Here is a 56,042-nt window from a genome sequence, read left to right on the forward strand (position 1 = left end):
CGCCTGGCGGTAGAGCGCTTCCTGCATATGGTGCAGATTGAAACCTTCGATCTTGCCGAACCCGATCCGGGGATGAGCTCATTCCCGCGTGGCTATTTCTGCCTGTGCCTGAACCGGCAGAACTGCCTGAGCCCCTGCGCAGAACAGGTCGATCATACCGAACCAACCTGCTCCCCGACCTGCAGTCTCGGCCAGGTTGAATGGCACCCGCACGCCCCAGCCTCCGACAGGGGGCTGAGACGGAGCGCGCAGCGCAACTGAAGCCCTGAGGCACACCGCGAACGATCGCGGTGCGCCCGATTCACAGCCGCTCTGACGGCGTCACCGAAAACGGCGCGTCGAGGAACTCCTCGGGCGTCGGCAGCGGCGTCGTGGGCAGCACCATATCCTGCGGACGCAGCTGCTCGGTGAAGCCTTCGAGCGAGCCCATCGAGTGGCTGTCACGACGCGCAACCGGCTCGCTGATCATGTAGGCGATCACCAGCTGCGTCAGCGCCACCAGCGCATCACGGTGGGTGCGCTCCTGCCCGTGCGAGGCATCCGCACCGAAGCCGATCAGCGCGGTTCGAATGTCGTTTCCGGCCTCGACAGCCGCCGCCGAGTCGGAGCGGTAGTAGCGGAAAATATCGCGCCGATGGGCGATGTCGTTTTCCTTCGCCAGGCTGATCAGCTTGTGCGTCAGGTGATAGTCGAAGGGGCCGGACATGTCCTGCATGCAGATCGTCGCAGCATGCTCCGAAGTATTCTGTCCCGGCGCGGCGATGGAGATGTCGAGGCTGAGCATTTCGGCAATCTCGCCGTGCAAGGCGGCCGACGCCCCCGACCCGACCTCTTCGGTGATGGTGAGCAGCGGATGCACATCGACCGGCAGCTGCAGCTTGTGGTCACGCACCGCCTTGCATGCAGTCAGCAGTGCGGCCACCGCGGCCTTGTCATCGAGGTAGCGCGAGTTGATATAGCCGCTGGCCAGGATTTCGGGCTCGGGGTCGAAAGCGATCCAGTCGCCGACATTGATACCGGCCTGCTCCAGACCCGCCGTGTCGGTGACAGGCAGATCGACCCTGACCTCGACGAACTCCCAGCCGACAGGCTGGGTATCGACCTCGCCACCGAAGGCGTGCCCCGATGTTTTGAGCGGGAGGCAGGTTCCCCGCACATGACCGCTGTCGGTAAAGATCGTCAGCCGCGAGCCTTCGGCGAAGCGCGAGGACCAGTGCCCGATCGGCACGATCTCGAGCCGGCCATTGGACTTGAGACTGCGCACCATGCCACCAAGGGTGTCGAGGTGGGCAACGATGGCGCGTGCAGGCTGCGCTTCGCGTCCACGCAAGGTGCCGCGAATCGCGCCACGGCGCGTCAGTTCGTAGGAAATCTCGAGCGCTTCCAGGCGCCCCGCTGCATAGCGCACCACGGCATCCGTGAGCCCGACCGGGCTGGGGATGGCCAGCAGTTGCAGCATGGTTTCCTCGAGGTACTCGTAATCGATCGGCGGTATTTTCTGCGTCATGTATGAATTTCTCCTGTGAGCTGCCGACTGCGCGGAAACAGCAGGTCGACAAAGCGCTCCGCGGTGGGCTGAGGCTCATGGTTTGCGAGCCCGGGGCGTTCGTTGGCCTCGATGATGACGTAATCCGGGCCATCGACCGCCGGCACCAGAAAGTCGAGCCCGGTCACTGGAATATCGAGCACGCGGGCAGCCTTTTCGGCGGCTTCGCGCAAGGCCGGGTGCAAGTCCGCGGTCACATCGTGAATGGTGCCACCGGTGTGCAGATTGGCAGTGTTGCGCACCCGCAGACGGGTTTCTGCGGGCAGCACGGACGACAGCGTCCAGCCCTGCGAACGAATGCAGCGCTCGGCTTCGTCATCGAGGGGAATCTTCGACTCGCCCCCGGTGGCCGCGGCACGACGCCGACTCTGCTTTTCGACCAGGGTCTGCACCGAACTCTCGCCATCGCCGACCACCACTGGCGGGCGCCTCACTGCAGCGGCCACCACGCGAAAATCGATGACGACGATGCGCAGATCCTCGCCGCTGCAGAACTGCTCGACGATGACGCGATCGCAGAAACCATGCGCACGCTCCACCGCAGCCGTGACTTCATCCGCGGCCGTAAGATTGACGCTGATACCCTTGCCCTGTTCCCCCTCGACCGGCTTGACCACGACTGCGCCATACCTGGCCAGAAATGCGGCGCGCGCGGCGGGGTCGTCGGCAGCGATCTGGGCCGGCACGCTGACCCCTTCTGCCGCCAGCAGTTTCAGCGTCACGCGCTTGTCCTGGCAGCGGCTCATTGCGATGGCCGAGGTCAGCTCGGACAGCGACTCGCGACAGACGATGCTGCGCCCGCCCAGCGTCAGGCGGAAGTATCCGCCCTCGGCATCCAGAATTTCGGCGTGAATGCCGCGCCGTATGGCCTCGTCGACAATCAGCCGCGCATACGGGTTGAGCCCCTCGAGGCCTTCAGACGGGCAAGTAAACAGCGCCTCGTTGATCGCATTGCGTCGCTTCACCGCGAACGCCGGAATCCGCTGAAAGCCGAGCTTTTCGTACAGGCTGATCGCCTGCGCGTTGTCGTGCAACACCGAAACGTCCATCCATGCCCGGCCCCGCGCGAGGTAGTGCTCGGCGAGATAGCGCACCAGCGCCTCACCCACGCCGGGATAGGTCGCCTGCGGTGCCACAGCCAGCGCCCACAGACTGGAACCGGCCTGGGGGTCGGCAAAGGCTTCGACATGATCCATGCCCATTGCCACGCCGATCACCTCGCCGGTGCTGCGATCCTCGGCCAGCGCATAGGTGATCACCCGGCTCGCGCGCTCACGCCACACCCGCTGCGGGTCGACCGGCACCATGCGTCGCATCCTGTACAGGGCATTGATCGCGGCCACATCTGCGCGGGTGCGCAAACGCCGCACATTGAATCCGCGACGCGTCGCGCGTTGAGCGCGATAGGCGCTCAATTGCAGGCGGAAGGCATCGGACGGGTCGAGAAAGAGCTGTTGCGGTGCGGAGCCCACGACCACCTGCGGCTTTTCGACATAGAAGGCAATATCACGCTGGCCCGCACGCTCAAGCAACAACTGGCTGGCGAGCGCGGCCGGATCGCGCCAGGTCTGTGCCGGCAGCCAGCGCCCCCAGCCACACTCCACGATGACATCCTCCGGCATCGCCACGGCTTCGGGCTGACCGGCGGGCAGATGCAGCGCCTGATTTCCGGCGCGCCTCACGCGCGCAAGCTGTTTGCGGATCATCACCCGCTCCTCAGGAAACATGCGTCTGAAGCCACCACTCGAGCAGGCCGAGCTGCCAGAGCTTGGAGCCGCGCAAGGGCGTGATGTGCGCCATCGGATCGGCCAGCAACGTGTCAACGTAGTCCTTGCGGAACAGCCCGCGTTCCCGCGCCGAGCGGCTGCTCAACGAATCCCGGACCCGCTCCAGCACCGGCCCCTGAAGATACTTGAGCGCCGGCACCGGGAAGTAGCCCTTGGGACGGTCGATGACCGCCGACGGAATGACCTTGCGCGCCGCCTCCTTGAGCACACCCTTGCCCCCGTGGGACAGCTTGTGGCGCGCTGGAATACGGGCAGCGAGTTCGACCAGCTCGTGATCGAGGAAGGGCACCCGCGCCTCGAGGCCGAACGCCATCGTCATGTTGTCGACCCGTTTCACCGGATCGTCCACCAGCATGACCGTGGTATCGAGGCGCAAGGCCTTGTCCACCGGATCATGCGCCCCGGGCGCGTTGAAGCTGGCAGCAACGAAGGCGCCGCTGCAGTCCACACCCTGATAGGCCGGACTCACGACACGGCTGTACTCTTCGAAATCGCGGTCGCGGAAGGCCGCAAGATAATCTGCCACCGGATCATTGCTGTTGGCGACCTTCGGATACCAGTGATAGCCACCGAACACTTCGTCCGCGCCCTGCCCGCTCTGCACCACCTTGCTGTGGCGCGACACCGCTTCGGAGAGCAGATAGAAGCCGATGCAGTCGTGGCTGACCATGGGCTCGTTCATCGCATCGACCGCCTCGGGCAGGCGGGTGAGCAATTCGGACTCGGGCACGAAGATGCGCTCATGAATCGTGCCGAACTCACGCGCGACGATGTCCGCATACTCGAACTCGTTGCCCTTCTCGCCGCCCACATCCTCGAAACCGACGTTGTAGGTACGCAGATCCTTCACCCCGGCCTCGGACATCAGGCCCACGATCAGGCTTGAATCAACCCCGCCGGAGAGCAGGGCGCCGACCGGCACATCCGCCACCAGCCTGCGCTTGACCGCGCCTCGCAGACTGTCGAGCAGAATCTCGGTCCATTCTTCGAAGCTGCGGTTCTCGTCGGCTGCATCCTGCGGATACACCAGCGACCAGAAGCTGCGTTCGGTGCGCCGCCCGTCCGCTTCGATGCTCATCAGCGTTCCTGGCGGCAGTTTGCGCACCCCCGACAGCAGCGTGTAAGGCGCCGGAACCACCGCATGGAAAGACAGATAGAAGTTGAGCGCGGCCGGATCGATGCTCGTGTCCACCCCACCCGCCTTGAGCAAGGCCGGCAGGCTGGATGCAAAACGCAGTCCGCCCGGCAGTTCAGCGTAGTACAGCGGCTTGATGCCAAGCCGGTCGCGGCCAAGCAGCACCTTGCCGCTGTCGCGCTCCCAGAGCGCAAACGCGAACATGCCATTGAGGCGCTGCACGAAGTCCGGCCCCCAGGCGTGATAGGCCTTCAGCAGGACCTCCGTGTCACCGTGCGAGAAAAACTGATAACCCTTGCCCTCAAGTTCACGCCGAAGCTCGGGGTGATTGTAGATCGCACCGTTGAACACGATGCCAAGGCCGAGTTGCGGATCCACCATCGGCTGCTGCGCAGATTCGGAGAGGTCCATGATCTTGAGTCGCCGGTGGCCCCAGGCCTGTGCGCCCTGCGCAAACACGCCGCCGTTGTCCGGACCACGCCGCTGCTGATGCTCGTTCATCCGCGAAATGGCGCTCAGATCGGGCGTCTGCCCATCGAATCTCACCTCACCTGCAATTCCACACATATGGCATTCCTGTTTGATGACAAGCTATACATTCTAACAAATTTATTTTGTCCGAATTTGTGTATCGCCATCCGACCCCTCATCTGTCATAGCACTTCCCTGCCCGTCCTGCCCGGAACAACAGCCAATCAACTCGCCGGACATGCACGGAAGTCGGGTAAAATCCCGCCCTCTCTTGCTGCGCATGACTGCCGCCCAAGCGCTGGCACACGCAAGGCGGAACGACGCAGGCCCACCCTATTCCGGAGTACACCGATGAGCCTTCTGGCACAACTGAAAAAGGATTCATTGCTTGCACGCAAAGCGGCAGACAGCGTTCGCGCCACGCTGCTGAGCACCCTGATCGGCGAGGCCGAGATGGTGGGCAAGAACGCCGGCAACCGTGAAAGCAGTGACGACGAAGTGCAGCAGACCATCCGCAAGTTCCTCAAGAACAATCAGGAAGCGCTTGCAGTGATCAAGGATGAAGCTCGGCTTGCCATTCTGCGCACCGAGTCCGACATCCTTGCGAGCTATCTCCCGGCCATGGCGTCGGAAGCCGAAGTGAAGGCCTTCATCGCGGAAACCGTCGCGGGTCTCGCCGATCGCAGCCCGAAGTCCATGGGTACCGTGATGGGTGCGCTGAAGGCAAAGTACGGCACCAACTTCGATGCCAAGCAGGCCAACGCCTGGGTGCGTGAGGCCCTGGCCGGCTGAGACACGCCCTTACTCCGAGTACCCCTGCATGTAGCGCGTACGATCTTCGTAACGCAGCCCCCACCACGGCAAAAAGACGTTGCCCTCACCGCGGGCGCGGAACCAGGGTTTCTCGGGGTCGACGGTCCGTGGATGTGCAGGCGGAGTGACGACCACCGCAGTGGCCGTGCCCGGCTCGGTCGTGCCGGCGACCAGAACCATGCGCCCCTTGTAATGTGCATAACTCACCGCCAGGGCAACATTGGTCAATGCACTGCCTGCCCCCATATTCCCCACCAGGGCCGGCATATTGAAGGCGTCAGTGATGATGTCCAGCTCGGGCAGCGGCTCGGCAAGGGCATGACCAAGCAGGCTGAGGCGGTCACCCGCCACATCGTTACCCTTGCCTGCATCGTGGATCACGTAGGCGATTTCATTTACGGGCCGTGCGACGCCTGACGCTGCCGCGCCCAGAGCAGAACGCCACGCCTGCACCGCTCTGGACTCGCCGGGGCGCACATCGAATTCTCTGGCGTGTCGCACCGCAGGACGCCCTACCCAGGCCAGCGGATCGCGCCCAGTCTCAAACGCCGGCCCCGCCAGCACCAGCAGTACACAGTTCTCGCTCATCTGCTCATCGAGCGGAAAGTCCGGCGCGTCCCAGTTCATCGCCCAGACAGTTTCCGTCGGATGAGCTTCAAGGTAATCAAGCGCTGCGCCGAGCGAGGTGAAACCCGCGCTTGCCCCACCCGTCGTGATGCGGACATCGGGTGGGGTATCCCCGCTGGAGATAACCGGGTCTCTGCCAATACCGAACTGGTCGGAGATCCTCTTGCGAATGATGCGGGTAGCCTCGAGCGGATCGAGCTTGTCGGTAGCGGGAATGGCGAACTCGACATGAATGCCGGCTAGCTCGCGCCAGTCTTTCGGGTTCTCCGCCTGCACCGTATAGAAATAGCCGCTATTCATTGCGTAGCGACGACCAATGGGTCGGAGTAGCTCACGGACATAACCTGCGAAAAAGCGCGAAAACGTTGCCCGTCCATTCCAGCTGGACACGATGGAGGCGACAGGCTGCACCGACAGGAATTTTTCTGGCTTGTTCTTGACCTGAAGATCTCCCTCATTTGGCTTCGCCAGCCCAAGCGTCCATAACAACTGCCACTCGGTCGGATAATCGCGGCGAATCAGTGGGTTCAGCCACTGAACGCCGACCACCTGCGCGACGAATGGCACCCCAGGCCTGTGTGCGCCCCGCTCCGCGACGGGAGCCGCTGCTTCGGCGGAGCGAATGGCCAAGACACTGGAAAGCATAAAAAATGCAGCGGAGGCAAGCGCAGGTAGGCCAAGAGTGCGTGCCATCAGATACTCCTCGGAAAAATCTATGTAGCTTGTGTCCGCCTGCCAGCCGAGCGTGCTGCTCAACACGATGGCAAGCAGGAAAAGAAGGAGCGTCAGCCCTATGCGACGCGGCCGGGTTGCGATCAGTGTGTTCACACGCGGCTTCCCACGTTCAGCAAGGCTCCGCCGACACGCTCATCAACGATCTTCGTAGGCTTTACTGCTTCAGAACCAGCCTCCTTGACCCAATCATGCAAGGGAAGCTTCTTCATCGTGCCGTCCAGGAAGTATTCAGAGAGGTGTCCGTGCGGGTGCCCCAGTTCAGAGAGACTCTGTAGGTAGCGCCAATCCGCCTCCACACGCAGTTCATGCCAATCCGACTCAGTCAGTGTGCATGTGCCGATTGCAACATCGTAGGCAAGCACCCGTTCCGCATGAACTGGATTGGTCATGATCGTGGAGTGATCGGTCGCGTTCTGGTCGAGCGCATCCTTGAGAAACTCGCCGATCTGCCTCGATCGCCATGCACGATATGTCTCATCCTCCTGCGCGTCGGGGAGTTCGCCGACGACCAGCCCCCTGTTATCGACCATGCCGGCTCGGCGCGCCTTCATCCGCAAACGGGCACGGTCTTCATAGCGCATCTGCGCTTCGCTCCGGGCATCGCCGCGAGGAGCATCGTCGGTGCGGCCATCCGCGCTGCGTTGAATGCCGTGCGTGTCGTACGGATCACGCGGATCAAGCTCGGCACCACTCTTCCGGGCATTACGCGCAGCTCCAGCGGGATCAAGGCCTTCGTCAAATCCGTCAGTTTTCTCAACGCGACTGAAGCGCGTGGGTAGAAAAGGCTCAAGGGCTGGCGCGTTGACAGGAATTTCCCAGTCCTCTGGCGGCTCGGCATTCACCCGCAAACCGATCAATTCCGTCAGCGGCCAAAGCACGACCGAGGTCAGCAGTGTCAATGCCTTGCCAAGCATCGAGGAGTTCGACTCCAATCCGCTAACGAGTCGATACCGAATGCGTGGCGACGGCGGGTACCAATACTCGGTCGCCTCGCCCGCCCGCCAATGGTTCTTCCAGAAGTGGTAGCGCCCCGGCGAACCGACCGGATAGCCTTGGGCGAAGACACGTTGAGAGAACACGCCTGCAGCGTTGGCATCCTCGATCTGTTCGTCACTCAGACCGAGCCAGCCGATACCACGGATGGTATCGGCTGAAATAACCTGATCGTGCGGATTGCAGTACAAGGTGACCCGTCCGACGGTACGCTGATCAATGCCGTAGCAGGCGCGATCACGCTCAACGGTAAATCCGGCACTATTGTCTAGCGGTGCGGGATTAGCCATCAGCCGGTCGATGTGTTCGCAGGGCTGTTGCGCTGCTGCCCGGCTGCGGAGAATGTCGAAAAAGGCCTTGAGTGTGTCGCGGCGTGCCCGCCAGGTTTGGCGACCTCGCCGCCCATCCCCGTCACTCGCGCCACGCTGGCTCCAGGAGTCGAAGCCGTTCTCAGGTTCAAGGTTATAGGGTGGATTGGCCAGCACATAGGTATCGGCAACCGCGCCACTCGCCTCGCCGAGAAAGGCCGCACCGAGACCAATCATGTTGCCTTGACTGTGGCATACAAGCGTAATCGGACAATCGGGTTGTTTGCTACGGATGGAGGCGATCAACCTCGCAAGACGCAGCGCAGCATGCACGTAATAAGCTCGTGGCGGGCAACTGTACACATCACGCCCTGGCACCGGATTTACATGCTGCGCGGTGATCCAAAGAAAGAGGTGATCGTCGAGACCTTCGGACCAGAGGTCCGCCAAGGTAGAGCAGCCATTGGCAAACGGCCCTCCGCCCCAGTAGTCGTGCTCGTTTAGCCACACATTGGCCCCCCATTCCTTGACAGCCTTCATGTCTGCCTTGTACCCCCACCGGAAGCGGATCACCGGTGAGTTATGGGGGACTTCCTTAGTGAAGGTCTTGTCTGTTCGGTTTGGATCGACAAAGCCCTCGGGATCCAGCTCGTCGGTGTACCCAACAGGTGTTAGCTCACCGGCATCGATACCCGGATAGGCAAGTTGCGCTGGCCGGCGCGCCAGGCGTTTATTGAGCCCCACGCATAGCCCCTGCTCGGCCGCGTCATACCACTCGCCGTCGGAGTTAACGCCATGAACCAGGATCACCACGCCTGGCAGCGGCAGCCGCTGAAGACAAGGGTAGTCCGAACAGTCGGGCGATGTGGTGCATTCGCCGCGGGCCAGTACCCGTTGTGGCTCGACGCGCGATGGCTGATTCATGATCCACTCGATACGGTGACAGACGAGCCCCCTACGCGCAGGATATTCGGGGCCACCTCATGGGCAAGCAAATCGCAGTTAAGCAGGCTCGGTAGCCAGTCTGACGTGATTTGGAGCAGGGAAGACATGCGCGCCGTCTACAATGCAAATTGGATATCACCCACGATGATACACAAATATATTCTAATGGCATCTATATTGCACAACGCTGCCGTTATGCACTGCCGAACCGGAGACTCGGGCGGCCGCATTCTGGCTCACATGGTCGACAGCATTTCTTGCGGCAGTAATGTGGCCCCACTCTTCAGCGCCCCGGAAAGTGGCCGATTGGCACTTCTCCATTGAATGGCAGGCTGCTACATTCCACTTCGCTCCTTGAGCAGCCCCTTTTGCTACGCGGCATCGTCTCCCTGGATCGATGTCGGACACCCGCAACTCGTACATGTCAGCCCTGCAACTGAAACTACCGCCTCCCGTCGCCGCCGCGTTTGTCGCGCTGGTGATGTGGCTTGTTGCCTCCCTGCCTTCCGCCGCTCAGTCCACGCCCCTGCAACTGTTGCTTGGCGGGCCGATTGCGCTGGTTGGCGGACTCATCAGCGCGACCGGAATACTCTCTTTCTGGCTTGCACGTACAACCATCAACCCGATGCATCCGGAAAGGTCGTCGTCACTCGTCACCTCCGGCGTCTTTCGCCTGAGCCGTAATCCGATGTATCTGGGACTGGTGATCACGCTGGCAGGCTGGGCGATTCATCTGCCATTGTCGCCAGCACTCCTCGGCCCGCCGGCCTTCGCGCTCTACATCCACCATTTTCAGATCCTGCCCGAGGAGCGAATCCTCGCCTCGATGTTTGGCGCTGAATACGAAAGCTACAAGACCAAGGCCCGGCGCTGGCTCTGATCTGCCTGCTGGCGGTAGCCGAAGCGGTCAGGCCTTTCATCTCGCACACGCCCAAAGTGCAGCAAGAACCATCAGCCCGCCACCCAGCCAGCCGGCAACACTGAGGCTTTCTCCAAGCCAGAACACTGCGAAGAGCGCGCCGAATACCGGTTCGCTGCTGGTCAGCAAGGCGACCCGGCTCGGCGAGCTGTGCCTGAGCGCCCAGTTCTGGGCGTAGAAGGCAAACAGGGTGCAGCCAAGAACCAGATAGGCGGTGGATTGCCAGAACGCGGCTTCCGCGGGCAGCGCGGGCACACCATCGAATGCAAGAACGGCCAGCCCCAGGCTGCCAAAACCAACGACTGCAGCCTGAACCGCCGTCAGTACCAGCGCTGGCGCAGTGCTGCCGCGAGTCAGCCTGCTCGTCTGGCAGACGGTGATCGCACGCAACAGCGCGGCTGCAAGCATCAGACAGTCCCCGAGCCCGAGCGTGCCCGACAGTCCGCCGCTGAGCAGCAGTGCGCCCGCCAGGGACACACCGGCAAACAGGAACATGGCCCGCGGCGGACGGACCCGCTCCATCGACCACTCAACAAATTGCGTGAATACCACGCACAGGCTGATCAGGAACGCAGCGTTGCTGGCCTGTGTGTTCGCCACCCCGAAGGTTTCACACAGAAAGATCGCCAGCATCAGCGCACCGAGCGGCAGCCCGGTACGAATCGCATCGCGCTGCTGCCGGGCCGACGCACGCAGCACGGACGGCAGCAGCAGGGCAAAGGTCAGAATGAAGCGCACGGCCAGAAAGCCCAGTACGGGATAGAAGACCAGGGCGCTCTTGGCGACACCGTAACTGCTCCCCCAGACAATCGCCACGAGAATCATGGCGACATCAGACGCACGGAGCAGACCTTGGGGCACGGAGCCAACACGTATCGACATGGCAGGCACAACGCAGATGAACTGGAAGCGCAAATTGTCAATTAAGGCGCTCAAAGCGATAATCCTGCGATCACGAACAACACCTGTTCCTCATGCGCATCAATCATCCCCCTGAATGCTTGCCTGACATGGCAGCCTTCGCCTGCGTGGTCGACTGCGGCAGCTTCTCGGCTGCGGCGCGGCGCATGGGGCTCACCCCGTCGGCAGTCAGTCGTCAGGTGGCGCGACTGGAAGCCGTGCTGCAAGTGCGACTGCTCGAGCGAACGACACGCAAGCTGCGCCTGACCGACGCCGGGACTGCCGCATATGCCCGCTGTCAGGACATGGTGTCGGCCGCGCGCGAAGTGCTTGCGCTGAGCGACACCCACACCGCCGAGCCACGCGGCCTGGTGCGCGTGAGCATGGCCAAGGCGCTGGGGCGTCTGGTCATCCATCCCCTGATGCCCGAATTCCTGCGCCGCTATCCGGAGGTGGACGTACAGATGGTGGTGACCGACCGCACCGTGGACCTGTTTGAAGAGGCCATCGACCTCGCCATCCGCGTCACCGATGCGCCGCCGCCGGGGCTCGCGGGACGGCCCTTGATGCACATCCGCCACATCGTCTGCGCCAGCCCGCAGTATCTGGCCGACGCCGGCACGCCCACCCACCCGCATGACCTGGCGCAGCATCGTTGCCTGTATCTCGGGGAGGATGAACGCGACCGCCACTGGCGCTTTGATCGCGCAGGAGACAGCGCCAGCGTCAAGGTGAGTGGGCGCTATGTTGCCAATCACAGCGAGATCAGGCTTGAAGGCGCACTGCAGCACCTCGGCATCGCCAGCCTGCCCGAATTCACTGCGCGGACAGCGCTGCAGCACGGCACACTGATCGAAGTGCTCCCGGACTGGGAGCACAGGACCGACTACGCCGGTACGGCGTGGCTGCTCTATCCCTCAAACCGCTTTCTGCCGGCAAAGCTGCGGGTCTGGATCGATTATCTGGTGGAAAAACTGGTCGCTGACACCGGGGCGCCGGGCATGCCGCGCTGATCAGCGCTGGCATCAAATCACATTGACTCCTGCGTGTTCCTCGACCGTAATACATGCACAGAAACAGACAGCTGAAATCACGCTGACGCAGACGGCGTCGGACGTGTGGTGACTCAAACCCCGACCTGAGGCAAGCCATGAGCAACCCGACCCGGCAGGTGGAGCACGACTGCGCCGCAGCGCAAGGCTGCGGTGCGATTGAACACATCATCCAGCCCCGCGACAAGGATCTGGGCGGATTCTCGGTGCGGCGAACGCTACCCACCGCACAGCGCAAGATGGTGGGCCCGTGGATCTTCTTCGATCACATGGGGCCTGCAGAATTTCCGGCCGGTCAGGGCATCAATGTCAGGCCCCACCCGCACGTCAACATCGCCACCGTCACCTATCTGTTCGAAGGCGAGATCCTGCACCGTGACTCGCTCGGCAGCCTGCAGGCCATACGCCCCGGCGACATCAACCTGATGGTGGCAGGCAGCGGCATCGTGCATTCCGAGCGCGAACGTCCGGAACTGACGGCCGTGCCACATCGCCTGCACGGCCTTCAACTCTGGCTCGCGCTGCCGGAAAAGGACGAAGAAATCGATGCCGCCTTCCATCACTACCCCGCAGCGGCGATCCCTTCGGTCACGGTCGAGGGTGTCCCGGTGCGCGTCATGATGGGCTCGGCCTTCGGAGTCAGCTCCCCGGTGAAGGTCTTTGCCGAAACCCTGTACCTGGAAGCCCATCTGCACCCGGGCCAGTCGCTTGCGCTGCCTGCGGCCGAAGAGCGTGCGGTGTATGTGGCCCAGGGCAGTCTGACGGCCCAGGGCACCGACATTCCCGAGCATTCGATGGCAGTGTTCGCCAATGTCGCAGGTGTCGTCCTGGAGGCGACCCGTGAATCGCGCATCGCGATCATCGGTGGCGAGCACCTTGGCACGCGCTTCATCGACTGGAACTTCGTCTCCAGCCGCAAGGCGCGTATCGAGCAGGCGCGGCAGGACTGGAAGGCTGGCCGGTTTCCCAAGGTGCCTGGTGACGAGACGGAGTTCATCCCCTTGCCCGAGTGATCCCCTGGTCGGCCCGGGTGCGCACCGGGCAAACCGAGCCGCCGGTCGTGCTATTCGATTGAAAGAGACTCGATCCAGCGTTCGCCCGGGGCAACATCATCGCGCATGCCCGGGTCGAACGGCGCCACGTCGCTGGCATCAGGCGGCGCACTGATGTAGTTGAGGTCGATCGCTTGCGGGCTGCCCACCCACCCGCGCTCACCCGGTTCAAGTCTGAAGTACAGGCCGTTTCTCATGCTGGCGCCGAACTCGCCCGGACGCTTGAAGAGAAACAGCAGATCATGCTCGAGCCAGCTCATGTCCTTTGCGCTCACCGTGCGCGGGTTCGAGTAGGGATAGGGCACATGGCAGACGATCTCGACCTTGCCGTCGAGACACTTGAACTCCTTCATCGACAGAAAGTAGTCCGCGAAACGCGCGTGATCCATGCTGATCTCAAACGAACTGACACCCCCACCCCGTGGCGAAAAACGGACCGTCCCAAGCGGGATGCGTTGCTTGTCGCGTGTGTTTGCAAAGATGGTCTTCGTCCCTTCCAGATCTGCTGCGGATACAACGGCAGGCCAGCATGCAAGGAAAGCGGCGAACAGACAGACCTGAAACCTCACCAGCAGACGTAATGGATTCATCAGGGCGCTCCTGTGAGTCTGGGCCCAGGAACATCGGGCCTCGACACCAGTCTGAACCCATTGATTTATCGACTCAAGCCTCGAGCATGCAGGCTACCGACCGGTCCGCAGCCATCTTGCGATGCAGCACCGGCTGACCGCTCCCGCTGCAAGCGCCTGATGCGGTCGACCGGTGTTATCGCCTGGTGTTATCGCCCGATGTTATCGTTATCCACCGTGTCACCCTACCTAAGGGCACTGACAATGAAACGCACCTGGCTTCTGTTTCTCCCGCTCGTGTCCGCGTCGTCCCTGCTGTTTGCGCAGGACAGCAGCCGCAGCGACTGGATCAGGAACCCGGCGATGGGCAACTACAAGGCCTACGCAGAGTTCAAGATGGCCAACTACGATGGTGCTCGCCATGTGTGGGAGGTGCTGGCGGGCGTCGGCAATACCGACGCCTTGTTCAACCTCGCTGTGCTGGCGGAAGACGGTCTCGGTGAGCCGCGAGACCTCGCCAAGGCCGAGGCGCTGTACATCGCGGCGGCAGACGCCGGCAACTTCAAGGCCCAGTATCGCCTGGGCATGCTCTACAGCAGCGGCGGGATACTTGATAAGGACCTCGAGAAGGCACGCTACTACCTGAGCCGTGCGGCAGCGGCGGGAGATCGCGATGCCGCCGCACGGCTGCAGTCGCTGTCCATGCCCGAACACACACCCGGCGATTTCGAGCGGGCCGAAATCCTTTCGAGCAGCGGCAGACACGCCGAGGCCGCGAGCCTTTACCGGCGGCTCGCCACACAGGGCGACGCCAGATCGCAGACGCGTCTTGCGTGGATGTACGAGGCCGGGCTTGGCGTCGAGCGCAGCCTGGACGAAGCCGCTCGACGTTTCGCCATCGCAGCCGAGGCGGGCGAAGCCGAGGCGCAGTACGCGCTGGCCGTCATGTTCCGCACCGGCAAGGGGCAGCCCGTCGATATCGCGCGCAGCCGGCACTGGCTCGAACGCGCAGCGGACCAGCACTATCCGCCGGCGCTTGCGGCACTCGCAGCCGCAAGCGAGGCGGAGGGCGGTGAGTAGTCACCCGCCCCGTACCCCGCGCCCCGCGCCCGGCACAGCGCATTCGGCATTTTTCTTTCGGGACGCACTTGCTAGACTTTGGATTTTCGTTCTGCCACTGATCCCGCCATGTCAGAAACCGCGCTGCAACCGCCCCATACCACCTCTGCATCCCGCACCCGGGTTGAACTTGCCCTGCGCACGCTCGGCATGCCATCCGACATCGTCGAATTCACCATTCCGACACGTACCAGTGCAGAAGCCGCTGCAGCGATTGGGTGTGGTGTCGAACAGATCGCCAAGTCAATCGTCTTCAAGACCAGGCAATCGGAGCGCTGCGTGCTGGTCATCGCCAGCGGAGCCGACCGCATCGACGAGAAGAAACTGAAGGAAGTGCTCGGCGAAGGGGTCAAGCGCGCCGACGCCGATTTCGTGCGCGCTCAGACCGGATTCGTCATTGGCGGTGTGGCGCCGGTTGGCCACAGCGGCGAGGTGAGCGTACTGGTCGACGCTGCGCTGTGGGCGCTCGACCCGATCTGGGCTGCAGCGGGCACACCGAACACGGTTTTCAGGCTCGCCGCAGACGACCTGCACCGGATCCCCGGTATCCGCGTGGTCGACGTCCGGCAGGCGCCATGAACCGTCCAGGCTGAAGGCCCTGAGCGATCAGGCCTCGGCCATGAGCGCACGAATGTCTTCGAGCAAGGCATCGACACTTTCGACCTGCGTGTCCCAGCCACACATGAAGCGCGCCCCACCGGCACCGATGAAGGTGTAGAAGCGCAGGCCCCGCGCGCGCAGACCATCGAGCACCCGCGCAGGCAAGTGGACGAATACGCCATTGGCCTCGACCGCAAACAGCAACTCGGCCCCCGGAATCGCCGCCAGCCCGGCCGCCAGCCGCTGCGCCATGGCGTTGGCGTGGCGTGCATGCTTCAGCCACACATCGTCTTCGAGAATGCCGAGCCACGGCGCGGCGAGGAAACGCATCTTCGACGCAAGCTGACCCGCCTGCTTGCATCGCCAGGCGAAGTCCTCGGACAGACGGCGGTCGAAGAAGACCACCGCCTCACCCATCGGCAAGCCCATCTTGGTACCGCCAAAACACAGCACATCGACGCCGGCACGCCAGGTCACATCGGCTGGCGACACCCCAAGCGACGCCACTGCGTTGGCAAAGCGGGCACCGTCCATGTGCACGCGAAGATCGCTTGCATGCGCGAGCGCGGCGATGGCGGCAATCTCGTCGGGACGATAGACCGTGCCGACCTCGGTGGCCTGGGTCAGCGTTACCACGCGCGGCTTCGGGTAGTGGATATCGCTGCGCCGCGCGATCACCTCCCTCACCGCATCCGGTGTCAGCTTGCCACCTGCACCCGGGGCAGTGAGCAGCTTGGACCCATTGGAAAAGAACTCCGGACCGCCGCATTCGTCGGTCGCGACGTGCGCCAGTTCGTGGCAGATCACGCTGTGGTAGCTCTGGCACAAGGCCGCTAGGGCAAGCGAATTTGCCGCGGTGCCGTTGAAGACAAAGTACACATCGCAGTCAGTTTCAAAAAGGTCTCGCAGGCGCTCGGACACCCGTCGCGTCCACTCATCGTCACCATAGGCAGGCGCGTGCGCCGCGTTGGCCGCCACGAACGCCTCCATCGCCTCCGGGCAGATACCGGCGTAGTTGTCGCTGGCGAAATGCTGCATGCTGAACTCCCAAAAATCCGAAAAACACTGCTGTCCGTCATCGACGTTTTTCGCCGTGGCGTTTGACTCATGCCCAGATTACGGTAGGCTCTCCGCTTTCTCAAAAGGAGCAATCCACATGGCAAAAGCCACTGCACGTCACATCCTGGTCGCCAGCGAAGCCAAGTGCAACGAACTCAAAGCCGCCATCGAAGCCGGTGCCGACTTCGCGCAAGTCGCGAAAGAGAACTCGACCTGCCCGTCAGGCCGTCAAGGCGGCGACCTCGGCTCCTTCGGCCCGGGTCAGATGGTCAAGGAATTCGACACCGTCGTGTTCAGCGCACCGATCAATGTCGTGCAAGGCCCGGTGAAGACCCAGTTCGGCTATCACCTGCTCGAAGTCACCAGCCGCAGCTAAGCACTGAGCTGTTTCAGCCGGTGCCGGGGTTGGAGGGGCTGAGCCCCTTCAACACTTTCATCCGCGCCTTTTTACGGCGCGCGTTCAGCCGGTCTGGCGCTGCTCGAAAATCTCGAAAAACCCTTCCCCCTCGCTGACCACCACCTCGCGTACCACCGCGTCTCTCGGGCCGATCCTGGCCCACTCGACCAGCGTCTGCAGCACCGCCTCTTCGCCGGCGATCATGGCCTGAACCGAGCCATCCGGCCGATTCCGCACCCAGCCCTTCACACCCAGCGCAGTCGCCTGTTCGACCATCGACGCGCGGTAGTAGACGCCCTGGACACGACCCCGTATTTCAAGATGCAGCACACGTTCAGACATCACCCCTTCCCCAGCTCCCACAGTTTCAATTGACTTCACCCCGTCCGCGCTTCATGCGTGGAAAGGTCCATTTGACGGCATGAATGCCACTGCCGTCCATCCTCAACGTTCGATGAGCGTCAGCCCCGCCGGCAGCGATTCGCCAAAGGCACGGCGGCGGTCCGCCTCGTCCAGCGCCACCAGCTCGCGTACCTGCTGAATCCAGCTCTCCGGCGCATTGATCTGCACCAGACGACGCCCCACCTCCTCGCGCACCGCGGGCGACAGATCGCGCGCGCGATCACCGGTGAAGCGCGCCAGTTGCGCCGCGGCGAAGGCCGCGGGCTCTATCTTCTTCCAGTCCAACGCCAGCACCGCATCCAGCCATTCGGCAGCGACCTCGGCCGGTACCGCCGTGTGCGGGCTGGCATAGAGCGGCTCGCGCGCCCCCACCCGGCCGAGCGCCCACCAGGCCTGTGCTTTCTCTGCCGGCTGCGCCAGACGTTCGAGCAGCCAGCGCCCCACCTCCACCTTGTGCTCAAGCGGTACCCGCTCGAGTGACGCGGCCAGTCGCACCATGTCGTCGTAGGCGGCGAAGGCCGGGTTCTGGTTCTGATTGCGCCTGGGGGCGGACACCAGCGCCTCGAGCTGGTTGGCCAGCACCTCGAGCAGGACGAGCTGAGCCGGCTCAGCGAGCCCGGCTGCGGCGCGCCGCCACAGCGTCCACCACTCCGACCAGTTCTGGCGCTCATTCACATATTGCAGGCCTTGTTCAAACAGCGGCCACAACTGTTCGATGCGCCAGTCGTCGAGCGGTGCGCCATACCCCGGACGCAGGCAGAATCCCGCCAGGTTGAGCCACACCCGCTCGTGCTCGGCGGAACGCCGGCGGCGCTTGGCACGTGCCCAGAGGGCATCGAACAGGGCACGCGCAAGCGCCATGTCCCAGGTCTCGCGCTTGCCCAGCAGCACTTCAAGGTCGGCCCGCAACTGCCGCACCGGTTTGACCGCACCGGCACTCGAAGCCCCGCCCGAACCGCCACCTGAGGCTGCACTGCCGAACACCCGATCGATGCACGCCACCGCCTCGGCAAAACGCGGCGGCAACCCGGCCTGCGGATCCGCCCCCCCCTCAGCCTCGGTATCGGCGCCACGCAGCTGGAATTCGAGCAGCCAGCGCCGGTCGGGCTCGTCCGTGCTGACGCAGTGCATCTGCAGGGAGCCGACCTCGGTAATCGTACTGATGAGTTCGACCGTCACGTCTCCGCGCCCGCTGCCCTCGTCCGACTTGCCCACGACGGTTGCGATCGGCGGCAGACGGACGAAATCCTCGCCCGAGAGCGACACCACGTCGCCCGGCTGATGCGCCAGACCGGCACTGGAAGCAACCAGATGGAAGCGCACCGGCTGCCCGAGGCGCAACGCAAAACGGTGTTCGCTGAGGTGAATCTCTCGATCCTCCTCCGTACCGCGCGGCAGGACGCAGATGCCGCGCGCGCCGCCCGCCTCCTCGCCCTGCCTGTCGTCCAGCACCAGAAAGTAGCTGCGCGCCGAGCCGCCGCCAATCGCCGGCGCCAGACCGTCGCGTACCAGCGAATAGGCCACCGCGCCGCGTGCCACGGCCACCTCGGCATCGTTGGCCAGCACCTGTGGCGATGACCCGCGCCACTGCGCAAGCATCTCCACAATCCGCGATGCAAGCCCCGGCGAGCGGAACACGCCGCCATTGAGCAATACCGTATCCGGTACCGGCAGTGCCTCTGCGGCCGGCGCGGACTCGCCGAGCGCGGCGCGTGAAGCGCTGGCGTGACGACCGAGAAACGCCGCAAGGTGGCGGGTGATCGCGGCATCGGCGGGATAGGGCAAGCCGAACTCGACGATGCCGGCACGGCGACGGCGGGGCTGCTCGTCTGCGCCCACCAGGGGGAAGAAGCCGTCGGCAACGAGACGCTCGACCTCGTCGCGGGTGAGTTCGGCAGAGCGCGCGCCACCGATCAGCCTGGAGCCGGCGCCCAGCAGCGTCACCGTCACCTGCGCCGGCGCACCGTCGGCGAGCAGCTGTTCCTTGGCGTTGCGGCATTGCTGCACGAGCTGTGAAAAGCGTGCTGCCGTCAGCCTTTGCCCTGCTGCGCTCAGCCGCGGCTCGAGCAGATGCGCCAGGGCCAGATCCATGTTGTCGCCACCCAGCATGAGGTGGTCGCCGACTCCGATACGGGTGAGCTGCGGCATGTCTGCGCCCGGCTCAACCTGAATCAGGGTGAGGTCGGTCGTGCCACCGCCCACATCGCACACCAGCAGCAGCCGGGTGTGCTGCAACTCGGCGGCAAGGCTGGCGCGCTTGCGAAACAGCCAGTCGTAACACGCGGCCTGCGGTTCCTCGAGCAGACGCAGCGTGTGCAACCCTGCCAGCCGCGCGGCCTCGACGGTCAGCGCACGCGCGCCCTCGTCGAAGGATGCCGGCACCGTGAGCACGATCTCCTGTGCTTCGAGCGGAGCCTGGGGGAAATGCTGCAGCCATGCCGCACGCACATGCGCAAGATAGCTCGCACTCGCCGCCAGAGGAGACACCTTGGCCACATCATCACCCGCGCCCCACGGCAGGATGGGCGCGAGCCGATCGACTGCGCCATGCGACAGCCAGCTCTTGGCGCTGGACACCACCCGTCCCGGCACCTGCGCCCCAAGATCGCGCGCGAGGGCGCCGACCACCGCCTGTTCGACACCGGCGCGATCGGGCGCTACCCATGGCAAGGCGGTGTCACCTGCAGCCAGCTCCCCCTTTGCGGGGTGATAGCGCAAGGAGGGCAGCATCGGCCGTCCGGCCACCGCACCCGGCGCGACGAGCTGGGTGATGGACAGCAGCTGAATCTCGTCACTGCCCGGCGCCGCGTAGGCGACGACCGTATTGCTGGTGCCGAGGTCGATACCGACGCGGTAACGCATCGACCGCCCGGCACCCACATCGCGGGAACGCGTGCTCACTTCAGGCGGACGCCTCCGCACGCACCTCGAACTCGACCTTCCAGCGCTGCTCGCCATCGACCGGCACGGCTTCCAGCTCCAGCGTACCGGCCTCGGTGACCCGTGCATGCAGCCTCACCCGCACGATTTCGCCTGCGGCGCGGCCTTCGGCAGGCAGGGTGGCCTCGATCTCGTCGAGCTCCTGCAATTCGTCGACCGACCACATGTCGAGTAGCGTGCCAACCTGATCCGTGCGTCGCACCGACGAACCGAAGAAACGGAACCTCACCGGTTCGCCCACCACCAGGCCGAATTCCTGCGCCGGCAGCGCAGCCTCGGTGCCCTCCTCCATGCCGAATGGCGCCAGGCACAGGGCTTCGATCGGCGGCTCCATGCCGGGAACGGCAGGCATGCTCGACTCGACCGCCACGTAGTAGGCCCGCGCCGTACCGCCGCGAATCCGCACACCGCGGCCACGGCGCACGTATCCGTAGTAGGCCGCACCGCGCGCAACCGCAAGATCGAGATCGGCGCCGCCGAGCAGCCGTGCCGGCGGCGCACCTTCGGCCGTCAGCCAGGATTCGAGCGTGGCCAGCAAACGGTCGGCAAGCAGGCCGGACTTCAACACACCTCCGTTGAACAGCACCGCGGTGGGATGCAGAAAGCTCGCGTCGTGTGGCTGCGCCGTGTCGAAGCCCTCGAGCGCGGCTGTCGCCTCACGCTGACGGGTCAGGAAAGCGGCCAGATGACGGGTGATGGCGGCATCCTGCGCATAGGGCAGGCCCAGTTGCGTGAGCGCTGCACGCGCACGGACCTGAGGATGCTCGGACACTGACACCTGGGGGAAGAAGCCATTGAGCAGGACGGCATCGAGTTCGCTGCGGGTCAGTTCGGTGCGGACCGAACCGCCAATCAGCTTGGCGCCGCGGCTGGGCACCACCAGCGCAACTGCGTCGACATCCGGCTCGGCCAGCAGCTTTTCCTTGGCCCCGCGGCAGGCGTGCGCGAGCGCCCGGGTCTGCCATGCATCGAGCCGCGTTCCCTGCTCGGCCAGCTTGCGCACCACGCCATAGGCGAGCGCCAGATCCATGTTGTCGCCGCCCAGCAGGATGTGGTCGCCCACCGCCACACGGTGCGGTTCCAGGTTACCGTCACGCTCGACCACTGCGATCAGCGACAGGTCGGTCGTGCCCCCGCCGATATCGACCACCAGGATGATGTCGCCCAGCTTCACATCCTTGCGCCAGCCGCCCCCGCTGTTCTGAATCCAGCTGTAAAGCGCGGCCTGCGGCTCTTCGAGCAGGGTCAGACGGGTGTAGCCGGCAGCGGCAGCGGCCTCGGCAGTCAGCTCGCGCGCCACCGGATCGAAGGATGCCGGGATGGTGACGGTGACATCCTGCTCGGCAAACGGCGCCTCGGGGTGCGCCGCATTCCAGGCCTCGCGCAGGTGCTCGAGGTAGCGTACCGACGCATCGAAGGGCGAAATGCGCGCAACCTCTTCGGGCGCATCGGCGGGCAGAATGGGCCCGCGCCGGTCCACGCCGGGATGGCACAGCCAGCTCTTCGCGCTCGCCACCATGCGGATCGGGGTGCCCGCGCCACGCGCACGCGCAAAGGCACCCACGGCGAAATCCTGATCCGCGGTCCATGGCAGGGCGAGATCGCCCGGCGCGAGTTCGCTGGCATGCGGCAGATAGACGAAGGACGGCAACAGCGGCATGGCCTCGACTGCGCCCGGCCCCGTCAGCTGCGGAACGGAGAAAACCTCCAGCGCGGCTGCCTCGCCGTCACTGGTCGCGGTGTCGACGTACGACAGCGCGCAGTGAGTGGTGCCAAGGTCGATGCCGATCGTATAGCGTGGCGCGGTTTCCGCGGCGCCACTCACCGCTTCAGTGTTGTCACTCATAGCTCGACCTCCGCCGGCGCGATGATGGCCGGATCGTGACTATCGGAGAGACTCGGCAGACGGGTATCGCTGACACGCCAGCCGCGATGCGTCAGCTGCCCGCTGAAGGGCGGCTGGCCGACGACCTTGCCGCTCAATCGAATCGCCGCAGCGTCGAAACCGGCGGCCAGGGTGATGCGCTCGCCTTCGTTCTCCGCGCGCACCGGCTGCAGGCTGAAGTGCTCGCGCAGCGTCTTGCGGCAACCTTCATGCACCAGCCGAGCGGCCGCACCGATGTCGGCATCGGAGTAGGCAGTGATGTCTTCCTCGACGAAATCGACCAGGCGCGCCTCGCGCTGCAGCAGGCCAAGCAGTTGCAGCGCCGATTCCGGCGACGTCTGATGCAGGGTGCTGACAGCGGGTGCGACAACTGCAACGGCGGGTTCAGGCTCGGCTGCCGGTGCGGGCTGTGGTTCGGGCGCGCCAGCGCGCAGGCGGCGAATGCCTGCGGCCAGTTCGGCATCGCCGATGATCGCGAAAAAGGTGCCGAAGGCGAGCGAAATACGGCCGAGCAATGAGGGGTTTGAGTCAGTCATGCGGGCGCTCCTGGATCATGGGGTGAGCTGGCGGATCGTCGAATCGCAATTGCGAAGGCACGCTGCGTCCTCGCGCCGGGTGCGCGGGCGTCGAAACCGACCGGTATTTTGCACCGCAATATAACCCATCCGCGACCATCTGCCAGCGCCCGACCGATCTGCGGGACGACAATGCCGTCAAAGTCAGGCCGCACATTCCGCAGCCTGCGCAGGTCGCCCGGCGCACATGACCCGAATACGCGCTTTGCATCGGGCCTCGAACATCGAACCAAGGTTCCTGCCCGGGCCTTCACCTTCACCCGGGCACAAAACCCGCCTCGCTGCTGCAGGCCAGACCGGTCACGCCCGGGACGGAGGATGCGGCGGAATCGACGCCAGCACGGCCACCAGCAGGCGCCAGGCCTGCGCCACGCTGGCCACCTCGACCCGCTCGCCCGGCGCATGGGCACCGCGAATGTTCGGACCGAAGGAGATCATGTCCATGTCCGGCCAGATCGCGGTCAGGATGCCGCACTCCAGACCAGCGTGGATCACCTTTACCGCGGCGTCACCACCGAATTCGCGTCGATACACTGTCTGAAACAAGGCGAGCAGGCCGGAGTCCGGGTTGGGCGCCCAGCCGGGATAGGGCTCGCGCACCGCAGCGGACATTCCCGCAAGGGAAAACAGACTGACGATCTCGGACGCCAGTTCGCGGGTACCGGCGTCGAGCAGGGAGCGCACCATCAGCGTGGCGTGGATGTGTTCTGCGTCCACCCGCAACACGCCGAGATTGCTCGAGGTCTCAACCACGCCGGGCACCCGCTGACTCATGCGCCTGACGCCATGCGGCGCCACGTGCAGCGCGGCAATCACACGCCGGCCGGCCTCGTCGCTTAGCACCCGTGACGGCACACCCGGTTCCGGCAGCAGGCGCAGACGAAACCCGTCATCCACCCCACCCAGCTCTTCGGCAATCTCGTCGCGGGCACGCGCCAGCGCAGCCTGCAGTGCCTCGGCACCGCCGTCCGCCAGCACGATCAAGGCCTGCGCTTCTCGCGCAAGTGCATTGCGCGCAGTACCGCCCTCCAGCGTCGCCACCCGGTAGTCCACCCCGGCTGCAGCCAGCGTATGCAGCACCCGCAGCAGCAGCTTGATCGCATTGCCGCGCTGCAGATGGATATCCACGCCCGAGTGCCCGCCGCGCAGGCCATCCACCACGATGCGCAGCGCCTGATGTCCCGCGGGCACGGGCGCGGCCTCCATCGCCGCGTCGACCACCACGTCCGCGCCGCCCGCACAGCCAAGATAGAACTCGCCCCAGTCCTCGGTATCGATGTTGATCAACAAGCGCCCGCGCACGGCATCCGGCTTCAGCCCGTGGGCGCCGCTCATGCCCGATTCCTCGTCGAGCGTCAGCAGGACTTCCAGTGCAGGATGCGCAACATCGTCCGATTCAAGCACCGCCAGCGCGAGCGCGACCCCGATGCCGTTATCCGCCCCAAGCGTGGTGTCGTCGGCCACCAGCCAGCCATCACGCAGTTCCGCCTTGATGGAATCGTGCATGAAGTCATGGCTGCTGCCGCCATTCTTCTGGCACACCATGTCGAGATGGCCCTGCAGCACCACGCCAGGGTGGTTCTCATAGCCCGGTGTGGCGGGCTTGGACAGGATCAGGTTACCGGTCTCATCGACCTTTGCGCCCAGCCCGCGCGCCTGCGCCCAGGCCGCAAGCTCATCCCGTATCGCCTGTTCATGCCGCGAGGGCCGCGGAATGCGGCACAGCGTGGAAAAATGCCGCCATACGGCAGCGGGTTCAAGACCGGACAAATCCATCCTGCACATCCTCTTCAGTCGAAACAGCGGCCGACATTGTGTCGCCCGCGCGCAGATCCCTTTCGCGAAAAGGATAGCGTGTTTGCAGGGCGAGGTCGCTTCCCTCATGCGGAACGTATCCGCGGCCTCCGGCGCACCAGTCAGCTACCCCGTAAGACATAAGCCTTTACAAGAAATTACCTTGCGTAACAGCCCGGATGCAAAGGATGGCCTAATGTCGGTCTGACGCTGCGGGACTCGACGCGGAACATTTTCAGCCTTACCGGGAGCAGCCAGACATGAACATCCGCATTCCGAAACAGACCGCCCGCTGGACGCTTCCGCTGATTCTCGCGCTGTCGGTGAGCGCCTGTGTGGTCGCACCTGCCGAGCCCTATTACGATCGTGGCGACACGATCTACGTCACACCGCCGCCTCGTGTCGAATACCGCGGTTATCCGCCGTCGATCGGCTACATCTGGATCGAAGGCAACTGGATCTGGAGCGGACATCGTCACGAGTGGGTTCCGGGACGCTGGGCGCCCCCGTCCCGCCACGCCTACGAGCTCCAGCGCCGGGAGCGCATGCTTGAGATCGAGCGCATGCGGGTGCAGGAGCAGCGTCAGGCGCTGGCGATAGAGCGCGAGCGTGCCCAACGCGCCCGCGCTGCCGAGCAGGCACAACGCGAACGCGCTCTGCGGGATCGCGCCGCGCACGATCAGCGCGATGACTCGCGGCGCGAGCGCGCGGCAGTTCAGGAACAGGACCGCAGCTCGCGCGACCGCGACCGTGACCGCGGACGTGAGCAGAACACGCGGGAGCGGGGCCAGGAACCAAACCAGCAGCGCAGCGAGCGACGGGAAACCCGCCAGACCGAACCCGAAACGCGCAACCGGCAGGAACGCAGCCGCGACGAGGCCCAGACAACCGAGCGCAGTCGCGACCGGAGCGAGTCGCGCAACGGGCGGTCGAGAGATGAGGAACGCGGCGACGGCGAGCGCCGGAACTAGTCCCCGGACGGGCAGCCGGTGCACACTGCGGGAACGAGGACGCTGACGCCGGGGTCTCCCGGCAGGTGACGCCGGCATGCCGGAGGCGCACAATATCCGGAGCGGCAGCACTGGGGTCCGCCTCAGGGCTTTACATGCACATCCGGTTTCGCCGCTGCGCCCTCCGTTCTCGCCGCTGCGCCCTCATTACGTCGACCCGAACATGATCGAACCCCTGCTCCTGACATCTGCGCGAATTGTCACTTTCTTCGATCAGCAACTGCTGACCAACGCGAGCGGCTTCTTCTTCGAGCGCAACGACCGTCTGTTCGTGGTCACCAGCAGGCATGTCGTGTGCGACTTGGCCAACATGCATCAGCCGAACCGGATCGAGATCGAGCTGCACATGGATGCCGACAACCTCGCCGAGTCGACCGGGTTCTCGATACCGCTTTACTGCGATGGCGAGGGCCTCTGGCGCGAGGGGCTCGACAATGCAGGCAATATCGATGTTGCCGTGATCGAAATCGACCGCAATGCGCTACCGGAACAAGCCCTCTATTACGCCTTCACCCCTGAGCACCTGCTAGGGCACTTCGACCAGGTCGAAGTCGGCACCTCGCTGCTGGTGGTCGGTTTTCCGCTGGGTTTTCACGACACCCTCAGCCACATGCCCGTCGTCCGCCATGCAATCATCGCGTCCTCTTTCGGTCTGCGCTTTCAGGGCAACGGCTACTTTCTCACCGATGCGCGCACCCATCGCGGCACCAGCGGCGCCCCGGTGGTGATGCGCATCAAGCACCCCGAGGATGAACACACCGAACTGCCGTGGATGCTGCTCGGCATTCACTCGGCGCGCCTGGACGTCGGCTCCCGCGATCAGCAGGTGGACGAGGCCCTGGGCCTGAACTGCGCATGGTATGCCGACATCCTGCTGACACTCACCGAGAACTAGGCCAGGCGGGCACGGTCCGCACCAGCATATTTTCCTGAAGACGGTTTCCCTGCCCTGCACGGCCTATACTGGATGAGCACCTGCAACAGCAGGTGCCCACCAGGAGAAACATCATGGGCAAGTCACAACACAGCAACAAGGAAGCGCGAAAACAACCCGCGTTGAGCCCGAAGGAAAAAAAGGCGGCCAAGCAGGCCAAGAAACACGAGTCCGACGTAAAGCCGCTCGTTCCCGGGCGCTGAGGCAGCACTGCTTTACCGGCCTGCCGTTCGCGAGGCGGGCACCCGGTCGAGGCCAGCATGCGGCCACTGAACACGCCCGGCTTCCAGGTGTTCGGTTCGTGCACCGCATGCGCAGGCTGATTACTCTTCCAGCAGCATCTTCTTCAGATAGTCCGGCAGACCGGACAGCACCAGCGTATCCGAGGCGCGGTCATACTGGATGGCGCCCGAACGCAATCCGCTGCGATCAAATTCCAGCTTCCATTGTTCGCCGCTGGCGCGAAAGCGCACCAGCGGGCGAATGGCACGCCGGTCGGGCACAAAACCGCTGCTCAGCTTGATGGCTTCGGAATTGAGCGCCGTATCCAGGCGCTCCGGCTGCTCCGGCCACACCTGACGCGCGATCTCATCGAGCGCGACCGGCTCGCCCGTCTCCCCAAGCTCATCCAGATAACCATGGGCACGCTCCAGCAGCGCATCCCGCGCCGGCGCCTCCAGCCGCTCGGTCTCCACAAACTGATTGAGCGCGAGCACCAGCTTCTTGGTTTCCTTGAGCGCAATCACGATATCGCTGCAGCCCAGAAAGCGCTTGAACCAGGCGGCGACATCGCCGCGCCCCTTCAGAAAGCTGATGTAACGCTCGTCGCCACGCTGCCAGCCCGCGAGGTCGATGCGGCCGGCCGCCCGCAGGCTGGAAAAATCGAGGTAACTGCAATCGACGATGTCGAGCGTGCCGCTGATTGCAGAGCCAATGCTCTCGCCCACCAGCGCCACCCACAGGCAGTCGGTGCCGCCCTCGGTGATGCGTGCGATCACCACGAACGCGCTGGCATCGAGCTCCTCATCGTGCGCGCAGATCTGCAGCTGCTCCATCATGTGCCGGGACAGCGTGATGAAGTCGGCGCTGCGCTCGACCACATGCGCGCGCAACAGCCGTGGCATCGGAAAGCTCTCCTCGTCCTCCTCGAAGCGGCCGAAGCCCTTGCTCGATCGATCGGCGTAGTGGGTACACAGGCGTTCGACGAGTCGCACTGCGGCATCGTCGAGCGGACACCCCGCTGCGCGCAACTCGATCGCGGCCGGGGCCTGCGCCTCCTTGATCAGACGATGAACGACAAGATCGGTAATGGTGTGCTGGATCTGGCTGGGCTGATTCGGGCTCATGCGACGGACTCGGGGGCATTCGGGGGGCCGAATTCTCTCATGCCTGCGCCCGCCGCTCACAGCATCCCGGACATGTACGCTTCGGTACAAAGTCGCTTAACCATGATGTCTAGAATGTTTTGTGCCGGATAGCCGACTCCGCCCGAGACGGAATCGCGTTCTGGACCGGCATTCACCACGCTCAGAAAAGAGTCTCATCATGAAAAACATCAAACTGGCTTACCTGCTCCTGATCGCGGGGCTGACTGCGCTTTGGCTGCTGGCCGACAACATCCTCTCGATCCCATACGATTTCTTCGCTTACCGCGCATCGCTGATCAATTACAGCGGCATCATCGGCATCGGCGTCATGAGCGTCGGCATGATCCTCGCCATGCGACCGGCCGCGCTCGAACCCGTGCTCGGCGGACTCGACAAGGGCTACCGCCTGCACAAATGGCTGGGCATCACCGGCCTGGTGGCCTCGGTGCTGCACTGGCTGCTGGCCAACGCACCCAAATGGATGGTCGGCTGGGGCTGGATGGAACGCCCGCAGCGCGGCCCGCGCGTCGAGCAGACAAATGCAGTGTTTGCCTTCCTCGACAGTCAGCGCAGCCTTGCCGAGTCGGTCGGCGAATGGGCCTTCTACGGTGCGGTTGTGCTGATGGTGCTGGCGCTCGTGAAGTGGTTTCCCTACCGCTATTTCTTCAAGACCCACCGCATTCTCGCGATCGCCTATCTGGCCCTGGTCGCACACGCCGTGGTGCTGATGAAGTTCACTTACTGGGGCGAAATCATTGGGCCCTTGATGGCCGTGCTGATGGCTGCGGGCAGTGTCGGGGCGGTGATCTCGCTGACCCGGAAGGTTGGCAGCCGACGCAAGGCACACGGCACAATCGAAGCGCTCGAATACCACGCAGAGAACCGGGTGCTGAAGGTTGCCGTCAAGCTTGACGGCCGCTGGGCCGGGCACAAGGCCGGCCAGTTCGCCTTCGTCACCTTCGACCCCGCCGAAGGCCCGCACCCCTTCACCATCTCTTCTGCATGGCAAGGCGACGGCAAGCTGTTCTTCCTGATCAAGGGCATCGGCGACTACACCCGCCGGCTGCCTGGCAGCCTTAAAGTGGGCGATTCGGTGAGCGTCGAGGGCCCCTACGGCCGCTTCGAGTTCGAGAGCGACAAGCCCAGCCAGATCTGGGTTGCCGGGGGCATTGGCATCACCCCCTTCATTGCCCGCATGCAGAGCCTGATCGGCAAACCGGATGCACCGGCGATCGACCTCTTCTACAGCACCAGCGCACCCGACAAGGGCTTTATCGAGCGCATCCGCCAGATTGCGGATGCAGCCAGGATCCGCCTGCATGTGCTGGTAGCGGACAAGGACGGGCGCCTCAACGCCGAGCGGATCCGTCAGCAGGTGCCCGACTGGAAACGCAGCGACGTCTGGTTCTGCGGCCCGGCAGGCTTCGGCAGTGCGCTACGCAGGGATTTCGCCTCGAGCGGTCTGAGCGCAGACGACTTCCACCAGGAACTGTTCGACATGCGTTGAGCTGCCGGACGCTGTCCACGCGCAAGGGGCCGGGTATCGCAATGCGACACCCGGCCCCGAGTTGTTTCTGATCGACGGAAACCGTCGCAGCGATCAGAGCGCGCCGGTGTATTCGCCGCGCGCCGGGTAGTCCGCCTTGATCGCGAAGTCGATGGCGCCCAGCAGATCCTGGAACTGGGGACGGGCAAACGGCATGGTCTGCACTGCACCGTAGTACAGCGTGCCGTCGGGACGAACGAGGAATACACCCGGCTCGCTGAAGAGCCCCGGCTCCTCGATACCGATCGAGGTCTTGCCACGCGAGGTGCTGATATACAGGCCCCACTGGCGCGCACTGTGAAGGTTCAGGCCATAGCCGAACTTGATGCCGCTGGCGCTGACCTTCTCGGCCATCAGCTTGGCGCGCTCCTCGTCGTCACTGCTGACGGCAATGATCTGTACGCCGCGCTCAGCAAACTGCGGTGCCAGGCGCTCGAGTTCGACCAGGTACTTGGCACAGATCGGGCAATGCAGGCCACGATAGAAAACGACCAGATCGAAGCGTTCGCCGGGCGCAGCGCCCAGGACGAAACGACTGCCATCGATCAGCGGGACGTTGAGTGCGGGGACGGGCTGGCGGGGAATCAGGGCATTTACGGTCATTGTTTCTCATCCATGAAATCGGTTTGAGGCGCCACCGTAAAGCAGCACCGGAAAAAGGATCCGGACACGAGTCCGTGTTGTTGCAACAGACGTCGTGCTTGATCCGACGGATGCATTATGATGTACTTATTGCAACACAAAATACTATTTTGATTGCAGTTCGTACAAACACAGTGATCAATCACGACATGCCTAATCGCCTCGACAGACTCTCCGCCCTGATTGACGGTCTCGCACCGCGCGTCGGCGTCATGCGTCCGCGCAGTGGTTTATCGACGCTCAGCTTCGATGCCGCCCAGGCATCCCGTCTGCACCTGCACCTGATCGCGCAAGGTGACATCCGCCTGCAGACTCAGGCAAATCCGGACGCCCGTGCAAACGCGCCCGCGATCGTCGTCTGCCGCGCCGACATTGCGCACTCGATCACGGTATCGGAGCCCGATGCGCTGATGTGCGCCGAGGCCGCGCTGGAGGGGCCTGCCGCCGCCCTGCTGCTCAACGAGTTCTCCAAACCGCTGGTTCTCGAGCTCGACGAATCCGATGCCTCGCTGGGCTACGTCGTGCGCCTGATCGCATCCGAACTGAGCAACCCGCGTTGCGGACAGCCGGCACTGCTCGACCGTGCGGGCGACATTCTTTTCATCGGCCTGCTGCGTCACCTCGTTGCCCAGCCTCAGACAACGAGCGGACTGTTCAATGGCCTTGCCGACACCCGTATCGCCCGTGCCCTGGTCGCGATCCATGCGGCGCCGCAGACGCAATGGACACTGGAGATGCTTGCCGAGGAAGCCGGCATGTCTCGCACCGCGTTCGCCACGCGCTTTCGCGAACTGATGCACCAGCCGCCGGGCAAGTACCTGGCACAGGTCAGGCTGTCGATTGCGAGCCAGGCCGTACGCAGCGGCGCCGGTCTCAAACAGGCCGCGCGCGACAGCGGTTATGCCAGCACCGCGGCGTTATCGCGCGCGCTGTCGCGCTCGAACGCACGCTGCAGTGACGCGCTCGCCGCAGAAACATAGACTGACGGTCGCGCCTCGACGACAAGGAGTACGCAAGTTGAAGAACGACAGACCCGGCAAGCAGAACACCGGTCCAGACATGCGAACACAGGCACTGTCATGAGCACATCGTGCTACTGGCTGCTTCGCCACGAAAACCGGCTGCTGACCGTCAACGATCCGACCGGCGTGACCGCGTTTCCGTTCGGCCTGCCACACGAACTCGACAGCCCCGCCGACGCCTTGCTGATCGGCGAATGGCAGGGCGCGCCATGTTATGCGGCCGATATCGACACGCTGCCATCCGGCCTCAACGCCGAACTGACTCCCGTGCGCGCCCTCTTCGGGCTGGCCGGTGCCGAAGCATTTGCGCTTGCCGGACGCGCGACCCAGCTCCTGGACTGGCAGCGCAACCACCGCTTCTGCGGGCGCTGCGGCACCCCAACCCAAATGGCGGCGGGCGAACGGGTCATGACCTGCAGTGCCTGCGGGCTGGTGGCCTACCCGCGCATTTCCCCTGCGGTCATGGTGCTGATACGCCGTGGTGAAGAACTCCTGCTGGCACGCAGTCCGCACTTCGCACCGGGTGTCTTCAGCGCGCTGGCCGGCTTTGTCGAGGCCGGCGAAACCCTGGAGCAGTGTGCCGTGCGCGAGGTGCGCGAAGAGGTGGGGATCGAAATCACCAATCTGCGCTACTTTCACAGCCAGTCCTGGCCCTTCCCCAATTCGCTGATGCTCGCCTTCTTCGCCGACTACGCGGGCGGCGAGATCACACCGGAACCGTCCGAGATCGAGGCCGCAGACTGGTTCCTGCCCAGCGCACTCCCCTTGTTGCCCGCGCCCTTGAGCATCGCACGGCAACTGATCGATGCGGCCTGCACACAGGGCAGCGGACGCGATCACGCATGACATGACAGCAGGCCCGGCGACGGCGCCTTCGCCCCTTGCAGGCTGAGCGCGCCACCCCTGTCCTGTGGTGAGCGGGCATCACCGCGGCTGATCGCGACATCGGACATTTCGTTTGCCGAAAACCTTCCACGCCATTTAATCCAGGCATGAAGCGGCGTAGCATGATGCCAATGGCGACAGCATTCGGCAGTTCCATGACTCCCGTACCACCCGTTCGCAAAATCGGCACCATCGAGGCGGTCAAAGGCCCGGTGGTCGATATCGTGTGCGACGTGCCGCCGCCCCTGCACCGGGCGCTTTACGCCCAGCCCAATGGCGAGCGCTGCATCCTCGAAGTGTTCCGCGAACTCGGGGAGGGCCATGTCCGGGCCATCGCACTGCACCGCACGGCGGGTCTGGCGCGCGGCATGCCGGTCATGGATACCGGCGGCCCGTTGCAGATCCCGGTCGCGTCGGCCTGCCTCGGACGCCTCCTCGACGTCTTCGGCAATCCGCTCGATGGCGAAGCCCCCATCGACACCACAGCGTACCGCCCCCTGGTCGCCCCGCCCGGCCCGCTTGCCGACGCACGCGCCGCCGAGAGCGTGCTGGAGACCGGCATCAAGGTCATCGATCTGCTCTGCCCGTTCGTGCGTGGCGGCAAGACCGGCCTTTTTGGCGGTGCAGGCGTGGGCAAGACCGTGCTCATCACCGAATTCATGAACGCCGTCATTCAGCTGCATGAAGGCGTATCGGTGTTTGCGGGCATCGGCGAGCGCATCCGCGAAGGTCACGAACTGTGGCACGACATGCGCGAGGCCGGCGTCATGCCGCGCACGATCATGGTGTTCGGACAGATGGACGAATCGCCCGGCGTGCGCTTTCGCGTCGGCCTCACCGGCCTGACCTACGCCGAATACCTGCGCGACACGGTGGGCAAGGACGTGCTACTGCTGATCGACAACGTGTTCCGCTTCGTCCAGGCCGGCAGCGAGATCTCCGGCCTGCTCGGGCGCATGCCGGCAACCGTCGGCTACCAGCCCACACTGCTGTCCGAGGTCGCCGAACTCGAAGAACGCATCTCCTCGAGCGCGGCCGGCAACATCACCTCGGTGCAGGCCGTGTATGTCCCCGCCGACGACATGACCGACCCTGCCGTGAACGCCATCTACAGCCACCTCGACACCATGGTGGTGCTGTCGCGCAACCAGGCCGCAAAAGGCATCTACCCTGCGGTCGACCCGCTGCTGTCGAACAGCAAGATGATGGATCGCCACTTCCTCGGCGAACGTCATTACCACGTGGCCGAGAACGTGCGCGAACACCTCGCCCGCTATCGCGAACTGGAAGACATCATTGCCATGCTCGGCGTCGAATCGCTGTCCGAGACCGACCGCCGCATCGTCGGGCGCGCGCGGCGGCTGCAACGCTACCTGACCCAGCCCTTCCACGTCGTCAGCCCGCACACCGGCATTCCCGGGGTATCGGTGCCGCTCGGCGACACCCTGGACGACTGCGAAGCCTTTCTGCGCGGCGATCACGATTCGGTGCCCGAGGCCGACTGCTACATGCGCGGCAGCATGCAGGGGACAGGCAGATGAGCACCTTCAGCCTGCACATCGCCAGCGCGACCTTGCAGACCCGCTTCGATGCAGTCGCCAGCTTCGTCGGCAGCGATGCCTCGGGGCAGTTCGGGCTCATGTCGGACCATATCCCCATGGCCACGATACTGGCACCCGGCCTCGCCCGCTTCCGCGAAGCCGGGGCGGCCCGCTGGCGCTACCTCGCACTGCCTGGTGGCACCTTGCGCTTTGCCGACAACGTCCTCGCCATCGCCACCCACAGCTTCGTCGTGGGTGAGGAGCTGAGCAGGGTCCGTGCCGAACTGGATGCAGCGCTCGAACGCGAGGCCCGGCAGCACGCCGACCTGAGACACAACCTCGACCAGCTGGAAACCGCACTCGCACAACGGCTGTGGGATCTGGAGCGAAGATGATGCGCCCCGCAGAGCCCAGGGACACGCCTGCAGACACATCCGGCCACCCAGACGGGAACACACCTGCAGCGTCCCGTCGCGAAGCGCTCAACGACGCGGTGGACAAGGACGTCGCCCGCATCGAGAAGGGCGAGCGCGAGCGTCGCAGCGTGCTCGGCTATACCGTGTTCATGGGCACCATCGCTGGCCTGTTCGTGCTGCCGGTGGTCGGCGGCGCCTATCTTGGGCGCTGGCTCGACGGCCTTGCCGAAGGCTATTCGGTGCGGTGGACGGTGAGCCTGATCCTGCTCGGCGTGGTCATCGGCGGCATCAACGTCTATCGCTATCTGGAGGAGCACCCATGAACGCCCGATCTCCGGCACTGACCGACTGAGCCGACCATGGATACCGAATCGATCATCTTCACCATCGGCCCCCTGGCGATCACCCGCCCGGTGGCCACGACCTGGGCGGTGATGCTCGGCCTCACCGTGCTGTGCGCGCTTGCGACCCGACGCCTGAAGCTCGACCCCGGCACCTTCCAGACCCTGCTCGAGGGTATCGTCGGCACCATCCACGACGCCATTGACGACACCCTGCCCGACTACGGCGTGCGTCTGCTGCCCTTCATCGGCACGCTGTGGATCTTCATTGCCATTGCCAACCTGGTGGGCGTGCTGCCCGGCGCAAGTTCGCCGACGGGGGATCTCTCCACCACGGCAGCCCTGGCGATACTGGTGTTCCTGTCGGTGCATTGGTTCGGCATCCGTGGCGAAGGGCTTCGCGCCTATCTCGCGCACTACGTTCAGCCCAGCCCGATCATGCTGCCCTTCCACATCATCAGCGAGATCTCGCGCACCGTAGCGCTGGCCGTGCGCCTGTTCGGCAACGTCATGAGCCTGGAGACCGCCGCGATCCTTGTGCTGCTGGTCGCCGGTTTCCTGGTGCCGGTGCCGGTGCTCGCCCTGCACATCGTCGAAGCGCTGGTGCAGGCCTACATCTTCGGCATGCTGGCGCTGGTGTACATCTCGGGCGGCATCCAGTCGCAGCAAACCCGATCATCCCGTATCAAGGCAGGAGTCTCTTCATGAACGACATGACCTATTTCACCACGCTGTCCACGGTTGGCGCGCTGTTTGCCATCGCGCTCGGCGTGTTCTTTCCGGCGCTGGCCATGGGCCGCGCCATCAGCCAGGCGCTCGACGCGATTGCGCGCCAGCCCGAAGCCGAGAAGTCCATCTCGCGCCTGCTCTTCATCGGTCTGGCAATGATCGAATCGCTGGCCATCTATGTGCTGGTGGTGGTGCTCATCGTGCTGTTTCGCAACCCGCTGCTCGAATACCTGCTCAAGTAAGGACGACCGATCATGCAACTGGACTGGACGACTTTCCTGCTCCAGATCGTCAATTTTCTGGTGCTGGTATGGCTGCTCAAGCGCTTCCTGTACCGGCCGGTGCTCGACGTGATCGCCCGCCGCCGCGAGGGAATCGAGAAGGCACTGAGCGACGCCCGTGACGCCGAGGCGCGCGCGGAAACCCTGCGTCAGGACTACGAGCGCAAGCTCGCCGAACAGGACAGCGCACAGGCAGCCGACATGGCCAGACTGGGAGACGAGATCGCAGCAGAACGCCGCCGCCTCATGGCCAAGCTCGATGCAGAACTGGCCGCAGAGCGCGAGCGCCAGGTTGCGCTTGTCGAAAAGCAGACGGCCGATGCCGGTCGCAAGGCAGGCGATGCCGCACGCGCCGCCGCCCTGAGTTTCGTCAGCCGTCTGCTCGGCCGGCTGTCCGGTGACGAGCTCGACACCCGGCTTGTGGACATGCTCATCGAGGATCTCGCCACACTGCCCGCCGAGCAGCTCGAGGCCTTGCACGACGCTGCCGCTGCGCCCGAGGCCAGCCTGCAGCTCACCACCGCGCGCGCCCTGAGCGAGGCCGACGAGTCGCGTCTGCTTAAGGCCCTCACGGACACGCTGGGCCGCAGCCTGCCGATGACGAAACAGATCGATGAGTCCATGCAGTCGGGGCTGCGCGTTGGCATCGGCCCCTGGATGCTTGCCGCGAGCCTTGCCGACGAGCTGGCGTTTTTCCGTTCGGGAGCCCGCCGTGCGTGCTGAGCATCTTGATCCGCCCGCGCCAGCGGACAGCGCCAGCTACAGCCCGCGCTTGCGCATCGTCGAGCGCGGCAAGGTGACTTCGGTCGGCGATGGCGTGGTGTGGATCGAAGGCCTGCCTTCGGCGCGCATGGATGGCATCGTCAGGATCTCGGATGGCAGCGAGGCGCTGGTCTTTCATCTCGCGCCCGACCGTATCGGCGCCATTCTGCTCACTACCACACCCGCGCTCATGCCCGGCTGCGAGGCACGCCAGTCCGGCGACATCCTCACCATGCCGACAGGCGACGGCCTGCTGGGCAGGGTCATCGACCCGTTGGGCATGCCACTCGATGGCGGCACGGCGCCCGACTGCAGCGGCCGCCGCGCGGTGGAGGGCGACTCCCCACCAATCATCGCGCGCGATTTCGTCGACCGCCCGCTCTACACCGGCAGCAAGATCGTCGACACCCTCATTCCGATCGGCCGCGGCCAGCGCCAGCTGCTGATTGGAGACAACGGCACCGGCAAGAGCGCACTCGCACTGGACGCCGTCATCAGCCAGCGCGACCAGAACGTGCGCTGCCTGTACGTCATGATCGGGCAGAAGCGCTCATCCGTCGTGCAGACCATCGATACCCTGCGTGCCCACGGCGCACTCGCCTACACCACCCTGGTCGTGGCCGAAGCCACGGCCAGCACCGGCATCCGCTACCTGGCCCCATTCGCCGGCTGCGCGATTGCCGAAGACTGGATGAACGCCGGCCACGACGCCCTGATCGTGTATGACGACCTCACCACCCATGCGCGGGCGTATCGCGAGCTGTCGCTGCTGCTGCGCCGCCCGCCGGGGCGCGAAGCCTATCCGGCCGACATCTTCTATCTGCACGCACGGCTGCTCGAGCGCTCCACCCGCCTCAGCGCGGCCAATGGTGGCGGCAGCATGACCGCGTTGCCGATCGCCGAGACCGAGCAGGGCGAGATTGCGGCCTACATCCCGACCAACCTGATCTCGATTACCGACGGCCAGATCCACTTCGACAGCAAGCAGTTCGCCCGTGGCGTGCTGCCTGCCATCGACATCACGCGCTCGGTCTCGCGCATCGGCGGCAAGGCCCAGCACGAGGCCATCAAGCGCGAAGCCGGACGCATGAAGCTGGACTACCTGCAGTTTCTCGAACTCGAAGTGTTCACCCGTTTCGGCGCCAAGCTCGAAGCCTCGATGGAAGCCCGTATCCGACGCGGACGGCTGCTGCGCGACATCCTCGCCCAGGACCGCCTCGACCCTCACAGCGCCCTCGACCAGCTCGCCTGGCTCATCGCCTGCAACGAGACGCTGCTCGACGGACTCGACGATGGTGAGCTCGACACCGCGCTGCACCGCCTGCGCACCGGTGCGGCAGGCACTGGCCTCACGCTCGACAGCCCGCGCGCCGAATGGCTGACGGCGGTGCGCGGCTGGCTGAGCACCGCCGCCGAACAAGCATGAGCAAACGCCGCGAGCTGGAGAACCATATCGACAGCCTCGCCGACATCGGCGAGCTGCTCGGCGCGATGAAGAACCTCGCCCTCGTCGAGAGCCGCCGCATCAATACCTTCATCGACGCCCAGCGCGCCGCCGCCGACATCGTGGAACACACTCTGGCCGATTTCATTGCCGACTATTCCGGCCACATCGCGCCCGCCGCCCCTCATGGCGAAGTCGTGTGCCTGATCGGTTCCGAGCGCGGATTCTGCGGCGACCTCAACCAGCGCCTGATTGCTGCAGCGGAAAGCATCCGCGAGGACGCGCAGATCGTGCTCGTCGGCAGCCGCCTTGCCGACGCCTGGACCCGCGACTTCGCAGCCAGTATCCCCGGTGCGGGGTTTGCGGATGAGGTGCGGAACGTACTGGCAAACCTCGTCGCTCAGCTCACCCCCTTGCTCAAGGGAGCACGCCCGTTCGGTCCGCCCGCACTCAGCCTGCTCTATCTGGTGGAAGGCGGCACGAAACACCATTCGCTGCTGCCCGCACCCGAGCCGCGCCGGGACGGGCCGCGTCGCAGCCATGCACTGCAGCTGAATCTGTCGCCGCAGGGGTTTCACGCCGGCCTGATCGATCAGTTTCTCGAAACTGCGCTCGGTGGCGCACTGTATGACGCGCTGCTGCACGAGAACCAGCTCAGGCTCGAACACATGGAGCAAGCCGGCCACCGCATCGACGAACAGCTCGAAGAGCTTGGCCGGCGCAGCAACCGGGCGCGCCAGGAGGAAATCACCGAGGAAATCGAGATCATCCTGCTGTCGAGCCTGGGCAGCAGGGAGCCCTGACCCAGGTTGCGATGGCCGCGCGCCCGCCCCGCTCAGAGGTCCAGTTGCAGCGCCGCGAGCCGGGAATACAGCCCACCCTGCTTGCGCAGATCTTCCGGGGTGCCGGTTTCGACGACACGCCCGCCCTCCATCACCACGATGCGATCGACCTTCTGCACGGTGGCGAGGCGATGGGCGATGATCAGCGTGGTGCGCCCCTCCATCGCGGCGTTCAGCCCCTGCTGCACGAGGATCTCGGATTCGGCATCGAGCGCACTGGTGGCCTCGTCCAGCAGCAGCAGACGTGCATGCTTGAGAATCGCACGTGCAATGGCAATGCGCTGGCGCTGCCCGCCCGACAGCCGCGTGCCGCGCTCGCCGAGGAAGGTCTGGTAGCCCTCGGGCAGACGGCCGATGAATTCATCCACCAGTGCCGCGCGCGCCGCCTGCATCACTTCTTCGTCGGTCGCATCCATGCGCCCGTAGCGGATGTTCTCCAGCGCGTTGGCGGAGAAGATCACCGGGTCCTGCGGCACGATGGCGATGTCCTTGCGCAGATCGTGCAGACTGAGCTGGCGGATGTCCTGCCCGTTGATCAGCACGCTGCCGCCGGTCACGTCGTAGTAGCGCAGCAGGAGCTGGAACAGACTGGTCTTGCCCGCACCCGACGGCCCCACCAGCGCAACACGCTCACCCGGACGGATGTCGAGGCTGATGTCGTCCAGCGCACGCACCTGCGGGCGACCGGGATAGGCGAACACCACATGATCGAGCCGGATGCCAACCTGCGCCGCGGGCGCCGGCTGTTCGGGTTCGTCCTGCTCGCGGATGGCGGATTCGGCATGCAGCAGATCGAGCAGACGCTCGGTCGCGCCAGCCGCGCGCATCACGTCGCCCCATACTTCCGCCATGGTCCCCACCCCGCCTGCCACCAGCGCCGCATAGAGCACGAAGGAGGCCAGCTCGCCACCGGTCATCAGGCCGTCGTGCACCTGGCGCGCACCGATCCACAGCACGAAGATGATCGTCCCCATCACCGCGGTGATGATCAGCGCCGTCAGCGCGGCACGCACCCGCGTGCGACGGATTGCAGTGACGAAGCTGGTTTCGGTGCGGTCTGAATAACGCCGCGCCTCTTCCTGCTCCTGGGTACAGGCCTGCACCGTGGGCATGGCATTCAGGATCTCGCCGGCCAGCGCCGACGTATCGGCAATGCGGTCCTGCGATTCGCGCGACAGGCGCCGCACCTTGCGCCCGATGACCATGATCGGCAGCACCAGCAGGACCATCAGCACCAGGTTGAGGGAAAACAGATAGAAGCTGGTCACGGCCAGCATGATCATGCCGCCGATGAACTGGAACAGGCTGCGCAGCCCCATCGAGATCGAACTGCCGACCACGGTCTGGATCAGCGTGGTGTCGCCAGTCAGGCGCGACAGCACCTCGCCAGTCTGCAAGGTCTCGAAGAACTGCGGCGACTGCGACAGCACCCGCGCATACACCGCATTGCGCAAGTCCGCCGTTGCGCGCTCGCCCACCCAGGACACGGTGTAATAGCGCATCGCCACCGCGAGCGCCCACAGGCTGGCCAGCCCGAACAACGCCACGAAATGGCCGTTCAGACTCAGCGCCCCGAGCAGCCCCTTGCCCGCCGCCTCACGGCTTTGCGCCCCGAAGCCGAAATCGATGAGATCGCGAAACGCCAGCGGAACGAGCAGGATGGTGCCCGACGCCACGCACAGCAGCACGAAGGCCAGTGCGATACGCACGCGGTAGGGACGCAGAAATGGCCACAGCCCGCTCAATACCGAAAGCCGCCGCGGGCCCTTCCCGGCATCCTGCCGCGCCTGTTTCATCGCTGAGCCTCAGGCCGGTTTGCGAAATTCGTTCGCAACCCATGCGTTTGCGCTGCTGGTGGTGAGCTTGAAGCCCGCCGACACCCTCAGCCGCGCCAGCTCCTCGCCATTGGCATCAAAGGCGGCGAGCATCGCGTAGGGGTCGTACTCGTCGGGTTCGATATCGAGCGTGACGTCGATGCGGCCGTCGTCGCTATTCACCGTGACCTTCTTGTGAAACATCGCGTGCAGTTGCTGCTCGTGCCGACGCCTGAACTCGGACGCGGTCTTGACCAGCGTATTGAACGCGTTGGCGTCGAGCGGCTTTGGATTCTTCTTGTCGCGCCCCATCGTCCACGGGCCGACCAGCGCTGGCTCGGGTTCGCCGTCGATGGTCATCGACACCGCCCAGCCCTCGTCATCTTCGTTCTTGATCACGCGCGCGGTCCAGCCGTCGTCGCACCACAGTCGCGCCTCTTTGATCGGCGCAGATTCGTCGAGCCCGTCGGACTCGCTGCTTGTCATCTCAGTCATCGCGCCATTTTACTGCTGCAGCGCACCCGGCAGGGCCTGCTTTCAGGGAAAAGACCGCTGCCATTGACGCGACCGGACTCCGGGTCTCACCATTGCAGCCCACTTGCGCTGGAGTTTTCACATGACAACCGCCGTTCTGCTCTTCGACTCACAGGCAACTGAGATCAAGCGTCTGCTTGCACTGTCAGCCGCTGAAATCGAGTTCGTCGAAGAGCTGGATGATCTCGAATCGGTGCGACGCTGCGATATCTGGTTTGGCTCACCAGACACGGCCGCCAAGCTGCTGAGCAAAGGGTGCAAACCGCGCTGGCTTCAGTCGACATGGGCCGGAATCAGGCCTTTGCTGGCGACAGGCCTGCCCACGGATTACCGGCTCAGCCGGGCGGTCGGCATTTTCGGTCAACCGATTGCGGAGTATGTTCTTGCGCGCCTGCTGGAACACACACAGCAAACACGCGCGCGCGCACTGAGCCAGACCAGGCGTGAATGGAATGCCGTGGCGCCGGGAATCCTGTCCGGCAGCAAAGTCCTGATTGTTGGTGCGGGCGAAATCGGGCAAGCGGTGGCAGGCTTTCTGCGGCCGTTCGGCGTCCGCCTGACCGGCGTTGCGACGAGCACAAAGCCCGTCACGCATTTCGATACCGTGGTGACGATGGACGATCTGTGCACCGCGGCTGCCGATGCAGACTTCGTGGTGAACATCCTGCCGGACACGGCAGCGACCACTGACATCTTCGACGACGCCTTCTTCGCTGCGCTCAAGCCCGGTGCGATCTTCATCAACGTTGGGCGCGGCAGCGCAGTTGTCGACCGCGCGCTGATCAGCGCACTCGAACAGGGCCGGCTCGCGGGCGCCGTGCTGGATGTCTTTCGCGAGGAACCCCTGCCTGCGGCGCATCCGTTCTGGACAACGCCAAACCTGACCCTCACCGGGCATATTGCCGGCCCCACCCTTCCATCCCTGATCTGCGAACTGTTTGTCGAGAATCTGCGCAGATTCAATGCGGGTGAAGCGCTGAAAGGCGAAGTGGACTTTCTCAGGCCCTACTGAATTCGCTGCACCCGCCGTCACCCCGCCCGTCTCTGCGCTGTCCCGATGCGCAGGGACGCGACGGAAGACGCACTGCGGCAAGGGCGAACCGCAGCCCTCAGGCCACGTAGAACAGAATCGCAAAGTAATGCACGGCACTTCCTGCGATCACAAACAGGTGCCAGATACCGTGCCAGTGGGCGAACTTTTCATCGAAGACGTAAAACACGATCCCCAGCGTATAGATGAGCCCGCCCACCGCAACCCAGGCAAAGCCTGCAGGTGACAGGGCTTCGATCAGTGGGAAGATCGCCGCCAGTGCGGCCCAGCCCATCAGCACATACAGCACCAGCGACAGCGCTCGTGTGCGCTTTCCGAGCACGAACTCCTGGACGATCCCCACCAGCGCCAGCCCCCAGATCACGCCGAACAGCGACCACCCCCATGGCCCGCGCAAACTGACCAGCGTAAAGGGCGTATAGGTGCCTGCGATCAGCAGGTAGATGGCGTTGTGGTCGAGCTTGCGGAAGAAGCGCTTCAAGTCGCCCTTGGTGCTGTGATAGGCGGTGGAGAAGCCATACAGCATGACCAGGGTGGCGCCATAGATGGTAAAGCTGACGATCTTCCACGGATCGCCGCTCAGCGCGCCGATCACGATCAGCACGACTGCGCCGGTGAGCGCGAGCAGTGTACCCACGAGGTGGCTGTAGCTGTTGAATCTTTCGCCGTGATACACGACTGCTCCCTTTCTCGGACGATGCGTCGCAAACGGCAGCAGTTGCCACGTTTCCGGTTCGTCACAGTAAAGACAATGGCTGTGAGCCACGCCGAACGGATTCGTTCGGGCCGGAAACATGTCCTGACAACACAGTCAGTGAGCGCTAGGGGAAACGCTCACGACAAGGCGATCAGGCTGTGTTCTCGGGCGCTGCCGATTCCACCGTCACTTTGACTTCAACCGTCATGCCCCTGAAGGCGTCCGGCGAACCGATGTAGCTGCCCGTCAGCGGCGCCGCCTGTGAAGGGTCGCGCACCACGGCAACCCGGATCAGGTTGCGTCCACCGACGATTGCGTTGGTCGGATCGAACGGCAGCCAGCCCGCGCCCGGCAGATAGACATGCACCCAGGCATGCGACGCGCCACCGCCAACCATGCCGCTTTCGGCACCCAGCAGGGACTCGTCGTAGAGGTAACCGGACACGAAGCGCGCTGCCAGACCGAGACTGCGTACAGCCTCCATCATGAACAGGGCGAAATCGCGGCAACTGCCGCTACCGAGATTGAGGGTTTCGATCGGCGTGCGGGTGCCCTCCTCGTCGCGCGACTCGTAGGTAAACTGGGCCTTGATCGCATGGGTAATGGCAATCAGCACGTCCAGCGTGCGGTCAGTGCCGGCGTCGGCGCACACCTTGCGCACCCAGGCGTCGACCCGGTGCTCGGGGTCCTTGTACTGGCGCTCGTTGCAGCGGGCCAGATCGGGTATCTCACTGGCGTCGTAACTGAACGGGAGCCGCTCCGCATAGGTTTCGATCATGTCGACATCGGGCGCGGACGGATAGTGCTCGGCCACGAAGGTGGAGTCGAACACCAGTTCTGAAGCCTGCTCTTCAAAGCTCGCAATCAGCACCGAATTGCTGAACACATCGTGAATCCAGCGCAGCTTGGCCGGCGGATTGATGCTGATCCCGGTATCGACCAGGCGCAGGTCGTGACTGTCCCGCGGACGGCACATGAAGCGGTGCTCGCTGAATGCGACCGGCTCGCTGTAGCGATAGACCGTTTTATGCGAAACCTTCAATCGTGCCATGTGCTGCTCCTTTGATACTTCGTGTCTCGATGTGTGCGGGCACCGCCCGCGCAACATTCATTTTCCGGCTTCTGTGGGTCAGCGGCGTGTCAGCAGCAGCCCGCATTCGAGGTGGTGCGTGTACGGAAACTGGTCGAACACCGCTGCAGCGCTGATCTGGTGCGTGTCCTGCAGCGCAGCGACGTTGTCCTGCAGCGTCTGCGGATTGCATGAAATGTACAGGATGCGGTCGAAACCGCGTGCCAGTTCCACCGTGGGTGCGTCCAGTCCGCTGCGCGGCGGATCGACAAACAGCGTGGTGAAGCGATACCTGTCGAGATCGACGTCCTTCATGCGCAGGTACTCGCGCGTGCGGGCCAGCGCGCCGCTGATCTCCTCGCTCGACATGCGCACCATCTGCACATTGTCGATGCCGTTCGTCAGCAGGTTGTAGTTCGCGGCGCCCACCGAAGTCTTGCTCACCTCGGTCGCGAGCACACGGCCGAAGCACGGCGCAAGCGCGACGGTAAAGTTGCCATTGCCGCAGTAAAGCTCGAGCAGATCGCCGTCCAGACTGGCAGCCTGGGCGCAGGCCCAGCCCAGCATCTTGCGATTCACGCCGGCATTGGGCTGGGTAAAGCTGCCTTCGATCTGCTGGTAGCGCAGCTGACGTCCGTTGAGCTCGAAGGATTCCAGCACCCAGTCCTGCTCAAGCACGATCTTCTGCTTGCGGCTGCGTCCGATCAGCTTCACGCCGAGCTCAGCCGCCAGCTCGCGGGCGGCCGGCTCCCAGCTCTCGTCCAGCGGGCGGTGGTACACCAGCGTGATCAGCATCTCGCCGCTCAGCGTCGCCAGAAACTCGACCTGAAACAGACGGTGCCTGAGTACCTGGCTGCCCTGCAGACGCTCGCGCAGTCGCGGCATCATTGCACTGATGGATTCGCAGGCTTGCGGGAACTGCTCGATCGTCACCGGCACCTTGGGCTCGGCAGGGTCGAACATGGCGTAATCGATCCGCTCGCCGTCGTGCCACATCCTGAACTCGGCGCGCATGCGGTAGTGCAAGGGCTCGGAGGCAAACACCTCGGGTTCGGGAAGCGCGAAGGCCGCAAAGTTGTGCTTGAACTGCGACACCTTGTCCGCGAGCTGGTCTGCGTAGGTAGAGGGGTCGATGGTGGGAATGGGCATGATGTCCTTGGGTGTTGAGGCCGTCCCGATGGAAAGCAGCCGATGCGAGTCGAACGGACCTGGCCGTTGGCAGAGGGCGGAATATACCCTTGTCAGCCGTCGGCCGGGAGCTCATCGGTCAGCGTCCCTGCAATACCGCGCGATCTGTGGCGCTTGCAAACAGCGCGTCCGCCATGTCGGCAATCTCCGGCGGAATCGGCGACAACGGCCCGCCAGCCGCCTCGGCCGCGCGGATCAGTTTGGCAACCACGTCCGCCATCGGCAAGGATGCGCCGAAGTACAGTGGCGCGCCATCACGGAAAATCGCCAGCGTCGGAAAGGTCTCGACGTCCAGATCATTGGCCAGATCCGCCTCATCCTCGATATCCAGCCACGAGAACACGATATGCGGGTGCTCTGCGGCAAGCTGCTCCAGCACGGGACGGAATGAACGACAGGTACCGCACCAGTCGGCGCACAGCGCGAGTACGACGTGGTGCTGCGCGGGCCGCGACGCGGCGGCGTCACTCAGCTGTGCGAGGGGAAGGAGGATGGACATCGGCGTGAACGCGGGAGAATGGATCGAACTTCGACAGCTTGTCCGAAAAATGGCGCCCAGACCAGCCCGGATGTCCCTTACATCCCCTGCAGTGGGGGTTGAATGCTGGCAAACGGGCGCCCTCGCGCATCAGTTGAAGATGCGTAGCGCCACCAGCGAAATGCCCGGAAAGAACACCAGCAGGGAGATTCGCACGATGTCGGAGGCCAGGAAGGGCATCACCCCACGGAAGATGGTTGCCATCGGAATGTCTTTCGCGATCCCGTTGATGATGTAGACGTTCATCCCCACTGGGGGGGTAATCAGGCCAATCTCCATGACCACGAGTGCAACCATGCCGAACCAGATCGCCTTCTCTTCCATGCCAAGCCCCCAGTACTCCATGCCGAGCACGATCGGCAGAAAGATGGGCACAGTGAGCAGGATCATCGACAGGCTGTCCATCACGCACCCCAGCAGGATGTAGATCACGATGATGGCGAGCATGACGGTGAAGGGCCCGAAGCCCATTTCCTGCACCCAGGCGGCCGCCTCCTGCGGCATCTGGCTCACGGCCATGAAGGAGTTCAGCATGTCTGCGCCGAGCAGGATAAGAAACATCATCCCCGTTCCCTTTGCCGTCCCGTACAGGCACTCCAGGAAAGCCGGCCCCTTCAGCCCACCCGACCGCCACGCCGCAATACCAGTCGCCAGCACGCCCACGGATGCCGCTTCGGTCGGGGTGAATACGCCACCGTAAATCCCGCCGATGACAACCAGAAAGATCAGCAACACCGGCCAGGTCTCCATCAGCGTCACCAGCCGCTCGCCCCACGAATGCTTTGCCGTCCCCGGGCCAGCTGCAGCAGGATCAATTCGGGTCACAAAGGCGATCACCAGCATGTAGCCCATCGCGGCCAGCACGCCGGGCACGAAGGCAGCCAGGAAAAGCTTGGCAATGTTCTGCTCGGCAAGAATTGCATAGATCACCAGCGGCACCGAGGGCGGAATCAGAATGCCGAGCGTGCCGCCCGCCGCCAGTGAGCCTGCAGCCAGGCTTGGCTTGTACTGATGACGCTTCAACTCGGGCAGTACCACATGCGACATGGTCGCCGCGGTTGCAAGCGACGACCCGCAGATCGCGCCAAAGCCGGCACACGATGCAACCCCCGCCATTGCCATGCCGCCACGCCAGTGGCCGATGAAGGCATTACCGGCCTTGAACAGCGCGCGCGACAGGCCGCCCTGGGTGGCGAACTGACCCATCAGCAGGAACAGCGGCACCACCGACAGGTCGTACAGCGAAAAACGACCATAGGGCGCGTTCTTCAGATAGGCGATCAGCGGATCCCAGCCCGACACCCATGTATAGCCTGCCGCACCGATCAGGAACATGGCAACGCCGATCTGCACGCGCAGTGCCAGCATGGTCAGCATCGCCACCCCCATGACGAGACCAATCGAGGTTCCGCTCATGCGTGATCACTCCCGCGCAGATCAAGCGCAAAAGTGTGGAGTGCGGCAATGCCGAGCAATGCGAATGACGGCGCAACCGGGACATAGCCCCACCACACCGGGAGGGCGATCACCATCGACGTCTCGCCATACTCGCGCATCTCCAGCATGCCCTCCCAGGTACGCCATGCGAGCAGGAAGGACATCGCGGCAAGCAGCAGTGCGGCAATCGCATCGAGCACGCGCTTGAGCGAGGACGGTGCCCACACGGTAAAGAAATCGACGAATACATGACCACGCTTCAGCTGGCAGTACGGCAGGCACATCGCAACACCCATCGCCGACAGCATCTGCACCAGCTCGTAGTCGCCCGGCACCGGCAGGTTGAACAATGCCCGCCCGATCACGCTGGTAACCGACATCAGCGCCTCGGCAAGAAAAAACACACCGCCCAGCACCGCCAGCAACGCACACGCCGTCGAGATGCTGCGACCGATGAGCCCCCTGAGGGCAAGTGCCGGCGTATCCATGGACTCAGCCATTGAACTCTCCCTTCAGAATGCAACAATCCCGCCCGGCCGGCAGCAGCGTGCTGCGGGCAAAGGCGGGACCTTATTACCTGGAATGCTGCTTGACCAGCGCAGCAGCTTCGTCGTGGCACTTTCTGCCCTCGGCCCCTTGGCCGAAGTCCCCCTGACCTACCCGTCGGCGACGGGTTGAGGCCTGACAAACCGTGTTGGCGCGCGACCGCTGGCCTCATGACCATCGGTATCCCTGCGCGGGCCCGCACCCAGGCGTGAGTCTCACGTCCGCTGTCGGTGTCTGGTACCGAATGGCCCCGCCTGCTGCGCGGCGCCGATGACCGGGGAGCACCTGACGCTCAGGGCGCGATGCGAATGACACCCCAGCGCTCGCTGTCGGGCATGTGTTCGGACATGCCGATACGGCCGATGCCGGGCAGCTTGATTGCAGGCGGCCAGGCGTCCACCCCGATGCTGAGCCCAAGCAGACTCAATTCGATCCCTTCCTCGGCCGCAAGCGTGACCCCGAGCAGACCGAACAGCGATACCTGCCCGCCGGAACCGCTGGGTGCAGCGCCGAACAGGGCACCTTCCGGCAGGTAATCCTTCCCGATCGCCGTCGGCGGCAGCTCAAGCCGGAGCTCGGGCACTTCGCGACCAAGGTGGGCAATGAAGGTATTGCTGTTGGGGCCGGGCCAGATGCGGTATTCGTTGGCGTGCGGATAGCGTTCGGCCGCATCGTGCAGCCGTGCGATCAAGGCATCCACCTCGGCTCCACCGCGCACATCACGCAGCAGTTCGGGCTCGCTGCCAAACCAGTAGCCGTCCGGAATGCCCTCGCGCACCCGGACCGCACTCCGCCCGTGCGCGACACCAAAGCCCATCACCTCGAAGCGTGTGTAATCCGCTGCACCGCGAGGCTTTGCGGCAATCCAGGTATGCACACCGAAAATCCCGCGCCAGCGTACCGCGCGGGCGGCATAGACCTGCACCACCGCCTCGTCCACCACCGCCGGATCGGGCGCCAGCCCGCTGCTGTCACGCCGTGCAGTACGCCAGTCCGCTGCCTGCGCGTCCCCGGCAAAATGCATCGCGGTCGATCCCACGAGCGGCACAAAGAACGCGATCAGCACCGCGGCAATCACTCTGCGTACAGGCCATCTGTTTCCACGGACGGTGATTTCCTTCATGCGAGCTAAAACTCCTCGGTATCAGTCTCGGTCTGCGTGGCGGCGCTACAGACGCCGACCAGCCGCCTGATGGCACTCGCCGGCTGAACGCAAGCTCACTTGCGCCCGCTGGCGATACAGGCCGCCGAATCGGTCTCCGGCAGATCGCCTGGCCCCTCCGGGCGCGCCAGCAATTCCTCGAGCAGATGCCCGTGCCGATCCGCCTTGGTGCGCAGGTAGTGCTGGTTGTGGTCGTTGAGCTGGCCGAAAAGCGCACGGCGACTGACGACGTCGATGCCGGCCTTGCGCAGGGCACTCACCTTCTCCGGATTGTTCGTCAGCAGTTCGATGCGCGGAATGCCGAGATCGTCGAGCATCTGCTGCGCGATCCGGTAGTCGCGCTCATCCTTGCTGAAACCGATCACCTGGTCGGCGTCGATCGTATCCAGACCTTCGTCCTGCAGTCGATATGCTCTCAGCTTGTTGGCCAGTCCGATCCCCCGCCCTTCCTGGGCGAGATAGAGCAGCACCCCGCCCCCCATCGAACAGATGGTGGTGAGACCGTTGCGCAACTGCGCCCCGCAATCGCAACGCTGGCTGCCAAAGATATCGCCGGTCAGGCAGGACGAATGCACCCGCACCGGAACCGCATCGGCCCAGTTCTCACGCTCACCAAGCACGATGGCAACATGCTCGCGCACGCCGTCCTCTTCGCGAAACAGCACGAAGCGTGCGTCGCCCAGTTTCGCGAGCGGAACACGCGCATCGCTGACGCGCTTGAGCTGTCCGGGGCCGCTTTCACACAACTCGATCGCAGAAGTCACCTTCACGACCAGCAGCGAACCGTCGGCAAGGTGCTGCGCAACCGCTTCCGCTTGTCCGGCACTCACGGCAAAGGCAAGCGCAGCCGGCACCAGTTGAGCGTGCCGCATCAGCAGCAGACCTGCACGCTCCGCAGCGGTCGAACGCACAGGCGCGATACGCGGCGTCTTGGGCAATACGGAAGCACGTCCGAGTGCGAACTGGGTCAGCAGCGGGAAGCCGGGCGCCTGCGCCGAATCGAAGTGCTGGGTGGCCGACACATCGCTGACCTCGACACCAAGGCTCGCCAGCCGATGGCGCGAAAGCACCAGTGTCGGCGCGGAGCCGGTAAGCACACGAGCGTCTTCCAGTGCGGTGGCGCCAAAGCCCTCGACCGGCGCGATCAGCGTATCGCCCTCGTCGTCCCGCAACAGGATGGGCACGCCGCGGCGCAAATCAAAAATGGCGCGCTCTGCTTGGCGCATCAATCATTCTCCAAGGGGTATTCGTCGGCTGCAGACACGTTGCAGCCACATCTGCTCGATACACTGGACTCTGACCGCGGCGATCCGGATTCCGTTCGGAAGCCGCCTGGCGCGTCGGCGCGAGGGCAAGTGAAGTATCGGCTGAAAGTTAAGCCCTGAACTATAGCAACGGCAAGGCCGATGCCGCCAGTCAATCGGCGACCAATCAGCGCTTGCGCCGCCGGCGCTTGGCCGCCAGCGCTTTCCCCGGGTGCGGTGCAGGCTTGTGTACGAGACCAAGTGCCCCACGCGAAAGCCGGTCCGCGTCACCGTTACGATACCGTGGCACCCATTGCCACTCAATCGCCTCAAACAACCCGGCCAAAGCCTGAACCCTGGCGATGAGCGCCATCAGCCTGGGCACTGCCGTGTGGGCGCTGCCCGCCGCATGACGTACCGCAAAATCGCTGTCGCCACTCAGGACCAGGCGCTGCGCACCCGCTGCATGTGCGAGGGAGAGCGCGGCGCACACGGCCTGCAGTTCCGCCTCGTTGCTGCACCCCGTGCCCTCTCCACGCTCGGAGAACTCCACACGACTGCCATCGGGCGATTGCAAGACAACGCCAAGACCAAGCTTGCCGGGGTTGGGCAGCGCGGCGCCATCGAACCAGCCCAGCCAACAGTCCCCGGTTTCGCCAGGCGACGGCGTGGGGACCATGCGAGAATCTACCGACTGGGATCGCTTTGACACGCGCTACGCTCTGCAAGGGATGTAAGAGCGGCATATTGCCACCACCTGCCCCTGCGGCAGCACTTTCGAGAGGTTAGTTACATGACGGTATGTGAATTCGGGATCATCGGCATGCGTGACGAACAGTGTCTGCGCACGGTAACGAACGCAATTCAGGACTTGCCCGGCATTACCCACGTCGAGATCACCCTCGCAAGCGGCCGGGCCACGATCGAGTTTGGCACTTTCGTATCCGAAGCAGACATCCGGCAAGCCGTCGAGGATGCCGGATTCGCCACGGAATAGCTCAATCCGACCCAGGCGGGCACATGGGCCGAACGCAATGCCGTCCGCATGAAGCGCGTCACACCCCAATGCGGGGAGCGAAGCGCACAAAAGCCTTTGCCTTGATAATGACATACGGGCAATATCTGTAGCGGAACACAAAAGAACAGCTGCAGCATGTCAGCACGGCTCGCAGCCCCTACAGAGCATATTTTTTCCCCGGGCATCTCGATGAAGGGTCTGCCTTTTAGAAGATCGCGCTCGACGCAGGTATTGCTGCGTTTTCCCATCATTTTTTCCGCTTACTGGCTTGCGTGGCACGCAGCCAGCCTGTTCGAGGTCTATCCAAACGTCAGCGCATTCTTTGCATCAGCCGGGCTGACGGTCTGCTTCACGATGGTGCACGGTCTGATCGGTGTCCCTGCGCTCTATCTCTCGATTATCGCAGTGCGGTTACTGGACCTTCCTGCTCCCGACTTCAGCGCCATCTTTCTGCTTGACCCGATACGCGAGATCTGTGTTTACGGCCTGGTTGGCGCGCATCTGCGCCAATGCTGGACGCGCCCGGAGTACCGGTTCTCTCTGCCAATTGCGGTCCGAGTCATCTACAGCGCCTTCCTGGCGAGCCTGTCGTCCGCCCTGCTGGCGGCCCACACGCCTGCCCTCAGCAGCACGCCAGCCGAACTGCTTGGCACCGCAGTCCTGTCGTTCTGGGGCGGGGATTTTGCCGGCGTCATGATCACCGTCCCCGCCTTCATGATTCTGTATCGCCTCTTCAGCCCCCCGCTGAACGGCAACACGGTAAACCTCATTGACGCCCTTCGGAGAGCGCGGCCACTGTCGCTGGTGATGTACCCCCTGCTCGGCCTGTCCGTTGCCTTGTTTTCGGTTGCCTTGCCCGCCGTGCTTGAGGTCGACACACGCATCGCCATCCTCATCCTGTTCCCTGTCGTACTGGCAGGCCTGTCCCGCGGCACGATTGTCGGATTCCTGGTGGCCATCGTATCCTGTGCGACCCTCCTCGTTGCCGGTTCCGCTACCGGTTTCAGCTTCAACGAACCCATCGAGATCCAGTTGATTCTGGCGCTTGCCGTCGCCCTCGCCCTGATGGCGGGCGCCTCCCACGATGACAAGGAACATGCCTGGACGCTCGCCACCTTCGACGCGGTGACCGGCCTCCCCAATCGCTACATGCTGATGGACCGGCTTGAGCACGCGCTCACGAGTGCTCGCCGTACCAAGACCACCATGGCGGTGATGTACATCGACCTTGACCACTTCAAGGAGGTCAACGACACGCTCGGTCATCACGCGGGTGACAACCTGTTGAAGCAGGCAGGGGAGCGGATCAGAAACGCCGTCCGACGTTCGGATACAGTTGCGCGCCTCGGTGGGGACGAATTCGTGGTCGTGCTGTCCTCGGTTGACAGTATCGAAGGGGCAGACCATGTTGCTCGAAACGTCCTGTCCGCGCTGGAGCAGCCCTTTTCACTCGGTGCCCGCGTGGTGACGATATCCGCCAGTATCGGGGTGGCCGTGCATTCGACCACCAACCAGGCAACCGACGACGTGCTCAGGCAGGCGGACCACGCCATGTATCAGGCGAAAAGCGGTGGACGCAACCGCATCTACCATGCATCCACACCGTGTGCAGGCACCGCATTTGTCCAGGACGAACTGCGTAGCGGCGCTTCGAACTGAAGTCGCAGTCACGGGCGTAGCGCCTCGGACGCCGCGTCCGGACTGATCCGCTCGCACAAAAAAATAACCGCGTCAATGCCGGGCATCAATGCGGTTTTCATTTCTTATTATCAGCGGATTCCGGTTTTTCTTATGAGAACCGTTCAATACATGATCTGCCACACCTTCTTATTCGCTCATCAGCCAATTGAGCCGATGTAGCCTGGCGGACGATGGTCAGACATTTAAGCAGTGCAACGGTCGAATGTTTGCTGACTTGCAGGCCACCACATGACGACCTCGCAGTAACAGCTGTGGCTTTTTTCGCCACTGAATGCACCCAACCACCGCCATCCGTCTGCTCTTGTCTCCTCTCTCACCCCTCCTCCATATTCCTCCGCGCACGCCGGCGCCCTCCTCCTCACACAGCCAGCGTGCGTCACTTGCTCATGCGCTCAACTTCACAGCCTTCTTCAGTTCGGCCACACGCGCACTGGCAAGCTGTGCAACCTGATCCTGAGTGTCAGCGGTGAGCGCTTGGACATTGCGGGCATAAGCCAGCGCGCGCTCGAACATCGGGGAAACGATTTCTGACTGGGCATCCTTGATCGAAGCGCCTTTCGTAACGCCCGTCAGCGCACACAATGCGGCCGTTCCCTCATTGACCGAATCCCGCAGCGCCTCCATGTTCAACTGGGTCAGACGTTCGGTCGAGTCCAGATAGATCTTCGACACCATCAGCATGGATTCAATTGCGCTGCTTTGTGCTTGGGTAATACTCTCGACAACAGAGGTCTTCATTAAACTCTCCTGAAACCGGTAGTAGGCGAATGGCCATTGAGCTCGCGTCGTTGCCCTCATGGCGAGCAGTTGAGACAAGAATAAACCCGAGATTCGGCAAAGTGTGTTCGATACCGAACATATGGAAAATACAAGAGGCGTATTCTTCACAATCAATGACATGGCAGCGAATGAACCCTGCGCTGGCGCTCAATCAAACTTAGGGAGAACGCCTTGGCTTCGACACCCTGCGATGGCTTCACCAAGAACAAGATTCTTGCAGCCATTCCCGACGATGAGCGCAAGCGTCTGCTCCCGGACATCGACTGCGTTCACCTCGAATTAGGTCAGAACCTGTACGAGCCAGGCGGGGCGAACGAATACATCTACTTCCCGAAGACCTGCGTCGCATCACTGGTCTTTTCGGCCGGCGACGGCACGTCTGCGGGCCTGGCAACAGTCGGTAATTCCGGCCTCATCGGTCTGCCCCTGCTCTTGAGTGGCGAGTCGTCCGTCCACCATGCGGTAGTCCATCTTCCGGGCGAAGCCTGCCGGATCAGCGCCGAAATCCTGCGCTGGGAATTCGCCCAGGACCAGCCCATCCAGAGAATCATCATGCGCTATGCCCAGGCCTTGATGAGCCAGTTGGCACAAAGTGCGGTGTGCAACCGGCTGCATACCGTAGACCAGCAGCTTTGCCGTTGGCTGCTCCTCAGTCTCGACCGCGTGGAGGGCAACGAACTCCATGTCACCCAGGGCCTCATTGCCAACATGCTCGGGGTGCGCCGCGAGGGCATCTCCGAGGCTGCCAGCAAGCTTCAGGCCAAAGGCCTGATCCAGTACCGGCGTGGCAACATCACCATTCTTGATCGCGGCGGCATCGAAGCACGAGCCTGTGAATGCTATGCAGTCGTGAAATGCGAATACGACCGCATGGTGACCGCGCTCCCTCACCAGCGGCCAGCGAGAAGCGTGCGGGCGAATCCGGCAAACCTTCGCCGCCGCGCGGAGGACCGCCGGCAATCCCGCGAATTCGCGCTGCCAAAGCTCGACGCGAGTGACGATCGCCTGGTCCACGAACTGCAGGTTCGCAAGATCGAACTCGAGATGCAGCAGGAAGAACTCGAGCTTGCCTATAGCCAGGCCAACGAGCTCAACAAACGTTATGCCGACCTCTATGACTTCGCCCCTGTCGGCTATGCCACCATCGATGGCGCCGGGACAATCATCGAGATCAACCTCTCGGCCGCCATCCTGCTCGGCCTGAAGCGGTCGGAAGCCTGTCAGCACCAGTTTGCAGAAGTTGTTACCCCGGAAAAGCGTGCCACGTTCAACCGCTTTGTCGAGCAGGTTCGAACCAGTCAGAAGCAGATTACCTGCGAACTCCCGCTGATTCCCACCGAGCGACGACCCAAGACCTTCATCCGCATACAGGCGGTTACCGACGACAACGGTCATGAGTGTCGCATGGTGATCTTCGACATCACCGCCGAGCGCGTGGCAGAAGAGAAAGTCAGGGAAAGGGATTACTACCAGCGCGCCTTGCTCGACAACTTCCCGTTCATGGTGTGGCTGAAGGATGAGCAGAGCCGGTTTCTCGCGGTCAACACGCCGTTTGCGAGGAACTATGGCTGGAGTTGCGCAGCCGACCTCGTCGGGAAAACCGACTTCGACACCACCACTCCCTCACTCGCGGAGAGTTACCGCGCAGACGACCAGGAGGTGCTGCGTTCGGGCTCTCCAAAGAACGTCGAAGAGCCGATCGAGTCGAATGGCGTCCTACGCTGGTACGAAACCTACAAATCGCCCGTGTCAATCGATGAGCGACGCATCGGAACCGTGGGTTTCGCACGCGACGTGACGGAGCGCAAGAACGCACAGGTCGCACTCGCAGAATCGGAACATCGTTACCGGAGCCTGATAGAACACCTGCCGATAAGCCTGATCATCACGCAGAACAAGATCATCCGCCACATCAACCCCAGAGCGGCCAGTCTGCTTGGCTATACGACGACCGAATGCGCCGAGAAATCGATTCTCGACTTCGTGTTCAGGGATGATCATCACGGCATCGAGACGATCCACGTTCTGTACCTCGACGCACCGTCTTCGCCTCAGGAGCATGACGCCCGGATCCTTTCCCGGAATGGACGAGTGATCGAATGTCATTGGCACATGAGCTCGGTCATGTGGGAAGGCAAACCTGCCGCACTGAACGTGCTTGAGGATGTCACCGAACGCCGGCGCGTGGAAGCCAAGCTGCGCATGCTCGCGAGCACCGACACCCTTACGGGCTTGGGAAGCCGCCGTCATTTCATGGACCGCGCCGAAGAGGCCCTGTCTCAACTCCACAGGGATCCCAGCAGACCCGTTTCGCTGATGGTGCTCGACCTCGATCGTTTCAAGACAATCAACGACAAGCTGGGCCATGCTGCCGGCGACACGATCTTGCGCCTGTTCGCCGATTCCCTGCGTCAGGAACTGCGCAAGAGTGACACCGCGGGGCGCCTCGGAGGTGACGAATTCGCGGTCCTGCTGCCGGGGACAAGTCTTGCCACCGCAGGCCTGTTCGCCGAGCGTCTGAGATCCAGGTTCGCCAGCGAATCTGCTGTCATCGAAAGCAAGAAGATCTTCGCCACGGTCAGTATCGGCATCGCAGCAATGGCCGCAACCGACACATCTGTGCATGACTCATTGGCGCGCGCTGACCGGGCCCTGTACCTCGCAAAGACCCGCGACCGAAATCGCGTCGAGTTCGCACCGGACTGAAAGCGGACCTCAACTCACGTAGCTGAGAAAGCCCCCATCCTCACTCGCCAATGTCTTGGCGACATCGGCGGTAAAGCTCGTCGAAGCGCACTTTCGCATCGTGAGCACAACCGACCGCGCTTCGATCTTCAGATTTACAAGCCGTAGACGGCAAAAACCCGCTGAGGATTAT

At 63.8% G+C, this 56,042-nt stretch carries 52 protein-coding genes and 1 pseudogene (1 of these 53 cut by a window edge); 26 read left to right on the forward strand and 27 right to left on the reverse strand.

The window, feature by feature from the left end; translation table 11 throughout:
* A protein-coding gene (locus AC22G6_RS11300) for a hypothetical protein (RefSeq protein ID WP_487366847.1) crosses the window boundary here: on the forward strand, positions 1-261 show its 3' portion. 180 nt of this gene lie to the left of the window's left edge; only the last 261 of its 441 coding nucleotides appear in the window; its start codon lies off the left edge, out of view; the stop codon is at positions 259-261.
* A 40-nt stretch (positions 262-301) separates the two neighbouring features.
* On the opposite strand, the gene AC22G6_RS11305 is transcribed toward AC22G6_RS11300, so the two are convergent.
* From AC22G6_RS11305 to AC22G6_RS11315, 3 genes are read right to left on the reverse strand one after another with little or no spacing between them, the layout of a single operon-like run.
* Positions 302-1,507: an osmoprotectant NAGGN system M42 family peptidase gene (locus AC22G6_RS11305; RefSeq protein WP_487366848.1), complete on the reverse strand. Its 1,206-nt coding sequence runs from the start codon at positions 1,505-1,507 to the stop codon at positions 302-304.
* On the reverse strand, positions 1,504-3,252 hold the full coding sequence (ngg, locus tag AC22G6_RS11310) for an N-acetylglutaminylglutamine synthetase (RefSeq protein WP_487366849.1): 1,749 nt from the start codon (positions 3,250-3,252) through the stop codon (positions 1,504-1,506). The genes AC22G6_RS11305 and ngg overlap by 4 nt, the downstream gene beginning before the upstream one ends.
* Positions 3,253-3,262: 10 nt before the next feature.
* Entirely contained in the window at positions 3,263-5,035 is a 1,773-nt protein-coding gene (locus AC22G6_RS11315) for an N-acetylglutaminylglutamine amidotransferase (RefSeq protein WP_487366850.1), read from the reverse strand.
* Between the two features lie 255 nt (positions 5,036-5,290).
* Here AC22G6_RS11315 and AC22G6_RS11320 point away from each other — a divergent pair, with 255 nt between their 5' ends.
* Positions 5,291-5,731, forward strand: a complete 441-nt coding sequence (locus AC22G6_RS11320) for a GatB/YqeY domain-containing protein (RefSeq protein WP_108948738.1) — start codon at positions 5,291-5,293, stop codon at positions 5,729-5,731.
* Positions 5,732-5,740: 9 nt separating this feature from the next.
* On the opposite strand, the gene AC22G6_RS11325 is transcribed toward AC22G6_RS11320, so the two are convergent.
* A complete protein-coding gene (locus AC22G6_RS11325) occupies positions 5,741-7,207 on the reverse strand; it encodes a hypothetical protein (RefSeq protein ID WP_487366851.1) in 1,467 nt (488 codons plus the stop codon).
* Positions 7,204-9,339 (reverse strand): T6SS effector phospholipase Tle3 domain-containing protein, encoded by a 2,136-nt coding sequence (locus AC22G6_RS11330; protein WP_487366852.1) that lies wholly within the window; start codon positions 9,337-9,339, stop codon positions 7,204-7,206. The genes AC22G6_RS11325 and AC22G6_RS11330 overlap by 4 nt, the downstream gene beginning before the upstream one ends.
* Positions 9,340-9,781: 442 nt before the next feature.
* Between AC22G6_RS11330 and AC22G6_RS11335 the strand changes: the two genes are divergently transcribed.
* Entirely contained in the window at positions 9,782-10,240 is a 459-nt protein-coding gene (locus AC22G6_RS11335) for a methyltransferase family protein (RefSeq protein WP_487366853.1), read from the forward strand.
* 36 nt (positions 10,241-10,276) lie between these two features.
* On the opposite strand, the gene AC22G6_RS11340 is transcribed toward AC22G6_RS11335, so the two are convergent.
* On the reverse strand, positions 10,277-11,161 hold the full coding sequence (locus AC22G6_RS11340; protein ID WP_487366854.1) for a DMT family transporter: 885 nt from the start codon (positions 11,159-11,161) through the stop codon (positions 10,277-10,279).
* A 128-nt stretch (positions 11,162-11,289) separates the two neighbouring features.
* Between AC22G6_RS11340 and AC22G6_RS11345 the strand changes: the two genes are divergently transcribed.
* The gene (locus tag AC22G6_RS11345) at positions 11,290-12,192 is read left to right on the forward strand and encodes a LysR family transcriptional regulator (protein ID WP_487366855.1); all 903 of its coding nucleotides are present in this window, start codon (positions 11,290-11,292) and stop codon (positions 12,190-12,192) included.
* A 137-nt stretch (positions 12,193-12,329) separates the two neighbouring features.
* On the forward strand, positions 12,330-13,244 hold the full coding sequence (locus tag AC22G6_RS11350) for a pirin family protein (protein ID WP_487366856.1): 915 nt from the start codon (positions 12,330-12,332) through the stop codon (positions 13,242-13,244).
* Positions 13,245-13,294: 50 nt separating this feature from the next.
* Here AC22G6_RS11350 and AC22G6_RS11355 read toward each other — a convergent pair whose 3' ends face one another.
* A complete protein-coding gene (locus tag AC22G6_RS11355) occupies positions 13,295-13,873 on the reverse strand; it encodes a hypothetical protein (RefSeq protein ID WP_487366857.1) in 579 nt (192 codons plus the stop codon).
* A gap of 243 nt (positions 13,874-14,116) precedes the next feature.
* On the opposite strand from AC22G6_RS11355, the gene AC22G6_RS11360 reads away from it, so the two are divergent.
* Together AC22G6_RS11360 and AC22G6_RS11365 are read left to right on the forward strand one after the other, a co-directional pair.
* The gene (locus AC22G6_RS11360; RefSeq protein WP_487366858.1) at positions 14,117-14,932 is read left to right on the forward strand and encodes a tetratricopeptide repeat protein; all 816 of its coding nucleotides are present in this window, start codon (positions 14,117-14,119) and stop codon (positions 14,930-14,932) included.
* Positions 14,933-15,040: 108 nt separating this feature from the next.
* Positions 15,041-15,550: a YbaK/EbsC family protein gene (locus AC22G6_RS11365; RefSeq protein ID WP_487366859.1), complete on the forward strand. Its 510-nt coding sequence runs from the start codon at positions 15,041-15,043 to the stop codon at positions 15,548-15,550.
* 27 nt (positions 15,551-15,577) lie between these two features.
* On the opposite strand, the gene AC22G6_RS11370 is transcribed toward AC22G6_RS11365, so the two are convergent.
* Positions 15,578-16,609, reverse strand: coding sequence for a threonine aldolase family protein (locus AC22G6_RS11370; protein WP_487366860.1), 1,032 nt, complete (start codon positions 16,607-16,609; stop codon positions 15,578-15,580).
* A 118-nt stretch (positions 16,610-16,727) separates the two neighbouring features.
* Between AC22G6_RS11370 and AC22G6_RS11375 the strand changes: the two genes are divergently transcribed.
* Positions 16,728-17,006, forward strand: a complete 279-nt coding sequence (locus AC22G6_RS11375; RefSeq protein WP_108948745.1) for a peptidylprolyl isomerase — start codon at positions 16,728-16,730, stop codon at positions 17,004-17,006.
* A gap of 84 nt (positions 17,007-17,090) precedes the next feature.
* On the opposite strand, the gene AC22G6_RS11380 is transcribed toward AC22G6_RS11375, so the two are convergent.
* From AC22G6_RS11380 to AC22G6_RS11400, 5 genes are all read right to left on the reverse strand, one after another.
* Positions 17,091-17,369, reverse strand: a complete 279-nt coding sequence (locus tag AC22G6_RS11380) for an acylphosphatase (protein WP_487366861.1) — start codon at positions 17,367-17,369, stop codon at positions 17,091-17,093.
* Between the two features lie 102 nt (positions 17,370-17,471).
* Entirely contained in the window at positions 17,472-20,330 is a 2,859-nt protein-coding gene (locus AC22G6_RS11385; RefSeq protein ID WP_487366862.1) for an Hsp70 family protein, read from the reverse strand.
* A 1-nt stretch (position 20,331) separates the two neighbouring features.
* A complete protein-coding gene (locus AC22G6_RS11390) occupies positions 20,332-22,215 on the reverse strand; it encodes an Hsp70 family protein (RefSeq protein ID WP_487366863.1) in 1,884 nt (627 codons plus the stop codon).
* Positions 22,212-22,790 (reverse strand): DUF2760 domain-containing protein, encoded by a 579-nt coding sequence (locus tag AC22G6_RS11395; protein ID WP_487366864.1) that lies wholly within the window; start codon positions 22,788-22,790, stop codon positions 22,212-22,214. The genes AC22G6_RS11390 and AC22G6_RS11395 overlap by 4 nt, the downstream gene beginning before the upstream one ends.
* A gap of 339 nt (positions 22,791-23,129) precedes the next feature.
* A complete protein-coding gene (locus AC22G6_RS11400) occupies positions 23,130-24,605 on the reverse strand; it encodes an aminoacyl-histidine dipeptidase (protein ID WP_487366865.1) in 1,476 nt (491 codons plus the stop codon).
* 278 nt (positions 24,606-24,883) lie between these two features.
* On the opposite strand from AC22G6_RS11400, the gene AC22G6_RS11405 reads away from it, so the two are divergent.
* The 3 genes from AC22G6_RS11405 (at position 24,884) to AC22G6_RS11415 (ending at position 26,770) form a co-directional block, all read left to right on the forward strand.
* A complete protein-coding gene (locus AC22G6_RS11405; protein ID WP_487366866.1) occupies positions 24,884-25,594 on the forward strand; it encodes a YXWGXW repeat-containing protein in 711 nt (236 codons plus the stop codon).
* 202 nt (positions 25,595-25,796) lie between these two features.
* Positions 25,797-26,528, forward strand: coding sequence for a S1 family peptidase (locus AC22G6_RS11410; protein ID WP_487366867.1), 732 nt, complete (start codon positions 25,797-25,799; stop codon positions 26,526-26,528).
* A 113-nt stretch (positions 26,529-26,641) separates the two neighbouring features.
* Positions 26,642-26,770 carry a hypothetical protein gene (locus AC22G6_RS11415; RefSeq protein WP_267896505.1) on the forward strand — a complete coding sequence of 43 codons (129 nt, stop codon included), beginning with the start codon at positions 26,642-26,644 and terminating at the stop codon, positions 26,768-26,770.
* 120 nt (positions 26,771-26,890) lie between these two features.
* Here AC22G6_RS11415 and AC22G6_RS11420 read toward each other — a convergent pair whose 3' ends face one another.
* Positions 26,891-27,913: a nucleoid-associated protein gene (locus AC22G6_RS11420; protein WP_487366868.1), complete on the reverse strand. Its 1,023-nt coding sequence runs from the start codon at positions 27,911-27,913 to the stop codon at positions 26,891-26,893.
* A gap of 199 nt (positions 27,914-28,112) precedes the next feature.
* Between AC22G6_RS11420 and AC22G6_RS11425 the strand changes: the two genes are divergently transcribed.
* Positions 28,113-29,441 carry a ferredoxin reductase family protein gene (locus AC22G6_RS11425; protein WP_487366869.1) on the forward strand — a complete coding sequence of 443 codons (1,329 nt, stop codon included), beginning with the start codon at positions 28,113-28,115 and terminating at the stop codon, positions 29,439-29,441.
* A 93-nt stretch (positions 29,442-29,534) separates the two neighbouring features.
* Here AC22G6_RS11425 and AC22G6_RS11430 read toward each other — a convergent pair whose 3' ends face one another.
* Positions 29,535-30,083 (reverse strand): peroxiredoxin-like family protein, encoded by a 549-nt coding sequence (locus AC22G6_RS11430; protein WP_487366870.1) that lies wholly within the window; start codon positions 30,081-30,083, stop codon positions 29,535-29,537.
* Between the two features lie 188 nt (positions 30,084-30,271).
* On the opposite strand from AC22G6_RS11430, the gene AC22G6_RS11435 reads away from it, so the two are divergent.
* The 10 genes and pseudogenes from AC22G6_RS11435 to AC22G6_RS11480 all read left to right on the forward strand — a co-directional run bounded on the left by AC22G6_RS11435 (position 30,272) and on the right by AC22G6_RS11480 (position 38,346).
* Complete coding sequence (locus AC22G6_RS11435; RefSeq protein ID WP_487366871.1) at positions 30,272-31,102, forward strand: AraC family transcriptional regulator; 831 nt, start codon at positions 30,272-30,274, stop codon at positions 31,100-31,102.
* Positions 31,103-31,198: 96 nt separating this feature from the next.
* Positions 31,199-31,990: pseudogene (gene nudC / locus AC22G6_RS11440) on the forward strand (NAD(+) diphosphatase); the annotation flags it as partial.
* 194 nt (positions 31,991-32,184) lie between these two features.
* On the forward strand, positions 32,185-33,570 hold the full coding sequence (atpD, locus tag AC22G6_RS11445; protein WP_487366872.1) for a F0F1 ATP synthase subunit beta: 1,386 nt from the start codon (positions 32,185-32,187) through the stop codon (positions 33,568-33,570).
* Complete coding sequence (locus AC22G6_RS11450) at positions 33,567-33,965, forward strand: F0F1 ATP synthase subunit delta/epsilon (protein WP_487366873.1); 399 nt, start codon at positions 33,567-33,569, stop codon at positions 33,963-33,965. The genes atpD and AC22G6_RS11450 overlap by 4 nt, the downstream gene beginning before the upstream one ends.
* Positions 33,962-34,309 carry an AtpZ/AtpI family protein gene (locus AC22G6_RS11455; protein WP_487366874.1) on the forward strand — a complete coding sequence of 116 codons (348 nt, stop codon included), beginning with the start codon at positions 33,962-33,964 and terminating at the stop codon, positions 34,307-34,309. Before AC22G6_RS11450 ends, AC22G6_RS11455 begins: the two co-directional genes overlap by 4 nt.
* 36 nt (positions 34,310-34,345) lie before the next feature.
* Positions 34,346-35,035, forward strand: coding sequence for a F0F1 ATP synthase subunit A (locus AC22G6_RS11460; RefSeq protein ID WP_487366875.1), 690 nt, complete (start codon positions 34,346-34,348; stop codon positions 35,033-35,035).
* Positions 35,032-35,298 (forward strand): ATP synthase subunit c family protein, encoded by a 267-nt coding sequence (locus AC22G6_RS11465; protein ID WP_108948760.1) that lies wholly within the window; start codon positions 35,032-35,034, stop codon positions 35,296-35,298. The genes AC22G6_RS11460 and AC22G6_RS11465 overlap by 4 nt, the downstream gene beginning before the upstream one ends.
* Before the next feature lie 12 nt (positions 35,299-35,310).
* Positions 35,311-36,060, forward strand: a complete 750-nt coding sequence (locus tag AC22G6_RS11470; RefSeq protein WP_487366876.1) for a F0F1 ATP synthase subunit delta — start codon at positions 35,311-35,313, stop codon at positions 36,058-36,060.
* On the forward strand, positions 36,050-37,525 hold the full coding sequence (locus AC22G6_RS11475; protein ID WP_487366877.1) for a F0F1 ATP synthase subunit alpha: 1,476 nt from the start codon (positions 36,050-36,052) through the stop codon (positions 37,523-37,525). Before AC22G6_RS11470 ends, AC22G6_RS11475 begins: the two co-directional genes overlap by 11 nt.
* Positions 37,522-38,346, forward strand: a complete 825-nt coding sequence (locus tag AC22G6_RS11480) for a F0F1 ATP synthase subunit gamma (protein WP_487366878.1) — start codon at positions 37,522-37,524, stop codon at positions 38,344-38,346. Before AC22G6_RS11475 ends, AC22G6_RS11480 begins: the two co-directional genes overlap by 4 nt.
* Before the next feature lie 32 nt (positions 38,347-38,378).
* Here the strand turns inward: AC22G6_RS11480 and AC22G6_RS11485 are convergent, their stop codons facing one another.
* Both AC22G6_RS11485 and AC22G6_RS11490 read right to left on the reverse strand, forming a co-directional pair.
* Positions 38,379-40,181, reverse strand: a complete 1,803-nt coding sequence (locus AC22G6_RS11485) for an ABC transporter transmembrane domain-containing protein (protein WP_487366879.1) — start codon at positions 40,179-40,181, stop codon at positions 38,379-38,381.
* Positions 40,182-40,190: 9 nt separating this feature from the next.
* Positions 40,191-40,694, reverse strand: a complete 504-nt coding sequence (locus AC22G6_RS11490; protein ID WP_487366880.1) for a hypothetical protein — start codon at positions 40,692-40,694, stop codon at positions 40,191-40,193.
* Between the two features lie 121 nt (positions 40,695-40,815).
* Between AC22G6_RS11490 and AC22G6_RS11495 the strand changes: the two genes are divergently transcribed.
* The gene (locus AC22G6_RS11495; protein WP_487366881.1) at positions 40,816-41,745 is read left to right on the forward strand and encodes a D-2-hydroxyacid dehydrogenase; all 930 of its coding nucleotides are present in this window, start codon (positions 40,816-40,818) and stop codon (positions 41,743-41,745) included.
* A gap of 97 nt (positions 41,746-41,842) precedes the next feature.
* Here AC22G6_RS11495 and trhA read toward each other — a convergent pair whose 3' ends face one another.
* From trhA to AC22G6_RS11540, 9 genes are all read right to left on the reverse strand, one after another.
* A complete protein-coding gene (gene trhA / locus AC22G6_RS11500; RefSeq protein ID WP_487366882.1) occupies positions 41,843-42,460 on the reverse strand; it encodes a PAQR family membrane homeostasis protein TrhA in 618 nt (205 codons plus the stop codon).
* Between the two features lie 172 nt (positions 42,461-42,632).
* Entirely contained in the window at positions 42,633-43,532 is a 900-nt protein-coding gene (locus AC22G6_RS11505; protein WP_487366883.1) for a transglutaminase family protein, read from the reverse strand.
* Between the two features lie 78 nt (positions 43,533-43,610).
* Positions 43,611-44,699 (reverse strand): tRNA (uridine(54)-C5)-methyltransferase TrmA, encoded by a 1,089-nt coding sequence (gene trmA / locus AC22G6_RS11510; RefSeq protein WP_487366884.1) that lies wholly within the window; start codon positions 44,697-44,699, stop codon positions 43,611-43,613.
* Between the two features lie 118 nt (positions 44,700-44,817).
* The gene (locus AC22G6_RS11515; protein ID WP_487366885.1) at positions 44,818-45,237 is read right to left on the reverse strand and encodes a thioredoxin family protein; all 420 of its coding nucleotides are present in this window, start codon (positions 45,235-45,237) and stop codon (positions 44,818-44,820) included.
* Positions 45,238-45,366: 129 nt separating this feature from the next.
* Positions 45,367-46,692 carry a TRAP transporter large permease gene (locus tag AC22G6_RS11520; protein ID WP_487366886.1) on the reverse strand — a complete coding sequence of 442 codons (1,326 nt, stop codon included), beginning with the start codon at positions 46,690-46,692 and terminating at the stop codon, positions 45,367-45,369.
* Positions 46,689-47,213: a TRAP transporter small permease gene (locus AC22G6_RS11525; RefSeq protein WP_487366887.1), complete on the reverse strand. Its 525-nt coding sequence runs from the start codon at positions 47,211-47,213 to the stop codon at positions 46,689-46,691. Before AC22G6_RS11525 ends, AC22G6_RS11520 begins: the two co-directional genes overlap by 4 nt.
* A 338-nt stretch (positions 47,214-47,551) precedes the next feature.
* Positions 47,552-48,382 carry a DUF3750 domain-containing protein gene (locus AC22G6_RS11530; RefSeq protein WP_487366888.1) on the reverse strand — a complete coding sequence of 277 codons (831 nt, stop codon included), beginning with the start codon at positions 48,380-48,382 and terminating at the stop codon, positions 47,552-47,554.
* Between the two features lie 95 nt (positions 48,383-48,477).
* Complete coding sequence (gene ribA / locus AC22G6_RS11535; protein ID WP_487366889.1) at positions 48,478-49,647, reverse strand: GTP cyclohydrolase II; 1,170 nt, start codon at positions 49,645-49,647, stop codon at positions 48,478-48,480.
* Positions 49,648-49,852: 205 nt separating this feature from the next.
* Positions 49,853-50,344: a ribonuclease HI family protein gene (locus AC22G6_RS11540; protein WP_487366890.1), complete on the reverse strand. Its 492-nt coding sequence runs from the start codon at positions 50,342-50,344 to the stop codon at positions 49,853-49,855.
* A 114-nt stretch (positions 50,345-50,458) separates the two neighbouring features.
* Here AC22G6_RS11540 and AC22G6_RS11545 point away from each other — a divergent pair, with 114 nt between their 5' ends.
* Positions 50,459-50,662, forward strand: coding sequence for a heavy-metal-associated domain-containing protein (locus AC22G6_RS11545; protein WP_108948774.1), 204 nt, complete (start codon positions 50,459-50,461; stop codon positions 50,660-50,662).
* A gap of 156 nt (positions 50,663-50,818) precedes the next feature.
* Complete coding sequence (locus tag AC22G6_RS11550) at positions 50,819-52,342, forward strand: diguanylate cyclase domain-containing protein (RefSeq protein ID WP_487366891.1); 1,524 nt, start codon at positions 50,819-50,821, stop codon at positions 52,340-52,342.
* 426 nt (positions 52,343-52,768) lie between these two features.
* Here the strand turns inward: AC22G6_RS11550 and AC22G6_RS11555 are convergent, their stop codons facing one another.
* Entirely contained in the window at positions 52,769-53,200 is a 432-nt protein-coding gene (locus tag AC22G6_RS11555) for a phasin family protein (RefSeq protein ID WP_487366892.1), read from the reverse strand.
* A gap of 135 nt (positions 53,201-53,335) precedes the next feature.
* Here AC22G6_RS11555 and AC22G6_RS11560 point away from each other — a divergent pair, with 135 nt between their 5' ends.
* The gene (locus AC22G6_RS11560) at positions 53,336-55,870 is read left to right on the forward strand and encodes a PAS domain S-box protein (RefSeq protein ID WP_487366893.1); all 2,535 of its coding nucleotides are present in this window, start codon (positions 53,336-53,338) and stop codon (positions 55,868-55,870) included.
* Positions 55,871-56,042 lie beyond the last annotated feature (172 nt).

Source organism: Parazoarcus sp. PS-13 R2A, assembly GCF_057621855.1.

What these genes read in the sequence shown, in the direction of transcription:
- AC22G6_RS11305 (WP_487366848.1), bottom strand. Translation starts at nt 1,507, where the DNA reads ATGACGCAGAAAATACCGCCGATCGATTACGAGTACCTCGAGGAAACC.
- ngg (WP_487366849.1), bottom strand. Translation starts at nt 3,252, where the DNA reads ATGATCCGCAAACAGCTTGCGCGCGTGAGGCGCGCCGGAAATCAGGCG.
- AC22G6_RS11315 (WP_487366850.1), bottom strand. Translation starts at nt 5,035, where the DNA reads ATGTGTGGAATTGCAGGTGAGGTGAGATTCGATGGGCAGACGCCCGAT.
- AC22G6_RS11320 (WP_108948738.1), top strand. Translation starts at nt 5,291, where the DNA reads ATGAGCCTTCTGGCACAACTGAAAAAGGATTCATTGCTTGCACGCAAA.
- AC22G6_RS11330 (WP_487366852.1), bottom strand. Translation starts at nt 9,339, where the DNA reads ATGAATCAGCCATCGCGCGTCGAGCCACAACGGGTACTGGCCCGCGGC.
- AC22G6_RS11335 (WP_487366853.1), top strand. Translation starts at nt 9,782, where the DNA reads ATGTCAGCCCTGCAACTGAAACTACCGCCTCCCGTCGCCGCCGCGTTT.
- AC22G6_RS11340 (WP_487366854.1), bottom strand. Translation starts at nt 11,161, where the DNA reads ATGTCGATACGTGTTGGCTCCGTGCCCCAAGGTCTGCTCCGTGCGTCT.
- AC22G6_RS11345 (WP_487366855.1), top strand. Translation starts at nt 11,290, where the DNA reads ATGGCAGCCTTCGCCTGCGTGGTCGACTGCGGCAGCTTCTCGGCTGCG.
- AC22G6_RS11350 (WP_487366856.1), top strand. Translation starts at nt 12,330, where the DNA reads ATGAGCAACCCGACCCGGCAGGTGGAGCACGACTGCGCCGCAGCGCAA.
- AC22G6_RS11355 (WP_487366857.1), bottom strand. Translation starts at nt 13,873, where the DNA reads ATGAATCCATTACGTCTGCTGGTGAGGTTTCAGGTCTGTCTGTTCGCC.
- AC22G6_RS11360 (WP_487366858.1), top strand. Translation starts at nt 14,117, where the DNA reads ATGAAACGCACCTGGCTTCTGTTTCTCCCGCTCGTGTCCGCGTCGTCC.
- AC22G6_RS11365 (WP_487366859.1), top strand. Translation starts at nt 15,041, where the DNA reads ATGTCAGAAACCGCGCTGCAACCGCCCCATACCACCTCTGCATCCCGC.
- AC22G6_RS11370 (WP_487366860.1), bottom strand. Translation starts at nt 16,609, where the DNA reads ATGCAGCATTTCGCCAGCGACAACTACGCCGGTATCTGCCCGGAGGCG.
- AC22G6_RS11375 (WP_108948745.1), top strand. Translation starts at nt 16,728, where the DNA reads ATGGCAAAAGCCACTGCACGTCACATCCTGGTCGCCAGCGAAGCCAAG.
- AC22G6_RS11380 (WP_487366861.1), bottom strand. Translation starts at nt 17,369, where the DNA reads ATGTCTGAACGTGTGCTGCATCTTGAAATACGGGGTCGTGTCCAGGGC.
- AC22G6_RS11390 (WP_487366863.1), bottom strand. Translation starts at nt 22,215, where the DNA reads ATGAGTGACAACACTGAAGCGGTGAGTGGCGCCGCGGAAACCGCGCCA.
- AC22G6_RS11395 (WP_487366864.1), bottom strand. Translation starts at nt 22,790, where the DNA reads ATGACTGACTCAAACCCCTCATTGCTCGGCCGTATTTCGCTCGCCTTC.
- AC22G6_RS11400 (WP_487366865.1), bottom strand. Translation starts at nt 24,605, where the DNA reads ATGGATTTGTCCGGTCTTGAACCCGCTGCCGTATGGCGGCATTTTTCC.
- AC22G6_RS11405 (WP_487366866.1), top strand. Translation starts at nt 24,884, where the DNA reads ATGAACATCCGCATTCCGAAACAGACCGCCCGCTGGACGCTTCCGCTG.
- AC22G6_RS11410 (WP_487366867.1), top strand. Translation starts at nt 25,797, where the DNA reads ATGATCGAACCCCTGCTCCTGACATCTGCGCGAATTGTCACTTTCTTC.
- AC22G6_RS11415 (WP_267896505.1), top strand. Translation starts at nt 26,642, where the DNA reads ATGGGCAAGTCACAACACAGCAACAAGGAAGCGCGAAAACAACCCGCG.
- AC22G6_RS11420 (WP_487366868.1), bottom strand. Translation starts at nt 27,913, where the DNA reads ATGAGCCCGAATCAGCCCAGCCAGATCCAGCACACCATTACCGATCTT.
- AC22G6_RS11425 (WP_487366869.1), top strand. Translation starts at nt 28,113, where the DNA reads ATGAAAAACATCAAACTGGCTTACCTGCTCCTGATCGCGGGGCTGACT.
- AC22G6_RS11430 (WP_487366870.1), bottom strand. Translation starts at nt 30,083, where the DNA reads ATGACCGTAAATGCCCTGATTCCCCGCCAGCCCGTCCCCGCACTCAAC.
- AC22G6_RS11435 (WP_487366871.1), top strand. Translation starts at nt 30,272, where the DNA reads ATGCCTAATCGCCTCGACAGACTCTCCGCCCTGATTGACGGTCTCGCA.
- atpD (WP_487366872.1), top strand. Translation starts at nt 32,185, where the DNA reads ATGACTCCCGTACCACCCGTTCGCAAAATCGGCACCATCGAGGCGGTC.
- AC22G6_RS11450 (WP_487366873.1), top strand. Translation starts at nt 33,567, where the DNA reads ATGAGCACCTTCAGCCTGCACATCGCCAGCGCGACCTTGCAGACCCGC.
- AC22G6_RS11455 (WP_487366874.1), top strand. Translation starts at nt 33,962, where the DNA reads ATGATGCGCCCCGCAGAGCCCAGGGACACGCCTGCAGACACATCCGGC.
- AC22G6_RS11460 (WP_487366875.1), top strand. Translation starts at nt 34,346, where the DNA reads ATGGATACCGAATCGATCATCTTCACCATCGGCCCCCTGGCGATCACC.
- AC22G6_RS11465 (WP_108948760.1), top strand. Translation starts at nt 35,032, where the DNA reads ATGAACGACATGACCTATTTCACCACGCTGTCCACGGTTGGCGCGCTG.
- AC22G6_RS11470 (WP_487366876.1), top strand. Translation starts at nt 35,311, where the DNA reads ATGCAACTGGACTGGACGACTTTCCTGCTCCAGATCGTCAATTTTCTG.
- AC22G6_RS11480 (WP_487366878.1), top strand. Translation starts at nt 37,522, where the DNA reads ATGAGCAAACGCCGCGAGCTGGAGAACCATATCGACAGCCTCGCCGAC.
- AC22G6_RS11485 (WP_487366879.1), bottom strand. Translation starts at nt 40,181, where the DNA reads ATGAAACAGGCGCGGCAGGATGCCGGGAAGGGCCCGCGGCGGCTTTCG.
- AC22G6_RS11490 (WP_487366880.1), bottom strand. Translation starts at nt 40,694, where the DNA reads ATGACTGAGATGACAAGCAGCGAGTCCGACGGGCTCGACGAATCTGCG.
- AC22G6_RS11495 (WP_487366881.1), top strand. Translation starts at nt 40,816, where the DNA reads ATGACAACCGCCGTTCTGCTCTTCGACTCACAGGCAACTGAGATCAAG.
- AC22G6_RS11505 (WP_487366883.1), bottom strand. Translation starts at nt 43,532, where the DNA reads ATGGCACGATTGAAGGTTTCGCATAAAACGGTCTATCGCTACAGCGAG.
- trmA (WP_487366884.1), bottom strand. Translation starts at nt 44,699, where the DNA reads ATGCCCATTCCCACCATCGACCCCTCTACCTACGCAGACCAGCTCGCG.
- AC22G6_RS11515 (WP_487366885.1), bottom strand. Translation starts at nt 45,237, where the DNA reads ATGTCCATCCTCCTTCCCCTCGCACAGCTGAGTGACGCCGCCGCGTCG.
- AC22G6_RS11520 (WP_487366886.1), bottom strand. Translation starts at nt 46,692, where the DNA reads ATGAGCGGAACCTCGATTGGTCTCGTCATGGGGGTGGCGATGCTGACC.
- AC22G6_RS11525 (WP_487366887.1), bottom strand. Translation starts at nt 47,213, where the DNA reads ATGGCTGAGTCCATGGATACGCCGGCACTTGCCCTCAGGGGGCTCATC.
- AC22G6_RS11530 (WP_487366888.1), bottom strand. Translation starts at nt 48,382, where the DNA reads ATGAAGGAAATCACCGTCCGTGGAAACAGATGGCCTGTACGCAGAGTG.
- ribA (WP_487366889.1), bottom strand. Translation starts at nt 49,647, where the DNA reads ATGCGCCAAGCAGAGCGCGCCATTTTTGATTTGCGCCGCGGCGTGCCC.
- AC22G6_RS11540 (WP_487366890.1), bottom strand. Translation starts at nt 50,344, where the DNA reads ATGGTCCCCACGCCGTCGCCTGGCGAAACCGGGGACTGTTGGCTGGGC.
- AC22G6_RS11545 (WP_108948774.1), top strand. Translation starts at nt 50,459, where the DNA reads ATGACGGTATGTGAATTCGGGATCATCGGCATGCGTGACGAACAGTGT.
- AC22G6_RS11550 (WP_487366891.1), top strand. Translation starts at nt 50,819, where the DNA reads ATGTCAGCACGGCTCGCAGCCCCTACAGAGCATATTTTTTCCCCGGGC.